We start from the raw sequence: 52617 nt of genomic DNA, 5'->3' as shown, positions 1-52617 counted from the left end.
CAGCAGCGGGATCTGATCCGTACCCTCCAGGACGGCGGCTTCGACGTCTGGATCGTCTCCGCCTCCCCCGAACCCGTCGTCGACGTCTGGGCGAAGGGCGTCGGCGTCGACCCGTCGCACGCCGTCGGCATCCGCAACACGACCTCCCACGGCCGGCTCACCAGCCACCTCAAGGGCTGCGGCGGCATCCGGGACGGCGAGGACGCCATGATCACGTACATCGACGGCAAGCGCTGCTGGATCAACCAGGAGGTCTTCGGCGTGCGCGGCCCCGCCGCCGAGCGCGTCCAGCCCGCCGCCCGCCGCCAGGTCTTCGCCGCGGGCGACTCCGACACGGACATCTCGTTCCTGCGGGACGCCACCGGGCTGCGCCTCGTCCTCAACCGCAACAAGAACGAACTCATGTGCCGGGCGTACGAGAACGGCGACGGCCGCTGGCTGGTGAACCCGATGTTCATCGAGCCGAAGCAGCGCAAGACGAGCCCGTACCCCTGCGCGACCACCGGCTACACGGCGAGCGACGGCTCGGCACAGCCGGTCCGGCGCGCGGACGGCAGCATCGTCCCGGACCAGCTGGACACGGTGTTCCAGGTTCTGTCGTCACCTCTCGGGCCCAGCTGAGGAGTGCCGCGCGGGGGACGTCCGCCTCTGGTCCGTCAGTGGTCGAAGAAGTCTTTGCCCTTCTCCTTTGCCGCTCGCGCCTTGCCGCGAGCCTCCAACGCGGTGCCCTTGGCCTCCGTGGTCCTGTTTCCCAGCACGTGCGCCGCCTTCTTCACGGTCTTGCCCACGACCTGCTCGGCTCGGGCCTTGATCTTCTCGCTGGCACTCATGTCCGACCCTCCTCTTTCCGCCTCTACCCACGTGAGCGGGGGGAACCGTCCGGCTGAGGGGAATCCCAGGTATCAGTGCCCGGACGGCGGGAGGAGAGGGCCGAGGGGGCCGAGATCGAGGTTGAGGTCGTCCAGGGTGAAGCCGTGCTGGTCGCACAGGTCGGTCATGCGGTCGTGGAGGGCGAGGAGCGTGGCGCCGAGTTCTTCTTCCTGGGCGTCGTCGAGGTCGCCGGCTTCGACGCGTCGCAGGGCCTGGCGCTCGATGAGTTGCCGCAGGAGTTCGACGACGGTCAGGACGAGTTTGACGAGGTCCTCCTGAGCCGTTTCGGGGCCGGTGCGGATCCGTTGGGCGGGTGAGTGCCGTGACGCCGTGGCCGAGTGGGGGGTGGCGGGCAGGAGGCGTACGGCGTCGTTCATCGCCTGGCCGACCGGCCGCAGGTCGGGGCCGGCACGGTGGGGCGGGCCGGGCGGTTCAGGGCGCATGGGGCTGCTCGCCTTCCCGGGTCGGTGGGCGGGTCGGTGGGCGGTCGTCGGTGGTGGTGACGGAGCTGACCAGGGCGCGCAGGGAGATCCTGACGAGGTCGATGTCGGCGATGGACAGGATGATGTCGCCGGTGATGACGACGCCTCCGGCCAGCAGCCGGTCGAGGAGGTCGACGAGGGCGACCTGGCGTCCGGGCAGCGCCGGGTCTCGGTCCTGGGCGGAGGTCATGGCGCGGGCGCGGTCGGCGGCAGGGGCGGCTCGGCTGCCGGCGGCGGGGTGGCGAAGGAGTAGGGCGCCCACGGGCCGGTCACTTCGAGGCGGATGCCCGGGAGGTCGGCGGCGGCGTCGCGGACGGCTGCTCGGAAGCTGTCCGCCTGGACGTCCGGGACCAGGAAGGCGTCGTTGAGGACGTTCTCGCCGTCGGCCGGCGCGACGAGGGGGCCGCTCTGCGGCGGGTGGGTCACGCGGGGCGCCTGATGGCGGGCGGCGACGGCGGTGAGGCGGTCGGCTGCCAGCCGGGCCTGCTGGAAGTGCTCCTCGCGTGAGTCGCGCTGGACCCGGCGGGCCTGCAGGTAGGCCTTGCCGGGGCTGGTGGCGGCGGGGGGCGCGGCGGGCTCAGGTGCCTCGGCAGGGAGTACGTAGATCTTGACTCCGTACTCGGTGTGGGCACTGAGCTGCGCCAGTTGGGTGGCGAAGAGCTGGCTCTGTTCCCCCAGCGCGCGCAGGGCGCGGGTGTGGTCCTCGTAGAGGGTGGCCATCCGCAGGGGCAGGACGGTGGTGTGGCCGGCGAGGGTTTCGATGACGTGGTGGTGGGCCCGCGCGGTCTCCTCCAGCCACCGCAGGTCCTCGAAGTGCTCCTGCAGGGCGGCCTCGGCGAAGTCGGCCCGGGGGACGTCGCTGATGACGAAGGCGACCGGAGCGGGCGCGGTGTCGTCCGGCACGGGCGGAAGGAGCGTGACGGGGCGGCCGGCCACTCCCGCGAGGGTGGGCAGGACGTCGTCGAGCAGGGGGGCCGGGGGCGTGGCGGCGTAGACGTAGGTGAGCGTCGGGGTGGGGGAAGCGTTCACGGCTCGGTCCTCCGCTTCGCCGTGCGGCGTACGGGACGCTCCTCTTCCTCCTCCGGCGCACGTTCCTCGCTCGTGCGGGTGAGGTCGTCGGGGAGGCCGGACGAGGCGGTGAGCCGGTCGCGGCGCAGCTGCTCGATCTCGGCGCGCAGCCGCTGGTTCTCGGCGGCGAGCGAGCTCTCGTGGTGGCGGGAGGAGAGCGAGGCGTCGTGCTCCCACCAGTCGATGCCCATCTCCTTGGCCTTGTCCACGGAGGCGATCAGGATGCGCAGCTTGATGGTGAGGAGCTCGATGTCGAGCAGGTTGATACGGATGTCGCCGGCGATGACGATGCCCTTGTCCAGGACGCGCTCCAGGATGTCGGCGAGGCTCGCCGAGGACCCGGCCGGGTAGCCGGACATCGGAGGGCCGCTGCGGAAGCCGCGGGCCATGGGGTCGGTCACGAGGGTTCACCTCCCGCTCTCTGCCGAACGCTGTCTCTGGGCTTCTGGGGGCTGTCGTGTCACCAGCGCCTCCGGTAGGGGCGCCGCGTGGTCGCGCCGCGTCTCCCCGTGCGGGGTGTGGCGGTCACCTCCCGCGCCCCGTTTTCCCGTGCGGAGCGTGTCGGTCACCGGTCGCCGGTGCCGGTGCGGTACCTCTCGATCTCCATCAGCCGGTCGATCAGCCGGTCCTCCTCCCGGTCGAAGGTCTCCTCGTCGATCTCGCCGGCCTCGAGCCGGCGCTCGAGGTCGGCGAGCTCCGCGCGGATCGGCGCCGGGTCGTAGTACTCGGCCTCGGCCTGGTCGGCAACCCGTTGGGCCGCCCAGAGCGCCGTCTTGACCGGAAGCAACGGCAAGGTGATCAGTTGCGCCAGCAGGCCCATGGCGTGGTGCTCCTTCCTCGCGCCGGCCCGGGTCGTCCTAGGGCACGAAGCTGTACGGGGGAAGGGGGCCGGTCAGGCGGATCTCCGTGCCGTCCCGACGCTCGCGGACGAGCTCCTCGTGCGCTTTGAGCAGGGCCGGCGCCTCGTCCCGGGACACCAGCAGGGACAGGTTGAGGAAGTCGTCGCCGGCCTCGGGGTGGAGCGCGTGTTCCCGTCCCAGGGGGACCAGGACTCCGGCGAGGTCCGCTGCCGCGTCCGCACGGCGCTGCTGGATCTCGTCCGCGACCAGTCTGCCCAGTTCCATGGGCAGCCGCGGGTCTTCGGAGCCGGCCCGGATCTCCTCGTTGAGCCATCGTGCGCGGGAGTTCGCGTCGAGGATCTCGCGCAGGAAGCGGTCCTGCTCGCGTGCGGCTTTGACGTTGTACTCGGCGCAGTCCCGCACGCGTGCGAGCGCCGTCCGGTAGGCGTCGACCTGCTCGTCGAGAACCTGACGTACCGCGTCGTCGTCGGGGGCGGTGTACCCGAACTGCAGCGGCAGAGGCGTCCCGTCGTCCATGAGGCGGTCCTGGACGGCCTGGTGGGCGGTGACGTCCCGCTTCTTGGGTCGGATCTCCTCGGCGATGTCGCTGACCACCGCGCGCAGCTCCTCCGTGGCGACGACGCGTACGGTGGCGCCGTGGGCGCCCACTCCCGTCATCCCGTCGATCCGGCAGGGGTGGTCGCGCGAGGTGACGGCATAGACGTAGACGGCCATCACTCACTCCCTCTCCCGCCGCGCCGACCGCCGGGCCGGCCGTCGGCGCCGAGGAGTCTCCTCCTCCTCCTCGAGCTCCTCCTCGGGCTCTTCCTCCGGCTCTTCCTCGTCCTCGTCCTCGTCCTCGTCCCGGCCGGTGAGGGACTGGGTGACGGCGTCGATCGCGCCGCCGAGCGCGCCCTTGGCCTTGCCGCGGCTCCCGCCCTCGACCATCTTGTCCATCATCTCCGGCAGCTGAGCGGGCGTGCCGTGGCCCGCCTCCAGGTCGAGCCGGTTGCACGCTTCCGCGAAGCGCAGGTAGGTGTCCACACTGGCCACCACGATCCGCGCGTCGATCTTGATGAGTTCGATCCCGACGACGGAGATGCGCACGAAGGCGTCGATGACCAACCCTCGATCGAGAATGAGCTCCAGGACGTCATAGAGGCTGGCCGTACTGCCTCCGCCCGTGCGGCTGAGGCCTCCGCCGGCCCCCTGCGGCATCACCGTCATGATGCTTCCCTTCCCGGCCCCGCGGCCTCAGCCGCCCGGCCGGTCGATCGTGCCCCGGCTGTACCTGCGGGTCCGCTCGTAGGAGACCAGGTCACCGGACGCGTCCAGCTCGACCCGGTAGCTGCCCATGATGCTGGTGGTCTCCGGAACGCGTTCGAGTTCGACCACCTCCACCACCGCCACCCAGCCGTCGTCCGCCGGTTTCAGCGACGACACCGACTCCGGACTCCGTCCGAGCAGCTGCTCCAGCTGCTCAGCCGCCGCCCGCATCGCGGTCGCGGCACCGGGGGCACCGCGCTTGCGGGAGGCCGGAGCCTTCCGTGCCGACCGGGAGGCGGGCTGCTCGCCGTCGTCGCCCTGGGGCGGGCGGCGCCGGCGGCGAGCCGGTTCTGACGTGGTCATCGGCTGTCCTCGTGAACCGGGATCTCCATGGACTAGGGCGACTTTCCCGAAGCGTCCGCTGCATACCTCTTCAAGCGATTCTCTTCACAAATATCCGCATATTCGTGGCCTGGGCGAGCAGCCCCAGGTAAGGACCCGAGCGTCAGAGGCGCAGGCCCTGACCTCACCCGCCGACCACCTGGGAAGGACCAGGCTGATGGAGGACACGACCAGAGTCGCCCTGGCAGCCGCCGTTGCGGGCGGTTACCTCCTGGGACGGGCCAAGAAGGGCCGCATGGCCCTGTCCCTCGCGACCTACATTGCCGGCCGCAGGTTCGGACTCCAGCCCGGCCAGCTCATGACGCAGGGGCTGCGGAAGCTGAGCGAGATGCCCCAGGCCGCCGAACTCGGCGAGCAGCTGCGCGGCGAAGCCCTCGACGCGGGCCGCAAGGCCCTCACCGCGGCCGCCAACCGCCAGCTGGCGGGGCTCGCGGACTCCGTGCACCAGCGCACTCTCGAACTGACCCGCGGGCGTGAGGAGGAAGACGAGGAGTACGAGGACGAGGAAGACGACGAGCGGCGCGCCCGGGACGAACGCGACCAGGACGAGGAAGGGTACGACGAGGGAGGCAGGGAGGAAGAGGCCTTCGAGGACGAGGCCTGGGACGAGGAGGGGTACGAGGACGAGGACGAAGAAGAGCCCGAGGAGGAAGAGGAGGAGGGAGGAGAGGAAGAGGGCGAGGACGAGGAAGAGGAGGAGCCGGAGGAAGAGCAGCCCCGCAGGCGGCGCCGCGGCTCCGCGGAGGCTTCCTCGCCGCGCGGCCGGTCCGCCCGCCCCTCGGCGACGCGTAAGAGCGCCGCCCCGTCGAAGAGCTCCGCGTCCCGGCGCTCGCCGGCGAAGAAGTCGGACACCGCGGCCGAGAAGTCGGACTCCACGGACAAGAAGACCGCTCCTGCGCGGAAGGCGGCGGCGAAGAAGCCCTCGGCGGCCAAGGCCACCACACCCGCGAAGAAGGCCGCCCCGGCCCGGAAGCGGGCCACCACGGCCGGCAAGACCGCCTCCTCCGGAGGCGGCACCGCGACGAAGAAGGCCACCGCCGGGAAGAAGTCCGCCTCCGGAAGCCGGGCGACCGGCAAGAAGGCCACGTCCTCCCGGCCGCCTGCCAAGAAGACGGCGGCCAAGCGGGCTCCGGCGAAGAAGGCCGCGGCGGGCAAGACGGCCGCCGGCACCCCCAAGAAGTCGACCGCCTCGGCGAAGAAGTCGACGGCGCGCAAGTCCACGGCGCGGAGGTAGCACCATGGCCACCACCGACCGTGCACGGAAGACCAAGGGCTCCTCGTCCCCCATGGACGGGCTGCTCGACGAGCTCGCCGAGTACCTCCTGGCACAGGCGGACCACCTGGCCGACAAGGCCGTCGGCAAACTCGAGGACCTCACCGACGACCTCAACGACGTGGCCGAGAACGGCGGCTCGCTCGCCGGGATCGGAGGACGCCTCCTCAAGGGCGACTCGCCCTTGAAGGCCGCCGTCGGCAGCACCGTCGACGGCCTGAAGGACAAGGTCAAGGACATCGGCGGCAGCCTGACCGGCAAGGGGAAGTCCCGCAAGGGCGGCTCCAAGCCCGTCCACATCTGCGAAGCCATCGACATCGGCGTCCCGCTGCGCACGGCGTACGACCAGTGGACGCAGTACGAGAACTTCAGCACCTTCGCCAAGGGTGTGCGCAGCGTCTCCCGCGGCGACGACACCACCACCGACTGGAAGGTCAAGGTGGGCCCCTCCACCCGCAGCTGGAAGGCCACCAGTCAGGAACAGGTCCCCGACGAACGCATCGTCTGGAGCTCCGAGGGGCCCAAGGGCACCACGCGCGGATGCGTCAGCTTCCACCGACTCGCCGAGTCTTTGACCCGCGTGCTCGTGGTCGTCGAGTACTACCCGTCCGGTCTGTTCGAGAAGACCGGAAACCTGTGGCGTGCGCAGGGCCGGCGGCTGCGCCTGGACCTCAAGCACTTCGCCCGGTACGTGACCCTCTCGGACGAGGAGCCCGAGGGGTGGCGCGGCGAGATACGCGACGGCGAGGTCGTGCGCAGCCACGAGGACGCCGTCCAGGAAGAGGAGGAGACGGCGCAGGAGGAACCGCGAGGGGAACCGGACGAGGAGCTGGAAGAGGAACCGGAAGAGGAACCGGAAGAAGCCGAGGACGAAGAGTACGACGAGGGCGAGGAAGACGAGGAGTACCCCGCCGACGAGTACGAGGAGGAGGACGAGGACGGCACGGGCACCGAGGCGGAAGCGGACGAAGGATGGGAGGAGGAGGAAGAAGAACGGCCTCACCGGCGCCGACGTGCCCGCTGACGTTCCCCGTGGTGTGGCCGCGCGGACGCGGCCACACCCTTGTGCGCCACGACAGGCGACGCGGACGCAGGCGGCGGGGCCCGAACCGCCGACGGGCCGCCGTCCCAGAGGGACGGCGGCCCGTGAACCGGAAGGTCGCGGCGATCAGGAGACGGTCAGTGCTTCATCGTGTCCTTGGCCTTCTGTCCGGCCTGCTTGGCGTCCGCGGCTGCCTGCTCGGCCTCGCCCTTCATCTCGAGGCTTTCGTTGCCGACAGCCTTTCCGGTGGTTTCCTTGACCTTGCCCTTCACATTCTTTCCGACGTTCTTGGCCTTCTTCGAGACGGCCATGCCGGTCACCTCCTCGACTCTTCCTGGCCGCTTCCCTCAACCGTGCGTCCCATTCCTCCCGGGGGGCACGACCGCGTCCCCTCGGCCTCATGTCCAGCGAAGTCGTCCGGGCGTCACGTCACGCACCGTCGTACGCACCGCACGCCGGAACGCCCGCCATGCGGACCACACCGCCAGGCGTGCGCCCCATACGGCCATCCGTACGCTGACGTGCCGGATGAGGGTCCAGGGCGCCCAGCGGACGAACAGCCTGAGGCCGCGCCCGCCCCACCTGGCTCCGTGCCGGGTCAGAGCGGATTTCACGAGTGTCTCCGGCCTGCCACCAGCCGGTACAGGCCCAGGAGGATGAGCGAGCCGACGATCGCGGCGATCCATGTCGAGAGTTCGAAGAACCCGTCGACGGAATCGACGTCGAAAAGTACCTTCCCGAGCCATCCGCCCAGGAGACCGCCGGCAATGCCGATCAATATCGTGATGATGATGCCGCCGGGGTCCCGGCCGGGCATCAGGAGCTTCGCGATGATTCCGGCAAGCAAGCCCAGTATGATCCACGCAATGATTCCCATGGCTCCTCTTTATCCGCGCGTTATCTCCTTGTAAGCCGTTTGCGCGGTCTCACCGTTTCTAAACGTCAAAATTCCGCGCACTTCTCTCGTCGCCAAGGGGCCCGGACACGGGCGCGGGAACACGTACGGCTCTCGTCATCGCCGACGTGCGGGGACCAGGCGCACGAGGGCTGCAGGGCGGCGTCGATGCCGTCCTGTGCCGGCTCGTCGGCGACGCCGGTGAGCAGGCGCGCCATGACCCGGAGCAGCGGGGGGCGAGGCCATGACCTGGGGCCGAGCCGGCGGGCCCGCCCCCACCACGATGACCTGCGCCTCTTCCTCGGCGGCGCCGTCCGCCCCCGAGGACCCGCGAGCGACCTCGTCACCTCGTGTGTTCACTCCCCCACTGTCGTCCGCCGGATCTTCGCGCGCCGGGCAGCAGGGCCGGGACGCCGTCGCACCCGTCCGTCGGCGACGCGGTCGGCCTGGCCGGGCCGGGGGCGTCGGCCGGCCGCTGTCGGGGGCGCTCGGCCCGGTGTCAGGTCGGGGGGACCAGGCGGTGGTCGTGGGCGAAGACCACGGCCTGGATCCGGTCGCGGAGCCCCAGCTTGAGCAGGATCCGTCCCAGGTGGGATTTCACGGTCGCTTCCGCGAGATGCAGGGCGTCCGCGATCTCGGCGTTGGACAGTCCACGGCCGATCTCGGCGAGCACCTCGCGCTCCCGGGCGCTGAGCCGGTCCAGTCGCTCGTCGCGGACGCCGGTCCGGCTGTCGGCCAGGTGGGGGCGGAAGTCGTCCAGCAGGCGCCGGGTGATCCGCGGGGAGAGCACCGCGTCGCCCGCGGCGACGGCGCGGATCGCGGTGAGCAGCTCCTCGGGCCGGGTGTTCTTCAGCAGGAAGCCCGAGGCTCCGGCGCCGAGGGCGGCGAAGGCGTATGCGTCCAGGTCGAAGGTGGTCAGGATGAGCACCCTGGTGTCCGGGGAGACCGCCGCGACCTGCCGGGTCGCCTCGATCCCGTCCGTCCCGGGCATCCGGACGTCCATGAGGACGACGTCGGGCCGCAGCTCCCGGGAGAGGCGGACGGCCTGGGCGCCGTCCGCGGCCTCGCCGACCGGCTCCATGTCGGGCTGGGCGTCCAGGACCATGCGGAAGGCCATCCGGAGCAGCGCCTCGTCGTCGGCGATCACGACGCGGATCGTCATACGGCGCCCGCCCCGGCGCTGTCGAGCAGGAGGCGGGTCCGCACCCGCCAGCCGCCGTCCGGAAGCGGTCCGGCCCGCAGCGTCCCTCCGTAGGCGGCCGCGCGCTCGCGCATGCCGGGGAGGCCGTGTCCGGACGCTGCGGCAGTGGGACGAGGCGCACGGGGGCCGTTGTCGGTCACCTCCACGCCGACGCTCCCGGCCGAGCACTCGACCAGGACCGTCGCGCGGGTGCCGGCGGGGGTGTGCTTGAGGGTGTTGGTCAAGGCTTCCTGAACCAGGCGGTAGACGGTGAGCTGTGCGGTGGCCGGCACCTGGGCGTGGCCGCCGCGGACCTCCAGGCGGGTCGGCAGCCCGGCGGCCGCCATCTGGTCGGCGAGCGACTCCAGCTGGGCTATGCCGGGCAGCGGGTGGCGCTCGGCGTCCGGCTCGTCGGCCCGCAGGACGCCCAGCGAGCGCCGCATGTCGGTGAGGGCCTGCCGGCCCGTTTCGGAGATCTGCCGCATCGCGGCGGTGGCCCGGTCCGGGGACCTGTGCTGCGCGGCGACGGCGGCGTCGGTGAGCGCGACCATGACGGACAGGTTGTGGGTGACGATGTCGTGCATCTCTCGGGTGATCCGGGCCCGTTCCTCGGCGACGGCCAGCCGGGCCTGCTGCTCCTGGTGCAGCGCCAGCCGCTCGGCCCGCTCCTGCACGGCGGCGAGGTAGGCCCGGCCGGTCCGCACGTTCACCCCGAGGACGGTGGCGGCGACCACCATCGCGGAGAGCGCGACGAACGGGGTCGGGAACGCGCCGTTCGGTGCCCAGCTCACGCAGGCCAGCACGACCCCGCCCTCCACCACGGCGGCGGCGAGCAGCGTGCCGCGCCGGCCCGTGTGGGCCGCGGCCGTGTAGAGGGCCACGAGCAGGGCGGTGTCCGCGAGCAGTTGGACGTCCGCCAGCCACTGGACGAAGGCCGCGGCCACCACGGCGGCGAACACCGCGAGCGGGGCCCGGCGCCGCCACACCAAGGGCAGCGCCAGGGCGGCGGTGAGCGCGACCGCCACCGGCAGCTCCGCGGCCGGGAACGTGGTCACGACGTGGAGCAGGAGCAGTGCCGGCAGCACCGAGTCCCCCACCAGGGGCGGAACCAGGTCCCGGTGGCGCACCGTCACACCTCTTCGCCGATCGGTCGTCGTGCGGTCCGGCCGGGCCGCCACCGCGTACAGCCGCAGCCTAGGCCCGGGGGCCGGGCCGCACATGAGCCTGGCGTCGGAGCGCACGGGGCGGGGGTACGACCGCAGGAGGAGGCCCGCTACCGACTGCGGTCGCAAGCCTGTCCCTGGCCCGGGGTGCGTGGTTGCCCCTCGGGTCGCAAGGCGGCCCGGCCCGGCTGCCACCCCGGTCGCCGTGGGCGGCGACCCGGGGCCGATGCGGCGGCGGGGGCCCGGTGCCGAGCATGGCCGGGTGAGCGAAACCATCCCCGGGCCGTCCCTGCGACTGTCCCCGCCCCTGCCCCTGTCCCTTCCAGAAGTTCTCGTCCTCCTGGGTGCCGTCGCGCTGCTGGTGGCGCGCTGGCTTCCCGCGCGCGCCCGCCGGCCCGGCACCATCGCGGCCGGGGCGGTCCTCGTACCGTCGGCGACGGTGCTGGGCGTCGTGGGGATCCGCTGGCAGATGCTGCCGGTCCTGGCCGGCGCCGCCGTCGCGTCGGCGTTCGCCCTTCCGCCGCTGGTGCGGGGGCGTGCCGGCCGACCGGCCCGGCGGGCCCGCTGGTGGCCGGCCCTGCCGGGATCGCTGGCCTGCGCCGGGCTGATCGCCGCCGGCCCGGTGGCCGCCTGGGCGTTCCCCGTGCCCGTCTTCCCCGAGCCGACGGGTGACTTCGCGGTCGGCACGCGGGTGGTGCAGTGGACCGACCCGCTGCGTCCCGAGAGCTTCACCTCCGACCCGGACGACCGGCGCACGGTCGTGGTCCAGCTCTGGTACCCGGCGCGACAGAGCCCCGCGAGTGTCCCTCGGGCCCCGTACCTGGGCCGTACGGCGGACGAGGCGCGGACCGTCTCCGCGGCGCTGGCCGACGGGGTCGGCCTGCCCGGTTTCCTGGTCGACGGTGTCCCGAGGGCTCGCAGCCGCGCGGTCGTCGACGCCCCGGTGGCGGGCGGGAACGAGCGGTTCCCGGTCGTCCTGTTCTCGCCCGGCTCCGGCGGGGTGCGGGCCCAGAACACCGCCTGGGCGGAGGAGCTGGCCAGCCACGGCTACCTGGTCGCCGCGCTCGACCACCCGTACGACTCCAGTGTCGTCGTCCTCGCCGACGGCCGTACGATCCGCGCCGCCACCGCCTCCTCCGGGGACCGCGACGGGGACGAGGAGCCGGCCGCCGGCTGGACCGCCGTCCGGGCCGCCGACCTCGGTTTCGTCCTCACCCGGCTGGAGCGGCTGGACCGCGGTGAGTCCGCCGACCCGCTGACCGGGCGCCTGGACACCGGCCGCGCCGCGGCGGCCGGCCATTCCCTGGGCGGAGCCGCCGCCCTGCAGGCGGGCCGGCACGACCGCCGGTTCGATGCCGTCCTCGACCTCGACGGCTACCCCCACGGCCCGACCACGCCCGCGCTCCGTCAGCCGACGCTCGCGCTCACCCAGGAGATCACCGCCGGCACCGACCCGCGGTACCTGCCGCGGCTCACCGAGGCCCTGGAACGGAACACCGCGACGAGCTACCGGCTCACCATCCCCGGGGCCGGGCACCTCACGTTCATGGACGGCCCGCTCTACCTGCCGCCGGTGCCCTCGATCGTCGGCACCCTGGGCCGTACCGAGGGGCCGCGCGTCGTCGCCGCGGCCACCCTTGCCTTCCTCGACGCCACCTTGCGAGGCCGCCCCGGCGACCTGACCACCGTGCTCGGGGCCTACGGGACGGTCGCCTCATCGGGCGCTCAGGGGGCTCGGGAGGCTCGGGGGACGGCGACGCCGATTCCGTGACCGGTCTCCCCTCGATGCGGCGCGGACGGGCGGTCAGGCAACCGGACCAGCTCCGCGCGCGCCGGCGGCGAAGGCCTGGTGAGCTGTACGGGGAGATCTCCGGCCCCTTCGGTTCCGGACTCCCGGAGCGTATGGAGGAGGATTCCGTGCCGGACCGGACGACGTCGTACGCCGACCTGCGCGCGCTGGTGATCAACTGCACGCTGAAACGTTCCCCGGAGCGCAGCCACACACAGGGGCTGATCGACATCAGCACCCGGATCATGGAGCGGCAAGGCGTGCGGGTCGAGGTGCTGAGGGCGGTGGACATCGACATCGCCACCGGTGTCTGGCCGGACATGACCGAGCACGGGTGGGAGACGGACGAGTGGCCGGTGATCTACTCGCAGGTGATGGCCGCCGACATCCTGACCCTGGCCGGGCCCGTGTGGCTGGGAGACAACTCCTCGGTCATGAAGAAGGTGATCGAGCGTCTGTACGCCTGCTCGTCGATCCTCAACGAGCGTGGCCAGTACGCCTATTACGGTCGCGTGGGCGGATGTCTGATCACCGGCAACGAGGACGGCGCCAAGCACTGCGCGATGAACGTCCTCTACAGCCTCCAGCACCTCGGGTACGTCGTTCCCCCGCAGGCCGACGCGGGCTGGGTCGGCCCGGCCGGCCCGGGCCCGTCGTACCTCGACCCCGGCTCCGGCGGGCCGGACAACGACTTCACCAACCGCAACACGACGTTCATGACCTGGAACCAGCTCCATCTGGCGAGGATGCTCAAGGACGCCGGCGGCATCCCCGCCCACGGAAACCAGCGCTCCGAGTGGGACGCCGGCTGCCGGTTCGACTTCGAGAACCCCGAGCACCGTTGAGGGCTGCCCGGCGCCGGGTTCGACCGGTCCCGTGAGGCACGTGCACATCCGGCGTCCCAGGAGTGTCCCGTCGTGTCACGGCGCGGGCGATGAGTTTGTGACTCCCGGCCGGTCCAAGCTCGTGACACTCCAGGAAGGACACCACCATGTCGGAGCTTCTCGTCGACTTCATCACCTCCCTCGACGGCTGCGCGTCGGGGCAGGGCTGGCCCGGGTTCTGGGGCCTCGAAGGCCCCGAGTATCTCGCGTGGCTCGGGGAGCAGCCCCCGGCCACGTATCTGATGGGAGCGAACACCTACCGCCTGATGTCGGGCTTCGCCGCGGGCGACGTCCCCGAGGGGCTGGACGAGTTCAGGCCCGAGGAGGAGGCGTCCGTCGACGAGCTCACGCGGGCCTCCAAGGTGGTGTTCTCCTCGTCGCTCGACGCTCCGCTCTCGTGGGCCAACTGCACGCTCGTCCGCGACGACGCCGTCGAGGCGGTCCGCGCCATGAAGGCGAGTGGCTCGGGGCTCCTCAGCACGATCGGGAGCCTGAGCCTGTCGCGGTCGCTGCTGCGCGCCGGACTCGTCGACCGCTTCCGGGTCGTGATGTTCCCGGTGATCACCGGGGCCACCGGTGAGGAACGCATCTACGACGGCTACCCGGACGTCGCCCTCGACATGACCGATCACCGCACCTTCGACGGCCGCATCCAGCTGGTCGAGTACAGGCCCCGCGTGCTCGACCACCCGCCGCTCGCCGTCCCCGCGTGACCCGGGCGCGCACGGCCGGGCCTGCTCAGGTGCGGCCGCTCCGGGGCAGCCGTTCCCGTCGGTACGTCCCCGGCGGGGTGCCGTGCGCGCGCTTGAAGGCGTGGGCGAAGGCGAACTCGGACGCGTAGCCGACGTGGGCGGCGACCGCTCGCAGCGGTGCGTCCGAGATCCGTAGCAGGCGTGCGGCCGTGGTCATGCGCCACCAGGTCAGGTACGCCAGGGGCGGCTGGCCGACCAGCCGGGCGAAGCGCTTGGCGAAGGGCGCCCTGGAGAGGCCGGCTTCCGCGGCGAGCCCGGCGACGGTCCACGGGGCCGCGGGGTCGCGGTGGAGGGCGTGGAGGGCTGCGGTGACCGGCGGGTCGTTCAGGGCGGCGGCCCATCCCGTGGTGTGGTCGCCGTGGAGGGGCTGTTCGTCGAACCAGACGCGCAGGATGTAGAGCAGCAGGGTGTCCAGGAGCGCGGGGACGGCCGCGTCCGTGCCCAGGCGCGGGGTCTCCAGTTCGGCGGCGAGCAGCTGCACCGCCGCATCCAACTCGGCACGGCGGCCCGGATGCGCGGGCAGGTGGATCAGCTCCGGGAGGGACAGCAGGAGGGGGTGGGCGCGGGCCGGATCGAGCTGGTAGGCGCCGCAGAGCAGGGCGGTGACCGGTCCGCCGTCGCCGCTCCTGTCGACTGTGTCCGTGGCGTAGGCGGCGTACGGTTCCGGGCCGTCCGGGTCGCAGGGAGGGGCCGCCACGGGGGTCTCGGGGCTGTCGGCGAGGAGGTGCCCCTTGCCGTGCGGCAGGAACACCACGTCTCCCGTGCCCAGCCGGACGGGTTCCGCGTCCTCGGGCAGGAGCCAGCAGGAGCCCCGCAGGATCACCTGGAAGCCCGCCGAGCCGGGGACGGCGGCGAACTCCTGTCCCCACGGGGCGTGCCATCGCACGTGCGCCGCCCGGGGTCGACCGGTCCGGGTCACCGCGACCACGTCGCTCAGTACGTCCATGCGCCGAGCGTAGAGCGGCGAGACGATCGCGTATGAAGGGGGGCGCTTTCACGCATGGATCGTCCTCGTCCCCGGTCGTAGATTCGCGGCATGACGACGATGAAGACCGCGCGCATCCATGAGTTCGGCGATGCCTCCGTGATCCGCTACGACGAGGTTCCGCGCCCACGCCCGGGCGGCGGCGAGGTACTGATCCGTGTCGCCGCCGGCTCGTTCAATCCCACCGAGGCGGCGTTGCGTGCCGGGCTGCTGCAGGCGTTCCTCCCCGTGGACTTGCCCTACGTGCCGGGCTGGGACGTCGCCGGCACGGTGGTGGAGATCGGCGCGGGGGTGGAGGAGTACGCGTTCGCCGTGGGCGACCGTGTCATCGGACGGCTCGACGGCGGCGGCGCGGCGGCCGCCTACGTCCGGGCGCCCGCCGCCGTGCTGACCGCGGCGCCCGAGTCCCTCCCGCTGGCTCATGCCGCGGCGCTTCCCGTCGCCGGCCTGACGGCCTGGCAGGCGGTGTTCGAGCACGGGCGGGTGTCCCCGGGCCGGCGGGTGCTGGTCAACGGTGCGGGGGGCGGCGTCGGAGGCTTCGTCACACCGCTCGCCAAGCACGCGGGGGCCGAGGTGATCGCCACGGCCGCCCCTCGGAGTACCGAAGCGGTCCTGCGGCAGGGGGCGGACCACGTCATCGACTACACCGCCCGGCCGGTGAGCGCCGCACTCGACGCTCCGGTGGACGTCCTGCTGAACCTGGTGCCGTTGAGCGGGCCGGACGCCGCGGCCCTGGTGCCCCTGGTGCGGCGCGGCGGGCGGATCGTGTCGATCGCGACCCCGGTCGTGCCGCCTCTCGACGCGGGGGTGAGCGCGACGCACATGGTCGCCCGGAACGACGTGGCGGACCTGAGGGCGCTGGTGGATCTCGTCGACGCGGGTGTGCTGCGCGTCGACATCAGCGCGTCGCGTCCGCTGGCGGAGCTCGCCGACGTCCACCGCCAGAGCCAGGCCGGCCGGATCCGGGGCAAGGTCCTCATCGTCCCGTGAGCCGGGCCGGCGGCCGTCCCGTGTGCAGCCCACGCGGGACCGGCGGCACCCCTGCCTCCGGTCCCGCGTGAGAGGAGCGTCAGTTCTGGATGGCCGGGGCGGGTTCGCTCTTGTAGCTCGACAGGCTGAAGTGCTTGCGCACGAGCTTCCGCCAGGTGCCGTCGGACACCATCTCCCCCAGGGCCTTGTTGATCTCGCCCTTGAGCGCGGTGTCGCCCTTCTTGAGGCCGATGCCGTAGTTCTCGTCGCTGAGGGAGAGCCCCACGAGCTTGAACTTGCCCCAGTGCTGCTGCTGCGAGGCGTAACCGGCCAGGATGGCGGCGTCCGTGGTGAGGGCGTCGACCTTCTTGTCCTCCAGGCCCGCCAGGCACTCGGAGTAGCCGCCGAGCTCCTGAAGGCCGGCCTTCGGGGCCAGCTTCTCCTTGACGTTCCGCGCGGAGGTAGAACCGGTGACCGAGCACAGCTTCTTGGAGTTGAGGTCCTCGACCTTGGTGATCGAGACCTCGTCGCCGCGGACCAGCAGGTCCTGGTGGGTCAGGAAGTACGGGCCGGCGAAGTCGACCTCCTTCAGGCGCTTCTCGTTGATCGAGTAGGTCGCCACGACGAACTTGACGTCGCCGTTCTTGATGAGGTTCTCGCGCTCGGCGGACGGGGCCTCCTTCCAGACGATGTCGTCCTCGGAGTAGCCCAGTTTCTTGGCGACGTACGTGGCGACGTCGACGTCGAAGCCCGTGTACGAGCCGTCCGCGGTCTTCAGGCCGAGGCCGGGCTGGTCGAACTTGATGCCGATGGCGATCTTCTCGCCCTTGCCGCCGAGGTCGGCCCCGAGACCGCACCCGGTCGCCGTGAGGGCGAGGACGAAGGCGCCGCCGACGGCGCCGACCGAGCGCATGCCGCGGAGCTTCACGAGCGCGACCACGACGTCGCCGCGGCGGATCGCGTGGCCGATGTCCTCCAGCACACCCCGTGCGGCGGAACGTTTCTTCATCCCGGGCACGCCCTTCACGTCCTCCTGGGCCCGGGACGAACCCCTCCGCTCCTCGGACACTGCCACTGCGCTCATCAGCCTCTTGCTCCGTCTTCCTCGATAGGAGAGGACACTAGAGACACGTTCGAAGAATCGTCATCACATCTGAGCGGAAATTGAGGTAGCCGCCCCACCCCTCGGCCACACCTCCGCCACAGGTCACCCGCCGCGCTCCCGGTCGGGAGGAGCCGGTGGAAACGGCGAGGGCGCCCCGCGCCGGAACTCCGGTGCGGGGCGCCCGTCGGGCTTCTAGTACAGGTTGGTGTACGTCTGGTAGCCGTAACCGATCTTCACCCGCGAGCTGATCGCCGAGTTGGTGCCGGTGCCCAGGTAGCGGTACAGGTCGCCCGCCGCGGTCACCGCGAGAAGGTCGGCCCGGCCGTCGCCGCTGATGTCGCCCGGGGCCACCAGCTTGCCGTACGCGCCCCAGCCGCCGCCGATCCTCAGCCGGCCCGCGAACGGGGCCGTCGCGGAGCCCGTACCCCGGTACAGGAACAGGTCGCCGCGGCCGTCGCGGGCGAGGACGTCCGCACGGCCGTCGCCGGTGTAGTCGCCCGCGCCGACGATCTGGTTGTACGCGCCCCACCCGGAACCGACCCGGATGCGGGAGGCGAAGCCCGTACCGGCGCCGTTGCCCCGGTACAGGTACAGGACACCGGACGCGTCGCGGGCGAGCAGGTCCGACTTGCCGTCACCGGACAGGTCGCCGGGGCCGACGAGCCGGTTGTAGATCTGCCAACCGCCGCCGAAGTCCTGCTTGTTGGAGGTGTTCCACAGGTGGCCCTGGTGGACCAGCAGGAGGTCGGGGAGCGTGTTGCCGTCCAGCGCGTAGGCGAGCGAGAGGTTCGCGCCCGCCCAGCCGCCGGTGTCGCTGATCTGCTCGCGCGCGGCGAGCTTGCCGTTGTTCAGACCCCGCTGCCAGAAGAGCGTGCCGGCTTTGTCGCGGGCGATGAAGAGCGTCTTGCCGACGGAGGGGACGGTGCCCGACCCGCCGAACTGCTCCACCTTGTTCCAGGCGGTCCCGGTCTGCGCCCGCGCCGTGAACGTCCCGTCGCCCCGGCCGTAGTAGGCCCACAGGGTGCCGTTCAGGTCACGCGCGAACACGTCGGCGCGACCGTCGAGGTTGCGGTCGTCGACGGCGACGATCTGGTTGTAGACCTGCCAGCCGGTGGCGAGCGCCTTCCGCGGCTTGAACGGCGCCAGCTTGTCGCCGGTGCTGCCGTAGAAGTACACCTGGCCGGCCGGGGTACGCGCGAGCAGGTCGCCCCTGCCGTCGCCGTCGTTGTCGCCGAGGCCGACGAGCTGGTCGTACGCGCCCCAGCCCGGGCCCACCTTCACGCGGCCGGCGAAGGGCGCCGTCAGCGTCCCGGTCGAACGGTAGAAGTACAGGTCGCCGTTGTACTGGCGGGCCATGAGGTCGGCGCGGCCGTCGCCGTCGACGTCGCCGGGCGAGAACACCTTGTTGTAGATGTTCCAGCCGTGGCCCGTCCACCTGAGCGTGCCCGAGGTGGTGGAGGCGTCCGCGTACAGCCGGAGCGCGCCGGTCGTGGAGACCGACAGCACCTCGGGCGCACCCGTGGCGTTCTGGTCGCCGAGCGGGACGAGGTCGAGGTCGGTGGACGTGCCCTCGGTGGCGAACTCGACGTGCGCCCCGCCGGAGGACGGCGCGACGAAGGTGAAGCCGTTCCGCGTACGGTGGATGAGGTCGGTCTTGCCGTCGCCGGTGACGTCGAAGCGGGGCTTCGAGACGGCGGTCGCCGCGGCGGTACGAGCCGCACCGGCGGCACCGTCCGGCTCCGGCCCGTCGAGCGTCGGCACCGCCGAGGTCTCGGTCAGCGGCCGCTCCAGAACGGTCCAGGGCGCCGGCTCGGCGACGGCGGGCGACGCCAGCATCATGCCGGCGGAGAGGGCGAGCGCGGTGCAGGTGGTGACGCGGCGAGCACGCCCGGAAAAAGCGGAACCCAAAAGATCCCCCCCTGGGGATTGTGAACGAGAACCGGAACGAGGGATCGGCGACACCTCCGTACGGCCACGGAGACGGGCTCGTACGAAGGGCGAACACCCCCCCCGGATGTGTAGGCGGAGTGTACTCGCGCACATGATCGGCAGAGCAAGCGATTTCCGGAGTGTGTCAGTTCCGTTCCGGTGCCCCGCCCTGTCCCATGCGGGGGGGGGCGTGGCGTGGGGTCCGGGTGCGCCTCATGACGGAGGCGCCGTGTCAGTGGTCCGGGGCTGCCGTCCGCGCGGAGCAGTCGTGTCCGTCGCCGGGCAGGCCCATGACGTTCAGGACGGGTTCCTCGCCCCCGGGGATCTCGAAGGTGAAGGTCGCTCCCGACGGGATCGCCACGAGCGCGCTCTGGTCGCCGAAGGTCAGCCGTGGACTGGGTTCCCACGCACAACCGGCCTTGTCCAAGGCGGACACGACGTCCGCGTGCGTGAGCCCTGCCGGGAAGGTGCCCGTGCCTCCGGCGAGCGAAGGCGGCAGCTCGACGACGTCACGCCAGGTCTGGACGCAGATGAGCGAGACCTTGCGGCAGGGGCAGACGTTCAGCTCGAGGTCTCCGTAGGCGAAGAGCCGCGGCCAGGTCCTGTTCCGGCTCATCGCATCGACGTCCCACGGCTCGCCCAGTGCCGCGGTCACCCCGCTCCAGTCGGCTCCGCTGAGGACCAGGCCCAGACGGCCCGTCTTCGCCATCGTGGCCAGCACGTCGAGTATCTCCACGGAGCGCAGCCTTGCACGTGCGGTGACCAGCAATCCAGCAGTTTCGGGCGGGACGTGGCGTCTGACGCGTTCGCCCCGTTTGATCGCCCGCCGCATCGCCCGGCGCCACCAGGTGGCCGACCGCCCGCCCACCCGCACGAGCGGGTCGGCCTACGCCGTCGGCGCCGCCACGCGGTGCGACTGATCTTCTGGATCTTCAGCGCCCCGGCATCTGTCCGCCCCGTCCGGACGTGTCCGCGCCATCGCCGAGGACTTCGCCACGGACCACCCCGCGCGCACGCCGCCCTGCGACGCGGGCGGACAGCGCGTCACGGTCGGAGCCCCGTCGCGCACCGCCGCCGCGGTCGGGCGCGACGGCGGCGGAGGGTGTTGGCTGGAAGGTGGACCAGGACTCGGCGGCGGGCCGCCCCCGGTCCGCCGGCACCCGACGAAGGAGGCCATGATGACCAGCACCGTCGAGGACATGCTCGCCACCTACCCCGCCGACCTCGGCCAGGTCGACCGTGAGAAGCTCACCCACTGCATCGAGGAGTGCATCGCCTGTGCGCAGGCGTGTACGGCGTGCGCGGACGCCTGCCTGTCCGAGGGCATGGTCGGCGACCTGACCAAGTGCATCCGTACCGACATGGACTGCGCCGACATCTGCAACGCCACCGCGTCCGTCCTCTCGCGCCACACCGGCTACGACGCCAACATCACCCGCGCGATCCTCACGGCGTGCGCCGTGGCCTGCAAGGCGTGCGGCGACGAATGCGCCTCCCACGCGGACATGCACGAGCACTGTCGTGTCTGCGCCGAGGCCTGCCGTTCTTGCGAGCGGGCATGCGACGAGCTCCTCGGCGCCCTCGGCTGACGGAGTCGTCGGGGGCTCGGCGCGCGGCCGGCTCCTCCGCCTGGGGCCGAGGGGGACGGGCTCGTCCTCTCGGCCCCGGGTGGAGGAGGGAGCCGTCGGCCCCGGGCGTATGGGGTGGTCCGGCTCACACGGGGGTGCCGTCCGGTTCGGTCTCCATGGTCATGCGGGCCACGTGGAGCGCCAGGTAGGAGACCTCGTCCTCGCTCAGGCGCGTGCCCAGGCGCAGCTCGACGATCGTCGCCAGCTGCTGGGCGGTGCGGGTCGCCTCCGGGTAGTGGCGGCGGATGCCCCGGCCGATCGTGGACTCGTGTCCCTTCAGCTGCCGGTGCTGCTGGATCCGCACGAAGAGGTAGCGCACGTGGGTGATGAACCGCGCCGCGCTCATGGACTCCTGGGAGACGGACAGCCCGTGCCGTTCCCGGACGACGGCGAGCATCTGCTGGATGACGCCGGTCATCGTGTACGTGAAGGACAGGTCGCCCTTGGCGAAGCCCGCGTTCACCAGGTGCAGGGCGAGCGCGATCGCCTCGGGGGGTTCCAGTCGCGGGTCGACGCGCTCGTTGATGGCCGCGAGGAGGCGCTGGGCCTGGGCGTACTCGGTGGCGTACAGGGCCTGGACCTCGGCGCGCAGCGGGTACTCGACGACGATGCCCCGGGCGGCCCGGTCCAGCGCGCCGGCGACGTGGTCGGCGACGGCGATGGCGAGGGTGGGCCGGGTGGACTCGCGCCCTTCGATGCCGGTCTCGTCGAGTGCGATCACGACGGCGCGGAGGACCTCCTCGTCGATGAGGGCGAGGGCCTCGCTCAGATGGTCGGGGTCGCGGCCGTCGGCGGGGACGAAGACGCGCACGATCAGCGCCGGGTCGACCGGCTTGCCCTGGCGGGAGCTGAAGCCGATGCCGCGCCCGGTGAGGATGACCTCCTGGCCCTTGTCGTCGCGCGCGAGGACCACATTGTTGTTGAGGACACGCAGCGCCTTCAACGCCTGCTCTCCTTCTCGTCCGCGGTCCGTTTCTCCCCCAATGATCCCGCATGGTCCGCCGTTCCCGAGCCGGGCCCCCGCGGGCCGGTCCGACGCGGGTACGCGCTCCGCGGGGTGCCGCGTACCCGTGTTGGACCGGTGGCCGTCCGTCACCGCCGGACGGTCACCACGGGTGCGCCGACGGCGACGTCCTGTCCGGTGCGGGGCTCGACCGAGGCGAGCTCCGCGGTGTTGGTGACGGTCATGAGGGTCACGGTCGGGTGCTGCGCGGCGCGGACGGCGTCGAGGTCGACCTCGACGAGGAGGTCGCCGGCGCGGACCTGGCTGCCGGCCTCGACGCGGACGTGGAAGCCCTCTCCCTGCATCTGCACGGTGTCGATGCCGACGTGGATGAGCACCTCGACGCCGTCGGCGGTACGGATGCCGAAGGCGTGACCGGTGTCGGCGACGACCATCAGCTCTCCGTCGACGGGGGCGACGACGCGGCCGTCGGCCGGTTCGATGCCCACGCCCTCGCCGAGCGCCCGGGAGGCGAAGACGGGGTCCCCGACCTCGTCCAGATCGACCACTCGGCCGGCGACCGGCGCGGCGAGCTCGACGCCCTTCGCGACGGTGGCGGTGGCCGTGGCTGTGGCGGTGGCGACAGCGGCGGTGGCGACAGCGGCGGGGACGGTCGCGGGCTCTCCGGCCGAGACGGTCGCGGTGGCCGTGGCGTGCGCGGGGGCGCCGACGGTGGCCGGCTCGCGGTCCTCGGCCGGCTCGGCCTCCCCGGAGGCCGCCTCGGCGGCGTCGCGCTCGGCGTTGGCGCGGGCCCGGTCCTGCGGGGTGCGGAAGTCGGAGAAGTACACGAGGGCCATGGCGGTGAAGAAGGACGCCGCGATCGCGATGACGTAGACCAGCATCGGGTCGAAGACCGGGATGGTCAGCAGCGAGGTGAAGGCGAAGGCGTTCGTGTCGACGCCGCCCAGGACGCCCACGATGACGCCGCCGACGAGGCAGCCGACCAGCATGCGCGGGTAGATCCGCTTGAAGCGCAGGTGGATGCCGTAGAGCGAGGGCTCCGAGATGCCGCCGAAGAGACCTGCGGCGAGGGCGCCGGTCGCGGTCTGGCGCATCTCCTTCTCGCGGTGGCGCACCGAGAGCAGCAGCACGCCGGCGGTGGCGCCGAAGCAGGCGAAGTTCCACGCGCCCATGGGGCCCTGGATGAAGTCGTAGCCGAGGGTGTTGATGTTCTGCAGCATGAGCGCGTTCAGCGGCCAGTGCAGGCCCAGCGGCACCAGGAAGGGGTACAGCAGCGGAATCATGATCGCGAAGACGATCGGGGCGTTGTTGTTCAGCCAGGACAGGCCCTCACCGAGGCCGTTGCCGGCCCAGATGCCCAGCGGGCCGATGAGGAACGCGGTCACCGGGATCATGATCAGCATGCTGAAGAACGGCACGAAGACCATGTGCACGCTCTCGGGGAAGATGCGCTGCAGGCCCTTGTAGACCAGGGCGAGCAGGGCGACCATCAGCAGCGGTACGAAGACCTGGCCGCCGTAGTCGTTGAGCTGCATCGGCAGGCCGAAGACGTGGGCGACGGACTCCGTGGTGCCCAGCGTCTCGTTGGTGGTGGTGGTGACACCGGGGATCTTGGAGTTGATCAGGCCGGTGAAGTTCGGGGTCATCACCGCGGCCATCACGGCGGCGCCCACCCAGGGGTCGACCTTGAGCTTCTTGGCCGCGTTGTAGGCGACGAAGATGGGCAGGAAGTAGAGCACCGAGCGCCACATGGCGTCGACGAACACCCAGGTCGCGGACTTGTCCGCGGCCCGGAAGTCCACCACGCCGAGGGCGTCGAGGACGGAGGCGATCGCGATGATCAGCGAGGAGCCGAGCAGGACGCCCATGAGCGGGCGGAAGGAGTCCGAGAGGTACTCGAAGAAGTTGTCGAGCCAGGCGAAGCGGCCGCGGCTCTTGGCCCGCATCTCGGCCTTGACGTCGGCGTCGGACTTCCGCGGGGCGGTGCCGCCGCTGGTCATCGTCGGCAGGTTCATGATCTCGGAGTAAACCCGTGCGACGGCGCCGCCGATCACGATCTGGAGGCGGTCGCCGGACTGCGGCACGGTGGCCATGACGCCGTCGAGGGCGTCGAGCGCGGCCGCGTCGGCCTTCGCCCCGTCGTGGAGCTGGAAGCGGAGCCTCGTCGCGCAGTGCGTGAGGCTCTCGACGTTCTCGGCTCCGCCGACGCCGCGGAGGATCCGCTCCGCGAGCGTGCCGTGACCGGTTGCGGGTGTGTTCATGATGCGTCCTTGCATCCTCGGGCTCGCGCCGTCCTGCTTCTGTCGGCGATCTCTCCCACCCGGATCAGGGCAACAAAAAAGGCCCGGGTCGCGCGCACGGCGCTACCCAGGCCTTGCCTTCCCTCAAGCGGCGCACCGCCTCGGCGTCGCGTGGGCGACGAAGGCTGTGTCCTCGGGAAGTAACAATCCTGCGATCGAGATCGATTCGAAAACACTGTAACACCGGGATCCGTGTGCTCAGGTCGGTCTCCCGCCGGGCAGGGGTCCGTGCACGTGACCCCCTCGGGGGGTCCCTCGGGACGGGTCGTCGAGGCTCCTCACGCGGCACGCGGCACGCGGCGGGACCGGTCCGGGGGGCAGGGGAAGGAAGGGGCCGGCGCACGTAGCGCCGGCCCCGCGTCGCGTGCCAGGCTGTCGGCCGACCAGGGTGGGAAAGGGGAGCTGGAGAGTGACGAGTACGCGCAGGCTGTTCCTGGGGGCGTTCACCGCGGGGGCCGTGACGGTCGCCGCCGGAGCGGGGACCGCTTCGGCGGCCGGGCAGACCGAGCAGGCCGAGGGGGCCGATCAGTCCGGCCAAGCCGGGCAGGCCGACGGGGACGTGACGTACCCGGGTGAGGTGTACGCCCGTAACTTCCGCACCGACGGCGGTACCACGTCGTCGTTCAGGACCGTGTCGACGGGAACCACGACGAAGCTCCACGCCCTGACCGTCCACCAAGCGGGCACGGCAGGCAACGGTGTCGCGCTGAACGTCGTCTCCGACAACCCCGAGGACTCGGCGATGTACCTCTCCGGGACGGAGAGGAGCCGGGGCACGCTCAAGATCCTGCACCGGGGCCACGCGGACGCCTCGGACGCGGGGGCCGCCGCGATCTCGGTCTACCTGGACACGGACGGCGTCACCGACGCTTCGGGCGGCACCGCCGCCCAGGGCATCTTCGTCACCCACTCCACCGGCCCCACCAAGGGCAACCTCATCACGCTGCGGAACAACGGCGTGGACGACTTCGTGGTGAAGGGCTCCGGCGCGGTGGGCATCGGCGTCCCGATCGGGGCGACGCCGCGCGGCCGGGTGGAGATCGCCCAGCGGAGCTCGCTGATCGGTCTGCTGATGCAGGCCAACGAGGACGCCAACAGCCGCCTCATCGAGATCCGGGACCGCACGGGCACCGCCAGGCTGCGGGTCCTCAACAGCGGTGCGCTCGCCGCCCACAACGCCATGTTCGGCGTCACGAGCGGAGAGTCGTACGGTGGCGGTGACGGCGTCATCGGCATCCGCAACGCCACGACCGTCCCGACCACCGACCCGGCCAACGGCGGTGTCCTCTACGCCGAGGGCGGCGCCCTGAAGTGGCGCGGCCCGTCGGGCACCGTGACCGAGATCGGATCGGCCTGACCATGGAACTCACCCCTGAGCAGCTGGTGTCGGAGTTCCAGGACGCCGTCATGGAGCTGTACTTCGCCCGCAAGCGGATCGCCCTCCTGGAGGCCGAGAACGCGGCGCTGCGGGAGCACCTGGCCCTCACCGAGCAGGCCTCCCGCACGGAGTCGTGACGGAGGGACGAGCCCCGCGGGCCGGGGCTCGTCGACCTCGCGGCCCGGGTGGCCCGGGCTGCGCCTGGACGTACCGCTTGCGCTCGCCCGCGAACGCGGGCGCCTGACGGCGGCCATGTCTTCGCGGGCCTGCCGCACCGGCGTACGCCCCTGATCGACGCGCTCCCGGCCTGCTGTCAACTGCATCTGGTTCTCCGGCTCGTGCCCCGGCTCGTGCCCCGTTCGACGGCCGTCAGCAGCTCGTCCAGGGCCGGCGTGCGTGCCTGGTCGCGGGGGCGGACCAGTCCCACCCGGCTGGGTGGGATCCCCCGGACCGGTCGGAACACGACGCCCGGGTGGGCGTAGAAGCGCGCCGCTGACGCCGGGGCCAGTGCCACGCAGCCGCCCGCCACCGCTCCGAGCCACTCGTCGGGACGGCTGGTGACGGCTCCGATCCTGACGGGGTGTCCGTCTCGCTCCTCGACGGCCAGCCAGTGATCCCTCCAGGCTCCGGTCTCCGCGTCGGCGGCGACGAACGGCTCGTCCACCAACTCCTTGAACAGCACCGTCCGACGGGCCGCCAGCGGATGCGCGGCCGGCAGCAGCACCCCGCGTTCCTCGGTGAACAGCTCGCGCACGGCCCATCTCTTCTGGCCCGGGAACGGCAGGCGCACCACGGCCGCGTCCACCTCCTGCCGGGCCAGGCCGCCACTCGGGTCGGACCAGTCGCACTGGCGCAGTTCCACCCGCCACTCCGGCCGGGATCGGCGGAATGCGGCGATGGCCTCGGGGACGGCACCCACCGCGCCCGCGTCCAGGAAGCCCAGGCGCAACACCCGCGCCGCCCGGCCGGTGGCCCGCGCCGCCTGGTCCCAGGCGTCCAGCAGGGCGGGCGCCCGCAAGGCGAGCGCGCGCCCGGCCTCGGTCAGCGCCATCCCCGACCGCGAACGCGCGAAGAGCCGTACGCCGAGATCCTCCTCCAGACCCCGGATCCGCTTGGTCAGCGCAGGCTGTGAGACGAACAGCCTCGCCGCCGCCCCGGTCAGGCTTCCTTCCTCCGCCACGGCGACGAAGTACCGGAGCGTGCGCGTGTCCACATCCATTCCACCAGGTTATAGAAGCAGGTATTGGACTGCAGGCGGGCGCCCGCGGACCCTGAGGGCATGACTGCCACCGCGCTCCCGCTGCTCGTCGTCACCCTGTTCACCGCCGCCATCAACGTCGGCATCGCCTCCGCCGATCTCGTCGCGGCCCGCTTCGTGCTGGCCAACTCGGCGGCGGTGGGTGTCCCCCGCTCCTGGCTTCCCCGGCTGGCCGCCCTGAAGCTGGCCGGCGCGGCGGGCCTCCTCCTCGGCCTCCACGACGCCGCGCTGCGCCCGCTCGGCGCCGCCGCGGCCTGCGGCCTCACGCTGCTCTATCTGGGCGCCCTCGGCTTCCACGTGCACGCCCGCGTGCTCCACAACCTCGCCTTCCCCGCCTTCTTCTTCGCCACCGCAGCCGCCACGCTGGCCTTGACCGCGCTCTCCTGACGGTGGCATGGTGCCGGCGCCTCTCGCGCGTCCGCCGTCACCGCCGGGAGCACCCGGCTCGGCACCGGGCACGAACACGCTCGGCGGCCGCGCGTGGGGCAGGATGACGGCATGGCACAGCAGATCTCGTCCCCCTCGGCATCCTGGAGCCGGATCGACGCCTGGCTGGCGACGCACGCGGGGCGTGAGGTCGCCTTGCTCCGTCCGCCTGCGGCACAGGACGACATCGAGCAGGCGGAGCGGCTTCTCGGCCCGCTGCCCGGTGACCTCGTCGAGTCCCTGCGCTGCCATGACGGGGTGAGCGCGTGGGCTGCCTTCCTGCCGGAACAGTCACCGCTCTCGGTGAGCGGCATCGTGGACCGTTGGCAGATCTGCATGGACGTCGCGGCGGAGAACGACGGGCTGGCTCGTCGTCCTTGGGACGACGAGCCGTGGTGGCACCCTCTCTGGATTCCCTGGGCCGAGAGCGCCGATGGCGGGGTGCAGGTGATCGACGGACGTCCCGGCCCCGACACGGGCCGCCTCGGTTGGGCGGGCCACAGTGGTGGGGGCGACTTCACCGACTCCTGGCCCGATCTCGCGTCCCTGCTGCACGCGGTCGCCCGGGCGCTTCACGACGGCGGTGGCGTTCGGGGACTTCATCCGTATCTCACCGCCGACGGTGGGCTCTGGTGGGATGACGTCGGCTGTGAGGAACTCGACGGTCGACCGCTGAGGGCGGCACCCGTCGGACTTCTTTGACGTCCGTCGGCCGTGCCTCCCTCGCCCTTCGAACCAGGGCCGGTCCTTCCGTGCCGCGGGCCCCGAGAGAGCTCGCCGATGTCGTCCTGGGGCATCCCGTGACGGGGATTCCGCCGGTACTCGCCGGTCAGCTTCCTGCGCGTGTCCACCACCCGGCGCTGCTGGCCGCGGCTGCCGAGAACCCCTCGTCCGGCAGGTCCTGACGCCGGCTTCGTGTGCCGAGGAGCACCACGCGGGCGCGTCCGACTCCCCCGGTCTCCGGCTGAGTACGCGTACTCAGGTGGCGACGGCCGTGCTCCTCCATGCTGGGGCGCGACCGCCGAACCGTCTCAGGGAGACACACGCATGGACCACGCCCTGCAGCTGCGCACTGCCACGCCTCGGGATCTCGACTGGATCCACGAACTGCGTCACCGGGTGTACGCGGAGGAGCTCGGCCAGCATCCGGTGGAGCCGTCGGGACGGCTGAGGGACGGGCTCGACGGCGACAACGTGTATCTCGTGGCGGCGCGCGGCGGGACGCGGATCGGTTTCGTCAGCCTCACCCCGCCGTGGGTCGGCCGCTACTCGCTCGACAAGTACCTGACGCGCGAGGAGCTGCCGGTCCTGGGCGAGGAGGCTCCGTTCGAGATCCGCGTGCTGACCGTCGAGGAGAAGTGGCGGTCCACCGTGGCGGCGCCGCTCCTCATGTACGCGGCGCTGCGCTGGACGGCGGCGCGGGGCGGTCGCCGGGTGGTGGCGATGGGACGGACGGAGCTGCTCGACATGTACCTCGCCGCCGGGCTGCGGCCGGTGGGGCGCACGATCCGCTCGGGCGCGGTGTCGTTCGAGGTCCTCAGCGGCACCGTCGCCGAGCTGACGGCGGCCGTCGCGGAGCGCCACGGCAGGACCCTGGAACGGCTGCGGAGGGGCCTCGACTGGCGGCTCGACGTGCCCTTCGCTCCGCGTGCGGACGGCTGCGAGCACGGCGGGGCGTTCTTCTCGGCGATCGGCACCGATTTCCGGACGCTGAGCCGACGTCACGAGGTGGTGGCGGCGGATGTGCTGGACGCCTGGTTCCCGCCGTCCCCCGAGGTGCGCGCGGTCCTCTCGGAGGATCCGGGGTGGGCCGCCCGTACCTCGCCGCCGACGGGCGCGGAGGGGCTGCTCGCGGAGATCGCCCGGGTCCGCGGGCTGCCGGTGGAGTCGCTGGCCGTCGGGGCGGGGTCGTCCGATCTGATCTTCCGGGCGTTCGGCCGGTGGCTGACGCCGGGGAGCCGGGTGCTCCTGCTCGACCCGGGCTATGGAGAGTACGCCCATGTCACCGAGCGGGTGATCGGCTGCCGTGTCGACCGGCTCCAGCTGCGCCGGGAGGACGGCTGGCTCCTCGACCCGGCCCGGCTCGCCGCCGCGACCGGCGACGGACGGTACGACCTCGTGGTGGTGGTCAACCCGAACAACCCGACCGGCCGGCACGCCCCGGCCGACGCCCTGCGCGCCGTGATCGCTGCCTCGCCCGTGCGGACGCGGTGGTGGATCGACGAGGCGTACCTGGGGTACGTCGATCCGGCGGACTCGCTCGCCGGGTTCGCCTCGGCCGATGAGCGGGTCGTGGTCTGCACCTCGCTGTCGAAGATGTACGCGCTGTCGGGGATGCGGGCCGCGTACCTGGTGACCGGCCCCGAGACGGCGACGGAGCTGCGGCGTTGGACGCCGCCGTGGCCCGTGAGCCTGCCGGCCCAGCTGGCCGCCGTCACGGCGCTGCGCGATCCGGCGTACTACGCCGCGTGCTGGTCCCGCACGCACGTGCTGCGCGGAGAACTGGCCGACGGTCTGCGGGCCCTGGACGGTTTCTCCTCGGTCGACGAGGGGGCGGCGAACTTCCTGACGGTGACGCTGCCGCCGTCCGGGCCGAGCGCGGCGGAGCTGGTACGCGCGTGCCGCCGGCACGACGTGTTCCTGCGGGACCTCTCGCCGATGTCGCCTGCGTACGAGGGGCGGACGGTCCGGATCGCCGTCCGCGACACGACGGAGAACGCGCGGATCGTGGCCGCGTGCGCGAGCGCCCTGGACGCCCTGGGCCTTCCTGCCGCACCGTTGTCCGGCGTTCCGGGGCGGGCCTCCGCCGGAGCGCACCGGTGACGACGGTCGCCGCGGTCGTGCCGTACCTCGGCGGGGCGCTGGCGGTCGGTGGCGTCGCGGTGGCGGCGAGTCGGCGCCGTGAGCTGATGGTCCGCTGGTGCGTGTGGGCGCTCGGAGTGCCCCTGGTCACGGCCGCGTTCTGGCTCGGGCCGCCGGGGATCGCGGTCCTCGCGACCGTGGTGGGCGTGGTCGCGGTGGCGGAGTTCGGGGGGCTGCTCCGGTTGGGCCCGGTGGACCGGGTGGTGCTGGGCGCGGCGGTCGTCGGGCTCGTCCTGACCGCGTGGCTGGCTCCCGGGGAGCTGCTCCGGGTGGGGGCGGCCGGGGCGCTGGCGATCGCCGCGGTGCCGCTGCTCTCGGGCGACGCGGAGCACGGGCTGCACCGCTTGGCGGCGGGTCTGCTGGGGCTCGTGTGGCTGGGCGTCCTCGCCGGTCTCGTCTTGTCCGGGGCGCTGGGCCTCGTGCTGTTCGTGGCCGTGTCGATCGCCGACATCGTCGCGTACGCGGCGGGCCGCCGCCTCGGCGGCCCGCGGCTCTCGCCGCTGTCGCCCGCCAAGCGGTGGAGCGGCACGCTGGTCGGGGCGGCGGGCGGGCTCCTCACGCTGGCCGTTCTGTCCTCGCTGACCTGGCAGACGGCGGTGGCCGTGGCGGTCGGCGGTCCGCTCGGCGACCTGCTGGAGTCGATGGTCAAGCGCGGCGCCCACGCCAAGGACGCCGGCCGCTGGCTCCCCGGCTCCGGCGGCCTCCTCGACCGGATCGACTCCCTCCTCGTCGCGCTGGCGGTGGTGTGGGTGCTGGGGTGAGCACGCGGCGGTGCGCGCGTCAGAAGGCTCCGTGGTGGCGCTCGGGGCTCCGCGCGTCGGCCCGTGGAACATTTGTCCAAGACGGGGCGGCCCAGGTGCCGTCAGGGTGGAGGCATGCACAGCGACGACGTGGATGCGGAGACCGGAGCCGTGGCCGTGGCGGGGGCCGTGGACCATGGTTCCGACGGCGGCCAGGCAGCCGACGGCGGGTGGGAGGAAGTGCGGCCCGGCGGCGCGCCTGCCGTCCCCGGTGTCCGGATGGCCGGCTTCCGGGATCGCGTCGGCCAGGCACTGGACCTGCGGGTGCTGCCCCAGCCTGCCGTGGTCGTCGTCATCGGCCTGGGGAACGAGCCGTTCACGGTCGAAGGCGGCACCGCGCAAGGACCCTCGACGAGTTCGCACCGTCATCCCGGCCTCGTCGCCTCGTTGTCGCCCGGTCCCACACGGATCCACGGGCGGGACGTCGAGTGCATCGAGATGTGCCTGTCGCCCGGTACCGCTTACGCGCTGCTGGGGGTGTCGCCGCACGAACTGCACGGGGCGGTCGTCGGGCTGGAAGACCTGTGGGGGCGGGGGGAACGGCAGCTCCGGGAACAGGTGGCCGCCGCCACCGCGTGGCACGAACGTTTCAGGCTGGTGAGCGAGTTCCTCGTCCGCCGGGCCGCCCGGGGCCGGTCGATGGCCCCCGAGGTCGCCGGTGTGTGGGACACCATCGTGGCGCGCGGGGGCCGGGTTCGGGTCGACGACCTCGCCGCGTCCTGCGGGTGGAGCCGTAAGCGGCTGTGGTCCCGGTTCCATGCCCAGATCGGCCTCACACCCAAGCGCGCCGCCATGCTCGTCCGCTTCGACCGGGCCGCCCAGGCCCTGCGCGCCGGGGGGAACGCCGCGGACGTCGCCCTGGCGCACGGCTACGCCGACCAGTCCCACCTGCACCGCGACGTCCTCGCCTTCGCCGGGTGCACGCCAACGGCCCTGGCCGGCCTCTGACCCACCGCACACCCCGAGCATCACCGCCACCCATTCCGATGAGGAAGGAAGTCATCCGTGAGTCCCATGGACACAGCTGCTCCCCAAGAGCCCTTGGCCGACCGAGGTCTGATCGTCCAGCTCGCCTTCGGCAGCATGGCCTCGCAGACCGTGCGCGCGGCCCTGCGCCTCGGCGTCTTCGACCTGATCGGCGACGGCCGGCGGCCGGCCCGCGAGGTCGCCGCCGACGCGGGAGCCGAGCACCAGCCCATGACGAGGCTGTTGCGCGCCCTCGCCGGCCTGGGCCTGATGGAGGAGCACGAACCCGACACGTTCTCCGCGACCACCGCCGGCGCCCTTCTCGACTCCGGCCGCCCCGACTCGCTCGTCTCGTTCGTCCGGATGTTCACCGACCCGGCGATCGTGCGGGCCTGGGACGGCCTGGAGACCAGCGTCCGCACCGGCGGCATCGCGTTCGACGCCGTCTTCGGCACCGACTTCTTCAGCCATCTCGGCCGACACCCGGAGCTGTCCGCCGACTTCAACGCGGCGATGAGCCAGGCCTCCGAGGAGACGGCCGCCGTGCTGCCGCACGCCTACGACTTCGGCCGCTTCACTTCGGTCACCGACGTCGGCGGCGGCGACGGAAGCGTCCTGGCCGGCATCCTCGCCGCGCACCCGGAGCTCACCGGCGTCCTCCACGACACCGAGGACGGTCTGGGCCAGGCGCCGAAGACGCTCGACCGGCACGGAGTGGCGGACCGCTGCTCCCTGGCCGCAGGGGACTTCTTCCGCTCCGTGCCCGGCGGCTCGGACCTGTACCTGATCAAGAGCGTCCTGCACGACTGGTCGGACGATCAGGCGGTCACGATCCTCGGGCACTGCCGCGAGGCACTGCCGCCCGGCGGCCGCGTCCTGATCGTGGAGCCGGTGCTGCCCGAAGTCGTGGGTACGGGCGCCGATGCGCACGCCGCAGACGGCGGGATCACCTACCTCAGCGACCTCAACATGCTGGTGAACCTGGGCGGGAGGGAACGTACCCGCAAGGAGTTCGAAGCGGTGTGCCACCGCGCGGGACTGTCCGTCGTGTCGGCGACGCCGCTGCAGGGGGCGGCCCCGTTCTCCCTGATCGAGACGGTGGCCTGCTGACCCCGGGCGCACACCGCGCGGTGCCATCGCTCAGTCGAAGAGGGCGACGAGTCCGTAGACCCAGACCGCGAGGAACGCGAGGGCGGCCACCAGGCAGCCGCCGGCCGCCAGCACACTGCCGACCGTCCAGGGCTCGGCCGCCGGCTCCTCGTACGCGTCCTCCAGGCCGTCCTCGTAGGAGCTGGGGTTGTCCCAGTCGACGGCGTGCCCCAGCTCCTCGGCGCAGGCGGTGCGCACCGCTGCCAGCTGCTGCTCGGCGAAGGCGCTGCCCGCCTTCGCCTCGGGGCCGCGCCAGGCGAGGGCCTTCATCCGCCACGCCGGGGACCCGTACCGCGCCTCGAAGGCGACGGTCTCGTCGGCGTCGCGGTCCTCTTCGAGGTACATCCAGCGTCCGGCCTCGGCGGCGTCGCCGTACAGCCGGTACACCTCGGCCAGCCGCCTGCGGAGCGTCAGGTCGTCCGGGAAGGAGGACACGAGCCCGCGCAGGCGCTGGCGCGCGACGGGAACCCGGCCGGCGTGCAGGTCGGCATCGACTCGGGCGAGGGTCTCACTCAGGGGCATGAACACATGATCGGGTATCGCCTCGATCGCCGTCGACCAGGTTGTCTGCCGGCACCGGCCTTCCGGCGGAGGTCGCTGAGCAGGATCGACATGCGCGAGGTTTCGTACAACCATTCGGCGCGGTCGTGAGTCTCGTCCGGGCGTGGCACGCCTGTGCCCGCTCTTCCTCGTGGGGGTTCCACCTTGCAGCACCGCACCACCGGTCGGCGTCTCGGCCTGGCCGTCACGGCCGTCCTCTCCGTCACGGCGCTGGGCGCCGGTTCCCTGGCCACCGCTCCGACCGCGCTCGCGGCCTCCGTCCCTGTCACGATCGACCTGGTCAACGTCCCCGCCGTGGCGGAGATCGACAAGACCAACGGCAGAGTGACCATGGAGTGGACTCTGTCGCGCGGCGACGCCAACCTGGACGTCACGCTCACGCACGTCGCCACCGGCAAGAAGGTCACCCAGCGCCTGACCGCCCCGACGTACAGCACCGTCTTCTCCTTCACCTGGGTGCCGAAGTTCGAGGTGCAGGAGCCCGAAACGCTGTCGGTGGTGGACGCGCCGAACGGCGCGTACACGGTCGCCGTGAAGGCGACGCCGGACGACGGTGTCGGCACGCCCGCCACCAAGAGCTCCACGATGAGCATCGTCCGCGCGTTCAACCCGCACGACTTCAACGACAACGGGTCCACCGACGTCCTCGCCCGGGACTCCGACGGCGTGCTGTGGCGCAGCGACCTGCAGGACCGCCCGTACTACAACGAGATCCGGCTCGCCCAGACCGCCCGGATCGGCTCCGGCTGGAATGTGTACAAGCAGATCGAGGCCGTCGGCAACATCGCCGGCAGCAAGCACGGCGACGTGATCGCCCTCGACAACTCGGGCGTGCTCTGGCACTACCAGGGCAAGGGTGACGGCGGCTTCACCACCCGTGTGCGGGTCGGGTCCGGCTGGGGCGGCTACAACAAGCTCGCGGGCGGCTCGGACCTCAACGGCGACGGGCGCCCCGACCTCCTCGCCACCGACGGCGCCGGCACGCTCTGGTTCTACAAGGGCACGGGCAGCAGCGCCGCGCCGTTCGCGACCCGTGTGAAGGTCGGCGGTGGCTGGGGCGTCTACAACCACCTGACGGCCGTCGGGAACATCGCCGGTACGGCCGCCGGTGACCTCGTCGCCCGCGACACCACCGGCGTCCTGTGGCTCTACCAGGGCGACGGCAGCGGGAAGTTCATCACCCGGGTGAAGGTCGGCGGCGGATGGGGCGGCTTCCGGCAGCTCGTCGGCGCCGGTGACCTCGACAACGACGGGCGTCCTGACCTGATCGCGTACGGGTCGAGCAACACCGACGGCGCGTACGTCTACCGCTCCACGGGCGTGGCCACCACGCCGTTCACGCGCAGGAACACGGACCTGTACAACTACCAGGGGAACAGCTACAGCAGCGTCGCCTGAGGCGTGCCGACGCAGGCCTGGCCCCTTCGACGGCTGCCGGTCTCTCGGCGGCCGTGAGCAGGTGGTGTGCGGGCATCTCGCTCCCGGGCCGTGCCCGCATGCCCCTTGGTGGTCGGTCGGTGTGGTTCGCTGCTGGGGTGACTCAGGACTTGGAGATCGTCGCATTCGCATCCGCCGAGGCGTTCGAGGCGTGGCTCGGTGAGAACCATGCCGTCTCGCGCGGCATCTGGCTCAAGTTGCGCAAGAAGGGTCCCGGCATCGTCGCGCTGGACTACGCCCAGGCGCTCGACGTGGCTCTCTGTTACGGGTGGATCGACGGCCAGAAGCGCTCGTTCGACGACCGGTGGTGGCTGCAGCGGTTCACCCCGCGTACGGCGCGCAGCCGGTGGTCCAAGGTCAACCGGGACAAGGTGGCCGTGCTGATCGAGCAGGGCCGGATGCGTCCGCCGGGGCAGGCCGAGGTCGACCGTGCGAAGGCGGACGGGCGCTGGGAGGCGGCGTACGACGGGTCGAGGACCGTCACGGTGCCGGACGACCTCGCGGCGGCCCTGACCGCCGTTCCCGGCGCGGCGGAGTTCTTCGAGAGGCTGGACCGGCGGAACCGCTTCGCGATCCTGTACCAGATCCAGGACGCCAAGAGGGCGGAGACCCGGGCGCGCCGGATCGAGAAGTTCGTCGCGATGCTGGCGAAGGGCGAGAAGCCGTATCCGTAGCTACGCGGAGGGGCGGAGTGAGACCCCCGTGGCGGCGGGGCCCGCGCGTCGTTGAGTGTCGCTCAACGGTCCTGTTGCGATCGTGCCTTGATGGTCTGCGCGGCCGGGCGGTTCAGTGGTCGGGACGCCGTCCCGACCACTGACAGGGGAACAAGGAACCATGAGGATGCGGGCGATCGGCCAGGAGGGCTTCGGCGGTCCCGAGGTCTTGAGGATCGTCGAGGTGGAGCGGCCCGAGGCCGGGCCCGCCGAGGTGCTCGTGCGGATCGCGGCCGCCGGGGTCAACCCGACCGACGCGTGGCACCGTTCCAGCGGCGGGCTGTCCGGTGGTGACCGTCCCGTCCGGTTGGGCTGGGACGTGTCGGGCGTGGTGGAGGCCGTCGGGCCGGGCGTCACGACCCTCGCGCCCGGTGACGAGGTGTTCGGCATGCCGCGCCATCCGCGGCCCGCCGGGTGCTACGCCGAGTACGTCACCTCACCGGCGCGGCATCTGGCGCGGAAGCCGTCCGGGCTCACCCATGTCCAGGCGGCCGCCTTGCCCCTGGCCGGCCTCACCGCGTGGCAGGCGCTGGTCGACACGGCCGACGTCCGGCCCGGGCAGCGGGTGCTGATCCACGCGGCGGCGGGCGGAGTCGGGCACCTGGCCGTGCAGATCGCCAAGGCGCGGGGCGCCCATGTCATCGGCACCGCCCGATCGGCCAACCACGCCTTCGTCCGCGGCCTGGGCGCCGACGAGGTCATCGACTACACCGAGACCGACTTCACCGACGCGGCCCGCGAGATCGACGTCGTCGTCGACACGGTCGGCGGGGCGTACGGGCCGCGCTCGCTGAAGACCCTGCGCCCCGGAGGCATCGTCGTGTCGCTCGCGTCCCCCGCCGAAGCGTCGCTCGCCGACGCGGCGCGGCCCCTCGGGCTGCGCAGCCAGTTCATGATCGTCGAAGCCCACGGGGAAGGACTGCGGCAGCTCGCCTCGCTGGTCGAGGCCGGCTCGCTGCGCCCCGAGGTCTCGGCCTCCCTGCCGCTGGAACAGGCCGCCGAGGCCCACGACTTGATTCAGCGCGGCGGCACCCGTGGCAAGGTCGTCCTGACCGTGGAACACGGCTGATGGCCACCTTCGTCCTGGTCCCCGGCGCCTGGCACGGCGCCTGGACCTTCCAGCCGCTGGCCCGAGGACTTCGCGCGCACGGCCACGCGGCGCACGCTCTCACCCTGACCGGCGTCGGCGAGCGCAAGCACCTGCTCACCGGCACCGTCAATCTGGACACCCACCTGCAGGACGTGCTGAGCCTGCTGGAGGACGCTCAGATCACCGACGCCGTCCTGGACACAGCTACGGGGGCATGGTCATCACCGGAGTCGCCGACCGGGTCCCCGAACGGGTGAGCGGTCTGGTGTACGTCGACGCCGTCGTGCCCCAGGACGGCGACTCGTGCTGGTCCCTGGTCACGGAGCGGGAGCGCGCGTGGTACCTCGACGGCGCGGGCCGGACCGGCTACTCCAGTGCTCCCCTGCCCTTCTTCGACGGGCGGGCCACGCCCCACCCTCTGGCGTCCCTGCTCCAGGCCGTCCGCCTGCGGGGCGACCTGTCGGCGATCGACCGCAAGGACTACGTGTACGCGACCGGGTGGCCCACGCCCTCCCCGTTCGAGCCCGTGTACCGGCGCCTGCTGGCCGACTCCTCCTGGCGGGTCCACGCGGTGCACTCGGGGCACAACGTCATGCGTGACGCTCCCGAGGAGCTCCTCACCATCCTCGTCGGGAGCACGGGTTGACTCAGGGGGTGCGGTCGTCCGCATGGGCGTCGGTGGCGGCCTGGACGAACGCGCGCAGCCGCGTGCTGGTGTTGCTCTCCAGCCACACCGGGCCCCACTGGACAGGGGCGGCGTCGTTCAACGCCACGTAGGCGACGTCGGGGCGCGGGTAGAACCGTCGGGCGTGCTCGCCGACGGGGAAGACGCCCTCGCCCGCGGCGACCAGGGCCAGGACCTCGGGAAAGGTGGCGGCCGTCGGACCGGGTGGCACGGGCCTGCCCGCGGGGGTGCGGGGCGGCGTGCGTTCGTGGCGCAGCTCTCGGGGCAGGTCGGGCGGCAGCTGGATCACGGGCTGCTCGGCGAGGACCTCGATCGACACCGACGCGTGCGCCGCCCACGCCGATCCGGCCGGCACGGCCAGGACCCGGGCCTCGGACAGCAGGACCGGCCCGGTGATCGCCCGGGGGACGGGGAAGGCCGTGATGAGGACGTCCAGCTCACCGCCGTGCAGCCGCGTCATCGCGTCCTGGATCTGGCACTCGTGGAGGGTCACCCGGCAGTCGGGGTGGCGCTTGCCGAACAGTTCGAGCGCCTTGAGGAGGAGCTGGCCGGCCGCCGCGCCCAGGAATCCGGCCCGCAGCAGGCCGGTGGTGCCGCGTGCGCGGTCGGCCGCCCTGCGGACCGCCTCGTCCATGCCCTGGGCCAGCGGGGCGAGGTCCGTCGCCAGGTCGCGGCCGAGCGGGGTGAGCACGACCTGGCGGCTGGTGCGTTCGAACAGCGGGGCGCCGATGCGCCGTTCCAGCTTCTTGATCGTCTGGCTGATCCGGCCGGTCGTCAGGCCGAGCCTCTCGGCGACCCGTCCGAAGTGCAGGTCCTCGGCCAGAGCCAGGAAGGCCTCCACCTCCGCGCGTTCCCACAGCACTTCCGCTCCCCCGGCCGTCGCGTGCCGCTGAACCTCCCTGCTCCGAGCGCGCCGTGACGACCGGCGCCGCAGGGTGGTCGCGTGGGCGCCACGCTATCCCGACCCGCTGAGACAGCGGAACCGTGCCCCCCCCACCCTCCCCAGAGGGGGTGAAGGTGGGCGCCGAGCCTCGGGGCCGGGAAGCACGGCGCGCGGTCGGCCATCCTTGCCCGAGCCGCGGGATCTCCTCCTCCCACGGCCCGGGTGGTTGCCCCCCCCTACCCGAGCTGCGGGATCTCCTCCTTCCACGGCCTGAGCTTCTCCGGGTTGAGTACGGCCCAGATCCGCCGGATCCGGCCGTCCACGATGTCGAAGGCGTACACCGACACCACGGCGCCGTCCAGGTGGGCGGCGAGCCCGGGCTGCCCGTTGACCGTGCACTCTTGGACGGCGAGGCGGCCCGGGAGGGTCCGGTCGGCGAAGAAGCGGGCGATCCGCTCAGCGCCCTCGATCGGATGGAGCAGCGCCGTGACGAGTCCGCCGCCGTCTCCGACGGCGGTGGCGTCGGGGTCGAGCAGGCCGATGAGGGCGCCGATATCCTGGGCCTGCCACGCCAGCTTGAACTCACGTACGACTTCGGCCTGTTGGGCCTTCGATGACACGGGAGTCCGCGAGGCGTCGATACGACGCCGGGCCGAGGAGGCGAGCTGGCGGCAGGCCGCCGGGGTGCGGCCGACGATGTCGGCCACTTCGCCGAAGGGGTACCGGAAGACGTCGTGGAGGACGAACGCCACGCGTTCCGCCGGCGTCATCGATTCGAGCACGACGAGGAAGGCCATGCCGACCGACTCGTCGAGCGTCACGCGGTCGGCCGGGTCGGCCGTGCCGTCGTCCGCCGCCCCGGCCGGCCACTCGGCGTGCGCCGGCAGCGGCTCGGGCACCCACTCCCCCACGTACTGCTCCCGCCGCGTCCGGGCCGAGCGCAGCACGTCGAGGCAGATGCGGCCGGCGACCTTGGTCAGCCATCCCCCGGGGGACGTCACCGCGTCCCGTTGCCGCGGGGGCATCGCGTACCAGCGGGCGTACGTCTCCTGCACGACGTCCTCGGCCTCGGCCAGGGAGCCCAGCATCCGGTACGCGAGGTTGATCAGGCGGCGGCGCTCGGCGGCGAGGCCGCTCACCGCCGCGTCCGGTCGGCTGTCCTGCGGCGCGGTCGAACGGTGCGTCATGGTCCTGGGGCTCCTCGGTCGGATCGTCCTTCGCGGGTATGACGCGGCAGCTTCCCGGAATGTGACGCGGCGGCCCACCTCACATTCCGCCGGGCCGTCTCGTCGTACCCGGTGAAGGAACACGACGGAAGCAGACGGAGGGAGAACGGCATGCGGCCCGTGAACGTCGCAGTCATCTACTACAGCACCAGCGGCAACGTGCACGCCCTGGCGGAGGCCGCCGTCGAGGGCGCGCGGAAGGCCGGGGCGCAGGTCCGGCTCCGCAAGGTGGCCGAGACCGCCCCGCCCGAGGTCATCGACGCCCATCCGGCCTGGGCGCGTCACCAGCGGGAGACCGCCGAGGTCACCGAGGCCGGACACGGCGACCTGGAGTGGGCGGACGCGGTGCTCTTCGGCACCCCGACCCGATTCGGCAACCCGGCCGCCCAGTTGCGGCAGTTCATCGACAGCACCGGGCCCCTGTGGTTCGCGGGCAAGCTCGCGGACAAGGTGTACTCGTCGTTCACCGCCTCCAACAGCGCCCACGGAGGGCAGGAATCGACCCTCCTGGCCCTCGGCAACACCTTCTACCACTGGGGCGGCGTCATCGTGCCGCCCGGCTACACCGACCCGATCCAGTTCATGTCGGGGAATCCCTACGGCACTTCGGCCGTGGTCGGAGACGCGAGGCCGGGCGAGGTGAGCCTGGAGGCGGCTCGCCACCAGGCCCGCCGGGTCGTCGAGGTCGCCGCCGCGCTCAAGGCCGGCCGCGCCGCCTGATTCCCCGCCCCCCCCGAACCCAAGCCCAAGCCCAAGCCCAAGCCCAGCCCACCTCCGCACCTTCACCGAGGGAGTACGCGATGACCACCACCCACGAGTCCGAGATCCGGGCGCTGCTCGCGAGCCGCGCCGACGCCCAGCAGGCCAAGGACATCGACCGCCTCATGTCGTTCTACGCCGCCGACGCCGTCTACTACGACGTCGTCCCGCCCCTGCGGTTCACCGGTACCGACGAGATCCGGCGGAACTTCCTGCGCTGGTTCGACGGTTACGTCGGCCGGATCAGCCTGGAGACGCACGACCTCACGCTCGTGACCGGCGAGGACACCGCGTTCGCGCACATGCTGCACCGCGACTCGGGCGAGCGGAGGGGTGGGCTCCAGGCCTCGATCTGGGTCCGGGAGAGCGTCTGCCTGCACCGGTCGAACGGAACCTGGTCGATCACCCACGAGCACATCTCGATCCCCGTCGACCCGGCCACCATGACGGTCTGGCTCCCGTCCGACAAGGACCAGCTCGCCTGACTTCTTTCCCAATCAGCCATCTTTCACCTGAGGAGCACGGATGACGACCACCAAGAGGAAGAGGTTCACCGCGGCGGCGCTCGCCGCGGTCGCGGTCGGCCTGTGGGGGGTCGAGGGCGCGGGGGCCGAGACCCCCAAGAAGCCCGAGATCATCGAGGTCGCGGTCCGCAACGACCAGTACACCGCCGTCGACCTCGGCCCCGCGGGGCCGAGCCTGGGCGACATGGACGTGTACTCCGGGACCGCCGTCGAGGACGGCCGGAGCATCGGACGCGGCGGCGGACAGTGCCAGGTGATTCACCTTGACGGCGAGAAGACGACCTCGCAGTGCCTGATCACCATGGAGGTCGAACAGGGTTCCCTGACGCTGCAGTCGGTGTGGACGAAGGGAACGGCGTCCCTCGACATGGCCATCACCGGCGGTACGGGCGTCTACCGCAACGCGCGGGGCATCGCCCGTTTCTGGGACATCGCGACACCGGACGAGCGGGTCCGGCTCGAGATCCTGCGCTGAGAACGGTCGGCGAGGCCGTGCGAGCGGCTCTCGCCGGATCGTGACTCACCGCGCCCCGCGGGAGGGCGAGTGGCCCTCCCGCGGGGCCGGCTCACGGAGCGGTCAGCGTGGCGAGGACCTGCTCCGCGACGCCCGCGTCGCCGAGCAGGTCGTTGTGGCCCATGTCGGCCACCTGCACGTTGCGCGCTCCCGACAGGGCGGTACTGCTGGTGGGGAGGATCTGGCCGTCGCCGGCGGACCAGAACGTGGTGTAGCGGACGTCGCCCGGCGTCTCGTCGCCCTCGTTCAGGCGGGACACCACGTACGAGCCGGGCGTCATGTCCCGGCAGCCCTGGTCCCACAGGGCGCAGGCCCACGCGAGGCTGGTGCCGTGGTTGGGGCCGGCGAGCGAGACCCAGTTGCGGACCTTGGCCGCGCCGCCGTACTTCACGTACCAGCGCGTCGGCAGCGAGCCCAGGCTGTGCGCCACGAGGTCCACCTGGTCGGCCCCCGTGCGCCGCAGCACGTCGTCGACGTAGGCGGCGAGCCGGCCGGCCAGCACCTCGTTGGTCGACTGCGACGAGTCGTAGCTCCACGCGAAGATCCGGTCGGCAGGCGTCCCGGCGGCGGTCAGGCGCTGCGTCAGCGACCCCCAGACGCCGGGGCCGGCGTTGCGGCCGTGGACGAACACGACCGGCCGGGGCACGCCCGCCGAGGCGTCACGGGACGCGGCCTGCGCGGTGGCGGGGAGGGCGCCCGTACCGGCGAGAAGCACTCCGGCGAGGAGCAGGGTGACACTGCGGCGCATGGATGGACCTCCAATGAGGGGGGTGGGACGGGGCGCGGGTCTCCCCCTTATCTGACGCACCGACAGTTCACTCAAACCCCTTCCCCGCCCACCACCTGCGGCACTCCGTGCGCCGCTCGCAGATGATCCCGGAGGAGGAGACCGGCGGCACCGCCGTGAAGGCGGCGACGCCGGAGGGTCTCCTCGCCGTGCTCCGCGGCCCGACGGCGTCCGGCACCTGGCTGACCGCGGCCAACGGCCGCTGTCCGGCCGTGGTCGTCGGCCACGTCGCCGCCGAACACCTCGGCATCGACCGGCTGGGCCGGCAGGTCTGGATCGACGACCGGTACATCACCGTCGTCGGCATCCTCGACCCGCTCCCGCTCGCCCCTGAGATCGAGCGCTCGGCCCTCGTCGGCTGGGAGAGCGCCCAGCGGCTCCTCGGCTTCGACGGCCACCCCACGGCGGTGTACGAGCGGTCCACGGACACCTCCGTCCCCGCCAGGTCCAGCGGCTTCTCGCCCCGACGATCGCCCCGCGGAACCCGCAGAACGTCGCGGTGAGCGACCCGTCCGAGGCGCTGAAGGCGAAGACGGCGACCGAGGGGGCCTTCTCCACGCCGCTCCTGGGGCTCGGCGGGATCGCCCTGCTCGTGGGCGGTGTCGGCGTCGCCAACACAGTGATCATCTCGGTCCTCGAACGCCGCCACGAGATCGGCCTCCGCCGCTCGCTCGGGGCGACGCGCGGCCAGATCCGGATCCAGTTCGTCACGGAGTCCCTGATGCTGTCCGGCCTCGGAGGTGTCGCCGGAGTGGCACTGGGCGCGGCGGCGACGGGTGCGTACGCGGCCATCGGTGGGTTGCCCTGGGTGGTCCCGCCGTGGGCGGCGGGTGCGGGCTTGGCCGCGACCCTGGCGATGGGTACGGTCGCCGGCCTCTATCCGGCGGTCCGGGCCTCCCGCCCGTCGCCGACCTCGGCCCTGGCGGCGGGCTGGCCGACATCGTGCCGTGGGTCCGCCACCTGCTGCTCGACGGCCGGCGGGCCAACGGCCGGACGCTCTTTCTCAACGGCGGCCGCACCACCCGCTGATCGCCGCGGCACCCACCTCCTGCGTCACCGTCCGGCCGTCGCCGCACCCTCTCCTCACGAGGCGCACGCCGGCCGTACCCCCTTTCCCTTCGGCGTGTGCGAGCGGCCCAAACTGCCCGCGGGCCGGGGAGGACTCACGGTGTCTCGGACGCGTCCCGGATCCAGGTGCGCCAGACGTGCCGGGTGTTCGGCACCTCGGGTTGATCGAGAAGCCGGAGGACGTAGCCGGCGTGCAGTCGGGCCCATGGGTTGTCGGAGGCCGCGGCCCCGTCGAGCCTGCGGCGGAGGTCCTCGCCGTCGACCGCTCGCGCGACGCGCACGTACTCGCGGTCCTTGCAGCGGTGGGCCCGATGGACGACGACCTCGACAAGGTCGACGAGTTTCGCCCGCGTCGGCGGATCGTGGTCGACTGCGGCGACGTGACGGATGAGCGACTGCTTCGTGCCCCATTCCTTCGCATGCCGTGTCCACTCGCGGGGAAACCGAGCCTCCCATTCCAGAAAGAGCAGCGCATAGGGAAGCCTCGGCCCGAGGGCGTCCCCGCCGACCCACAGCGCTTCGGGCAGGGAACGGTCGCACATGTCCCTGTACACCTCGCGCGCCCGCCCGAAGGCCGGCTCCCTGTACTGCTCTTCCGGCCCGAGGGGGCTGGTGAGGTGCCACAGTTCGTTCATGCGGTCACAAGCCGCCCGCACGTTCTTCCTGGCCCCGTCCAGATGCGCCAGGGCAGCCGTTCGCTCCCCGGGGTCGTCGGATACGAGGCCGAAGGCCCAGCCCAACCGGGCGCGCCAGCCCGCGGCACCGTCGTCCCGCGCCGCCGGCCCCACTCCCGCCTCCATGCCCTCAGCCATGCCGGAGATCATCTCCCAGACCCCCCCAACACACCCGAGGATTCCGAGAAGACGGCGATGACCCGCGGCGACGCCCTGCAGCGGCTGGTCTGGACGCCCTGATCGCCGGCGTCGACAGCCCCTCCCTGGCCTTGCTGGCCGGGCTCCTGCGCAGCGAGGAACCCGAGGCCCCGCACCTCTTCGACCAGGTGCTCGACGAATTGGGGCTGCTCCTCCACCCGCCCTCGGACCCGCGCGCCGTGAAATGGGCGTTGGCCTACTGGATCGCCGGTCAGATCTCCGACGGGTCACTGGATGCCGCCGTCGGCGCTCACCGCATCCACGCCGACATCGCCGATGACCTCGGCCACCCCAGGGAACTCGAACCCCTCGTCCGGTGCGCGCGGGACCTCGCCTCGTGGGAGGAGAGCTGGGGAGTCTCCGTCGAGGAACTCAAGAGGGCAGCGGTCGAGGCCGCACAGCGGTTCCTCAGTACTCGGCCTCGTTGATGTCGAAAATCCGCCAGAGGCCGGTGCCCTTTCCTGCTGGACTGGAAGTCACCTTCCCCCCTGTGATGCCCCGTTCAGGACAGGACTCATGTCTGCAGCCACCACTTCCTCCCTTTCCTCCACCTCCGTACCGCCGGACCGCTCTCCCCTGCTTTCCTGGCTGGCTGTCCTTTCGGTGACGGCGGGGATCTTCTCCATCGTCACCACGGAAATTCTCCCCATCGGGCTGCTCACGTCGATCGGATCGAGTTTCACCGTCTCCGACGGAATGGCCGGCCTCATGATGACCATGCCCGGATTCCTGGCCGCGATCTCCGCCCCTCTGGTCACCGTGGCCACAGGGCGTGTCGACCGACGGATCATGCTGGGCGCGTTCCTCCTCCTGCTGGCGCTGGCCAACTTCCTGGCCGCCGTCGCGTCGGGCTATGGGACCGTCCTGATCTCCCGCGTCATGGTGGGGGTCACCATCGGCGGGTTCTGGTCCATCGGAGCCGGACTCGCCGGCCAGTTGGTGCCTGCCGCGTCTGTGGGCCGCGCGACCGCGGTGATCTTCTCCGCGGTCCCGCTCGGCTCCGTCCTCGGGGTACCGCTGGGCACGTTCATCGGGGACATCGCGGGCTGGCGGACGGCTTTCCTCGCCGTGGGCGGCTTCACGCTGGCCGTCCTCGCCCTGCTGCTCGCGGTCGTCCCGCCGCTCCCCTCCCACCGGTCGACACGGCTCGACCTCCTCGGCGGCATGCTCCGGAACGTCCACACCCGCTTCGCCCTGGTGACCACCTTCCTCATCGTGCTCGCTCACTTCGGCACGTACACGTACGTCGCTCCCTTCCTGGAGCAGGTGACCCACGTGGGTTCGGGCCTCCTCACGGTCTCTCTGCTCATCTACGGGGCGGCCGGCATCGCCGGCAACTTCGTCGGAGGATCCTGGGTGGGACGCCATCCGCGGGCCACCTTCGCCGCGGTCGGCGCGTCGATCGCCGGTGCGACCCTGCTCCTGCCCGTTCTCGGCGGTTCGAAGGTGGGGGCGCTGGCGCTGCTGATCGTCTGGGGTGCTGCCTACGGGGCCGTCCCGGTCTGCTCGCAGACGTGGTTCGCCAAGGCCGCGCCCGGCGCCCCCGAGGCGTCCTCCGTCCTCTTCACCGCCTCGTTCCAGGCGACCATCTCCATCGGAGCCCTGGCCGGAGGGACCGTCCTCGATCGCTCCTCGCCGTCGACGGTCATGACGCTGGGCGGCCTTGCGGCCGTCCTGATGGTGCTCGCGACCGGGGCCCACCGGGCACGGAGGCTCGCGTGGCCCGAGGCTTCATAGCCACAACCCCATGAGGCGCAGCCGATCCCCGCGGCGCGTGGCGCACGGCCGCCGTCCTAGTCTTCCCTCATGGGGATCTACTTTCAGACCGTCGTCGACCTCGACGCGACGCAGGCGGACGCCCGGACCCTGGCAGACATCGGACGCGACTGGCTGGTCAGGGAGGGGATCGTGCGGGCCGAGCTCACCGACTGTGTGCTCGGGGCACCGTCCGGGCATGCGCCTGGTCCCTCCTGGGCCAAGGCGGTCGGCCAGGAGGACTGGGAGCCCAGCGACGGACTCGCGATCGAGACCGGCCGCAGCGTCTTCAGCTGCGGTCAGGGCGAGCCCATGTTCGCGGTGTGTCCCCACTGTGCCGGGCGGGCGGACTTCTACACCGACCGGCTGGAGGAGATCGAAGGCGCGTGGGAGCCGTTCGGTGAGGCCATCGACGCCTGGAGCGACACAGGCAGCGCGGCCGTCGCCTGCGCGCACTGCCGGCGCTCTGCCGACCTGGCCGCGTGGACCTGGTCGGATGACTACTTCGCCTTCGGGTATCTCGGTTTCGTGTTCTGGGACTGGCCCGACGTCAGTCCCGCGTTCCTCGAAGGTCTCTCCCGCGCGCTCGGGGGGCATCGCACGGTTCTCGTGCAAGGCAAACTCTGAGCAACCGTCTACTGTCGCCTCGCCGTCCTCGCCGTCCTCGCCGCGCTCCCCGCTCACCGGGCCTCACGTGGACGACGCCCCGCGTGAGCCCCGGTGCACCGGACGCGGCGGCGAAGTGACTCAGAGGCGCTGTGTGAAGGCCGTGGCGTGGTCGACGGCCCACCGGCGGAACGTTCGTGGCGGTGTGCCGAGGATGTCGGACACCGCGGTGGTCAGGTACGCGGGCCGGCCGACGGCCGCGCTCCAGGCGGCGAGCAGCATGTCGATCGCCGCGCCGGGGGCCGTGCCCTGCCACAGGCTTCGAAACGCGTCCGGTGTGATCTCCTCGAAGGCGATCCGGCGTCCCAGGGCGTCGCCGATGACGTCCAACTGCGCCGCCTGGGTCAGGGATTCGGGGCCCGTGAGGACGTAGTCGCCTCCGGCGTAGGTGTCGTCGCCGAGCGTGCGTGCCGCTACGGCCGCGATGTCGCGGTCGTCGATCGGGGCCGACTCGGCGGCGCCATGGGGCCACCGCACGACGTCGCCGGCCTGGATGGCGGGTGCCCACCAGGCCAGGGCGTTCGACGCGAACATGCCCGGCCGGAGGAGCGTCGTCCTGAGATCGGCGGCCGCCAGGAGGCGCTCGATGTCGGCGTGCAGCGCCTTGAGGGGATTGGGCTGCTGGAAGAAGGGGTGGGGCGTCTGGTGCGGGGAGGAGAGGAAGACGACCTGCCGCACGTGGGCCGCGAGTCGTTCGACGACCGCCTCGGTGGTCCGAGGCGGGGCGGTCCAGACGAGGAAGACCGCACGTGCGCCCTTCAGCGCCGGGTCGAGCGTCTCGGGCGCGGTGAGGTCGCCGGTGACGACCTCGACCTTCGGCGGGAACAGCGCCGCGGCCTCGGGACGGCGGACGAGGGCGCGGACGGGTACGCCGGCGTCGAGGAGTCGGTCGACGACGAGGCGGCCGACCCGGCCCGTCGCGCCGGTGACCAGCGCGGGAGAGGTGTCTGTCTGCTGCATGCCGGCCATGAAAACGTTACTCGGTTAAAAATGCAACCCGGTAAAAAATGTTACGGTGGGCAGATGAGCGAGCCGACGCGACTGCGGGACCGGAAGAAGGAGCGGACGCGTGACGCCATCGGCGACGCGGCCGTCGCGCTGTTCCTGGAGCGAGGCTTCGACGGGGTCTCGGTCAACGAGATCGCCGCGGCCGCCGAGGTCTCGAAACCGACCCTCTTCCGGTACTTCCCCAGCAAGGAAGACCTCGTGCTGCACCGGTTCGCGGACCACCAGGGCGAGGCCGCGCGGGTCGTACGGGACCGTGCGCCCGACGCCGGGCCGGTGACGGCGCTGCACCGGCACTTCCGGGCCGGGCTCGACCGCTTCGATCCCGTCACCGGTCTCAACGACCATCCCGAGGTGGTGGCGTTCCACCGGCTGGTGTTCGCCACGCCGAGCCTGGCCGCACGGCTCACGCAGTACCAGCTCGAGGACGAGGAGGCTCTGGCGGATGCCCTCGGCGACGGCATCCAGGCGCGCCTGCGAGCCGCGCAGGTGCTCGCCGTCCAGCGGGTGCTCGCCCGGACCAACTGGCAGAAGATCGCCGACGGCCGGACCGCCGTCGACGTCCACCCCGAGGCCGTCGCCGATGCCGATGTGGCGTTCGAGCAGTTGGGGTGAGAGCGGAGAGCCCGGGGCGTTTCAGCCGATGCGTTCCGCCAGGGCGAGGATGATGCCCGAGGGGCCGCGGAGATAGCAGAGACGGTAGACGTCCTCGTAGCGGGCCACTTGGCCGAGCAGTTCGGCGCCGTGGGAACGCAGGCGGGTGAGGGTGTCGTCGATGTCGTCGACGGCGAACATGACCCGGTGCAGGCCCAGGGTGTTCGGCGGGTGGTGCGCTCCCCCGCCGATCGCCGCGGGAGCGTGGTACTGCGCGAGCTCCAGCTTGCCGTGGCCGTCCGGCGTCCGCATCATCGCGATCTCGCTCCGGACGCCGTCGAGTCCGACCGCCTGATCCGCGAAGAGTCCTTCGATCCGCATCCTCCCTTCGACTTCCATCCCCAGCTCGGAGAAGAAGGCGATGGCGGCGTCCAGGTCCTCGACGACGATGCCGACGTTGTCCATGCGCTGAAGCGTCATGACGGTTCTCCCTCTGGCGAGCGCGGTCTTCGAGAGCACTGGTATACCGAGGACGCGGCCGCCTGCTCGCGCTCGACACTCCAGGCGACCCCCGCGCCGACCCCCACGCCGACCCCCTCAGGAGGCCCCTCGATGCCCCGCTCCTCCGGCCCCTCCGCAGCCCCCTCCCCTTCCACCCGCCCGGTCCGGCCGGCCGTCCCGGCCGATGCCGGCGAGATCGCCAGGCTGCGTTCCGCGTACGTCCTGTCCCAGCCTCTGGGGGAGGCATGGCTCGACGTCTGCCGTGAGCACCTGGCCGGGAGGCTCGGGCCGGCCGGGGATGCCCGCGCCTTCGTCGTCGACGCGCCTGGCGGCGGGCTCGCCGCCTGCGCTCTCGCACTGACCCATCGGGTCCTGCCGGGTCCCGGCTATCCCCGCGGGCTGGCCGCCCGCGTCCACGCCGTCGCCACCGAACCCGCCTACCGGCGCCGCGGGTACGCTCGGGCGGTCGTGTCCGCGCTGGTGGAGCACCTGTGGCAGGACGGCGTCACGCTGTTCGAACTCCACGCCAGCGAGGAAGCGGCGCCGTTGTACGAGGAGTTCGGCTTCGCGAGCGATGCGGGTCTCATGCGGATGATCCGGCAGGCCCCTGACGTGTCGTACGAGTAGGGCCCACGGGACCGGTCCCGGGCTCAGCCGCGTCCGTGCGCGTGCGCGCCGGCCGCCGCGCCGGACCTGGAGTCGGCGCTCAGGGCCCTCGCCCGTGGCACCCGGTCGGGGAACGAGAGCGAGTCCCACGTGCACGAGGCGATCCACAAGGCGCTGCCGTCGCACGAGGACGGCGAGCCCCTGTGGGAGCGTGCGACCGCCGACTACCGCGCCGCCCTCCGCACCGCCGCGCACCACCTGCACGCCCTCGCACCTGCGGACCGCCCGGAGGAGGAGACGGCGGACCTCCTGTGGTTCTGGTTCGGCCCCGGCGGCTGGCGCACCCTGGTCGTTGAGAACGGCTGGCCCTGGGACCGCGCCGAATCCTTCCTCCTCCACACCGCACTGGCCACCCTGGGCACGCCGTGGCGCGCCCCCGAAACGGCGCCCGGGCCCCGTCATGCGGGCGGCATCAGATCGCTCTCACTGACGGTGTACGAGAGCGGCGGGTAGGTGAAGTCCGTCTCGTCGTTCTCGCGTCGCCGCAGGCGATAGAACGCGCGCGCCTGCTCGTCGTCCGCCAGTGTCAGGCGCACGCCCTGCGGGAGGGAGACGTGTCCGTCCACGAACCGGACCGTGGTCTTCGACGTGCGGAAGGTGACGCCCAGCCAGGGGTTGTCGGGCTCCCGCGCGGCGGCGGGCGGGTCCCACACGATTCGGTGCCGGAACCGCCGGTTCGCTTCGACGGAGAAGGCGACGACGCTGTGGTGGGTCAGTGAGATCTCGTACCGCTCGTCGGCGGAGCCCTTCGGCTCGAAGATCAGCTTCCGCTGCGGGCTCGCTTCGGGATGCCGGTAGCAGGAGTACACGGCGATGAACGAGTCCTCGGCCAGGTCCAGGGCCTGGTCGGAGTGGCCTCCCATCCTCTTGTAGGCGTTCGTGTAGCACTCCATCAGGGCGTTGTTGAAGGAGACAGGGATCGCCGCCCGCTCCTGGACGCGTGCCGCCAGTCGCTCGTGCAGCGGCTGGAAGCGCTGTGCCGGTCCGGCGTAGCGCGTGGTGGTACGGACGAGGGGCACACCGCCGGATGCGTCGATCCTGCTCAGCACGGCGCCCGTCCGGCCCTTGCCCAGGTCTTCCAGGTGCGCCGACGCCATCAGTTCGGTGAAGGGGTCCCCCTCCCCGTCGGCCGGCAGCGTGCACGCGATGATCTCGTCCGGGACCTCAGACGCGGGGGGCACGGTAGTCTCCCGTGTTCATGCTGAAGAGGAAGGCGTCGCCGTAGTCGATGAAGGACGAGGTCCTGTTCTCCTCCGCGTAGAGCCTGCGGAGCTCGTCCATGCCGGCCGGTGTGGGCGGTTCCAGCTTCACCAGGTCTCCGGCCAGCTTGAGGAAGGTCTGGCCGTCCTTGTGCACGGCTTCGGTGCGCGAACAGCGCACGACGTATCCCAGCCGGGTGGGGATCGACTCGGCGTCCAACGCCGAGGGGCGGATCTCGTGGGTGTACAGGCGGTTGGTGGACAGCGGCATGAAGAAGACGGAGCCGGGGTGGAGCGTCACGGTGAACTGCTCGGGGAGCCGGGTCCCGTCGAGTGCTCCGGTGCGGTCCTTGCGGCGGAAGTGGAGTCTGGTCAGTCCGCTGACGCCCCTCACGCCGTAGTCGAAGGGGTCGTCCGCCAGCGGCTGTAGCTTGTCGAGGCCGTCGTAGAACGTGCAGAAGGCCATGATGCCGTTGGCCGGCATGTCCTTCGTCTTGTCGGCGTGAGCCGAGATCCTGGCCTTGGACTGCTTCCGCTCCGGCGTGGCGAGGGTGTTGTGGTAGATCTGGGCGAGGACGTGGTTGAGCGGCGCCTGGTCGCGGAAGACGGCGGCGGCCTCGCGGTTGAGCTCCTCGACGATGCGCGTGTCCGTCGGGCCGAAGCCTTCGGTCGGGCCCGAGAGGTTCGTGGAGCACCGCAGCAGGCGGAAGTGCAGCTCGTCGCCGTCCTCTTCGACGGGGGTCAGGTAGATGCCGCTGCGGTGGGCCGTCCCCGGCTTGGTGGACTCGGTCAGGGACTGGAACGTGTGCTCCGCGCTGATCCGTCCGAAGTGATCGGTGCCGCTCCCGAAGAAGCGGGGGTAGTACACGCCGACGCCGTGGACGCGGACCGGGACTCGGCCGAGCCCGACGACGGGCCAAGGGGCGCCCTCGTCCCCGCGACGACCGTGCGCGCGTTCATCGACCACGAACACCCTTGCGGCGGAGTCCAGTCGACGTCCCTCGTAGTCGGCGATGTCGCCGCACAGGTAGACCGTCTTCCGCGCGAGGTCGAGCGTGCCGGAGGCCAGTTCCTCCGGCGTGATCACCGTCCCGAAGAAGTCCCTCACCGCGGCGGTCCCGTGCAGCGCCGCAGGGGCGACCAGGATGCTGTCCGCGTCCTCGATGCGGGCTTCCGTCGATTCCGCTCCGTGCCTCACGCGCTGCCCGCCCCTTGCGGTCGTGGTGGATGGCCAGTAGTGCCGACAGGCCAACGGCCCGCCCCCAGAGGGGACGGACCGGTTGACCTCGATGTTCTCACGCGGCGCGACGACCGGGCAACGAATTCCGCGGCCGCACGGCCACACCCGGCTGCCCCGCCCCGCGGACCGACCGGCCGACGGTCAGACGCGCTGTCGCTCGTGTGGAGCAGGAGGGGGAACGCCCGCGCGTCAGGCCCGGATCGCGGTGTACGCCGCGAGCCAGCCCGCCGCGATCCGGTCGCCGCGGCTGAAGACGGCCGCGCCGCGGCGGCCGGCCGACGGGTCGGCCGGGGCGGCGGCCGGCAGCGGGAGCGTGGTCTCCTCGCCGTCGGAGGTGTACGGGGTGGTGGTGGCGCCGTTCCACAGGTGGATCACGGCTCCGGCCGGTGCCCAGGCCCGGACCGCGTCCGTCTGGACGTCGAGCCGGGTGCCGGTGGCGCGCTCGGCCAGCAGGGACCGGTAGCGGTCCGGGGACAGGGCGCAGTCCCCGGGCGGTGTGGTGCCGGGCCAGTCGGGCGCGTCGATGCCGCGCGCCCGCGCCGCCTGCCACAGGCGGGGGACGAGCTGGGGCGCGAGCGGCGCCGTGGCCATCCGCTCGCACATCCAGAGCAGCCGCCCGGCCCCGCGCCCCGGCCCCAGGGCGCGCCAGCGGACGCGCAGCGCCAGGTCGCCGGCGACGACGGCGATCCAGGGGTGGACGGTGCCGAGCGGGCCCTGGGCGCCGAGCCAGGCCAGGTAGCGCTGGGCCTCCTCCAGGATGCCGGCCATGGAGTCGACGGGGATGCCGAGGACGTAGGCGGGCCGGCCGCGGAAGAGGGCCGGGCGGGTCGCGGCGAGCAGCAGGACGGCCCGGGCCAGGTCGCCGGCCTGCGGCTGCTCCTCGTCGTCGTCCGGCGCCGGCTCCTTCACCGGCCCGATCCCCCAGGGGTCGTCCGGCTCGTCGCCCGTCCGCTCGGCCTCGCGCAGGACGCGGCGCAGGGCCGCCTTCGCCCGCTCTGTGAACGGAGCCTGCGCGAGGGCGGGCAGGCAGGTGCTGAGCAGGGCCGCGAGCACCTGCTCGGCGGCGAGCGGGTCCTCGGGGACGGGGGCGTGCCGCAGCGCCGTCGCGAGGTCGTCGGCGAGCGTGGCGTCGACCATGAAGCGGCTGGTGAGCCGGCCGAGCGGACTGGGTTCGAGCCGGTCCGCGCCCGCGCCGTTGCGGAGGCATCCCACGTCCGCGAGGAACCGGGCGGCTTCGTGCAGCGGCTC

The 52617-nt window shown here is 72.2% G+C and carries 61 protein-coding genes and 1 pseudogene (2 of these 62 running past the window's edge); 31 read left to right on the top strand and 31 right to left on the bottom strand.

Annotated features, from left to right (window positions below; translation table 11 throughout):
- A protein-coding gene (locus ABFY03_RS36955) for a haloacid dehalogenase-like hydrolase (RefSeq protein WP_346172103.1) crosses the window boundary here: on the top strand, positions 1 to 621 show its end. 657 nt of this gene lie to the left of the window's left edge; 621 of the gene's 1278 nt are visible here — the last part of the coding sequence; its start codon lies off the left edge, out of view; the stop codon is at positions 619 to 621.
- 35 nt (positions 622 to 656) lie between these two features.
- Here the strand turns inward: ABFY03_RS36955 and ABFY03_RS36950 are convergent, their stop codons facing one another.
- The 9 genes from ABFY03_RS36950 to gvpO form a co-directional block, all read right to left on the bottom strand.
- Positions 657 to 830 carry a hypothetical protein gene (locus ABFY03_RS36950; protein WP_319012885.1) on the bottom strand — a complete coding sequence of 58 codons (174 nt, stop codon included), beginning with the start codon at positions 828 to 830 and terminating at the stop codon, positions 657 to 659.
- 72 nt (positions 831 to 902) lie between these two features.
- A complete protein-coding gene (locus tag ABFY03_RS36945; protein ID WP_386723606.1) occupies positions 903 to 1313 on the bottom strand; it encodes a gas vesicle protein K in 411 nt (136 codons plus the stop codon).
- Positions 1303 to 1542, bottom strand: a complete 240-nt coding sequence (locus ABFY03_RS36940; protein ID WP_319012884.1) for a gas vesicle protein — start codon at positions 1540 to 1542, stop codon at positions 1303 to 1305. Before ABFY03_RS36940 ends, ABFY03_RS36945 begins: the two co-directional genes overlap by 11 nt.
- On the bottom strand, positions 1539 to 2381 hold the full coding sequence (locus ABFY03_RS36935; RefSeq protein WP_346172102.1) for a GvpL/GvpF family gas vesicle protein: 843 nt from the start codon (positions 2379 to 2381) through the stop codon (positions 1539 to 1541). Before ABFY03_RS36935 ends, ABFY03_RS36940 begins: the two co-directional genes overlap by 4 nt.
- Positions 2378 to 2809 carry a gas vesicle protein gene (locus ABFY03_RS36930; protein ID WP_319012905.1) on the bottom strand — a complete coding sequence of 144 codons (432 nt, stop codon included), beginning with the start codon at positions 2807 to 2809 and terminating at the stop codon, positions 2378 to 2380. The genes ABFY03_RS36935 and ABFY03_RS36930 overlap by 4 nt, the downstream gene beginning before the upstream one ends.
- A gap of 176 nt (positions 2810 to 2985) precedes the next feature.
- Complete coding sequence (locus ABFY03_RS36925; protein WP_319012882.1) at positions 2986 to 3240, bottom strand: gas vesicle protein GvpG; 255 nt, start codon at positions 3238 to 3240, stop codon at positions 2986 to 2988.
- Between the two features lie 37 nt (positions 3241 to 3277).
- Positions 3278 to 3994 (bottom strand): GvpL/GvpF family gas vesicle protein, encoded by a 717-nt coding sequence (locus tag ABFY03_RS36920; RefSeq protein WP_346172101.1) that lies wholly within the window; start codon positions 3992 to 3994, stop codon positions 3278 to 3280.
- A 3-nt stretch (positions 3995 to 3997) separates the two neighbouring features.
- On the bottom strand, positions 3998 to 4486 hold the full coding sequence (gene gvpJ / locus ABFY03_RS36915; protein WP_346172100.1) for a gas vesicle protein GvpJ: 489 nt from the start codon (positions 4484 to 4486) through the stop codon (positions 3998 to 4000).
- Positions 4487 to 4513: 27 nt separating this feature from the next.
- Positions 4514 to 4888 carry a gas vesicle protein GvpO gene (gene gvpO / locus ABFY03_RS36910; RefSeq protein WP_319012879.1) on the bottom strand — a complete coding sequence of 125 codons (375 nt, stop codon included), beginning with the start codon at positions 4886 to 4888 and terminating at the stop codon, positions 4514 to 4516.
- A 196-nt stretch (positions 4889 to 5084) separates the two neighbouring features.
- On the opposite strand from gvpO, the gene ABFY03_RS36905 reads away from it, so the two are divergent.
- Together ABFY03_RS36905 and ABFY03_RS36900 are read left to right on the top strand one after the other, a co-directional pair.
- Positions 5085 to 6161, top strand: a complete 1077-nt coding sequence (locus ABFY03_RS36905) for a histone protein (protein WP_346172099.1) — start codon at positions 5085 to 5087, stop codon at positions 6159 to 6161.
- A gap of 4 nt (positions 6162 to 6165) precedes the next feature.
- A complete protein-coding gene (locus ABFY03_RS36900; RefSeq protein WP_346172098.1) occupies positions 6166 to 7224 on the top strand; it encodes an SRPBCC family protein in 1059 nt (352 codons plus the stop codon).
- A 155-nt stretch (positions 7225 to 7379) separates the two neighbouring features.
- Here ABFY03_RS36900 and ABFY03_RS36895 read toward each other — a convergent pair whose 3' ends face one another.
- From ABFY03_RS36895 to ABFY03_RS36880, 4 genes are all read right to left on the bottom strand, one after another.
- The gene (locus ABFY03_RS36895; protein WP_319012876.1) at positions 7380 to 7553 is read right to left on the bottom strand and encodes a CsbD family protein; all 174 of its coding nucleotides are present in this window, start codon (positions 7551 to 7553) and stop codon (positions 7380 to 7382) included.
- A 299-nt stretch (positions 7554 to 7852) separates the two neighbouring features.
- The gene (locus ABFY03_RS36890; protein ID WP_319012875.1) at positions 7853 to 8119 is read right to left on the bottom strand and encodes a GlsB/YeaQ/YmgE family stress response membrane protein; all 267 of its coding nucleotides are present in this window, start codon (positions 8117 to 8119) and stop codon (positions 7853 to 7855) included.
- Between the two features lie 517 nt (positions 8120 to 8636).
- Positions 8637 to 9299 carry a response regulator gene (locus tag ABFY03_RS36885; protein ID WP_346172097.1) on the bottom strand — a complete coding sequence of 221 codons (663 nt, stop codon included), beginning with the start codon at positions 9297 to 9299 and terminating at the stop codon, positions 8637 to 8639.
- A complete protein-coding gene (locus tag ABFY03_RS36880) occupies positions 9296 to 10444 on the bottom strand; it encodes a sensor histidine kinase (protein ID WP_346172096.1) in 1149 nt (382 codons plus the stop codon). The genes ABFY03_RS36885 and ABFY03_RS36880 overlap by 4 nt, the downstream gene beginning before the upstream one ends.
- A 262-nt stretch (positions 10445 to 10706) precedes the next feature.
- On the opposite strand from ABFY03_RS36880, the gene ABFY03_RS36875 reads away from it, so the two are divergent.
- The 3 genes from ABFY03_RS36875 to ABFY03_RS36865 all read left to right on the top strand — a co-directional run bounded on the left by ABFY03_RS36875 (position 10707) and on the right by ABFY03_RS36865 (position 13866).
- Positions 10707 to 12251: an alpha/beta hydrolase family protein gene (locus ABFY03_RS36875; protein ID WP_346172370.1), complete on the top strand. Its 1545-nt coding sequence runs from the start codon at positions 10707 to 10709 to the stop codon at positions 12249 to 12251.
- Between the two features lie 146 nt (positions 12252 to 12397).
- The gene (locus ABFY03_RS36870) at positions 12398 to 13114 is read left to right on the top strand and encodes a flavodoxin family protein (RefSeq protein WP_346172095.1); all 717 of its coding nucleotides are present in this window, start codon (positions 12398 to 12400) and stop codon (positions 13112 to 13114) included.
- A gap of 146 nt (positions 13115 to 13260) precedes the next feature.
- A complete protein-coding gene (locus ABFY03_RS36865; RefSeq protein WP_319012871.1) occupies positions 13261 to 13866 on the top strand; it encodes a dihydrofolate reductase family protein in 606 nt (201 codons plus the stop codon).
- Between the two features lie 25 nt (positions 13867 to 13891).
- On the opposite strand, the gene ABFY03_RS36860 is transcribed toward ABFY03_RS36865, so the two are convergent.
- Positions 13892 to 14851 carry an AraC family transcriptional regulator gene (locus ABFY03_RS36860; protein ID WP_346172094.1) on the bottom strand — a complete coding sequence of 320 codons (960 nt, stop codon included), beginning with the start codon at positions 14849 to 14851 and terminating at the stop codon, positions 13892 to 13894.
- A gap of 90 nt (positions 14852 to 14941) precedes the next feature.
- On the opposite strand from ABFY03_RS36860, the gene ABFY03_RS36855 reads away from it, so the two are divergent.
- Positions 14942 to 15880, top strand: a complete 939-nt coding sequence (locus ABFY03_RS36855) for an NADP-dependent oxidoreductase (RefSeq protein ID WP_346172093.1) — start codon at positions 14942 to 14944, stop codon at positions 15878 to 15880.
- A gap of 79 nt (positions 15881 to 15959) precedes the next feature.
- Here ABFY03_RS36855 and ABFY03_RS36850 read toward each other — a convergent pair whose 3' ends face one another.
- From ABFY03_RS36850 to ABFY03_RS36840, 3 genes are all read right to left on the bottom strand, one after another.
- Positions 15960 to 16772 (bottom strand): glutamate ABC transporter substrate-binding protein, encoded by an 813-nt coding sequence (locus ABFY03_RS36850; RefSeq protein ID WP_346172369.1) that lies wholly within the window; start codon positions 16770 to 16772, stop codon positions 15960 to 15962.
- A 384-nt stretch (positions 16773 to 17156) separates the two neighbouring features.
- Positions 17157 to 18872 (bottom strand): FG-GAP-like repeat-containing protein, encoded by a 1716-nt coding sequence (locus ABFY03_RS36845; RefSeq protein ID WP_346172092.1) that lies wholly within the window; start codon positions 18870 to 18872, stop codon positions 17157 to 17159.
- A 253-nt stretch (positions 18873 to 19125) separates the two neighbouring features.
- Positions 19126 to 19629, bottom strand: coding sequence for a hypothetical protein (locus ABFY03_RS36840; RefSeq protein WP_346172091.1), 504 nt, complete (start codon positions 19627 to 19629; stop codon positions 19126 to 19128).
- A gap of 442 nt (positions 19630 to 20071) precedes the next feature.
- Between ABFY03_RS36840 and ABFY03_RS36835 the strand changes: the two genes are divergently transcribed.
- Entirely contained in the window at positions 20072 to 20482 is a 411-nt protein-coding gene (locus tag ABFY03_RS36835; protein WP_319012866.1) for a four-helix bundle copper-binding protein, read from the top strand.
- A 124-nt stretch (positions 20483 to 20606) separates the two neighbouring features.
- Here the strand turns inward: ABFY03_RS36835 and ABFY03_RS36830 are convergent, their stop codons facing one another.
- Both ABFY03_RS36830 and ABFY03_RS36825 read right to left on the bottom strand, forming a co-directional pair.
- On the bottom strand, positions 20607 to 21464 hold the full coding sequence (locus ABFY03_RS36830; protein WP_319012865.1) for a PRD domain-containing protein: 858 nt from the start codon (positions 21462 to 21464) through the stop codon (positions 20607 to 20609).
- 149 nt (positions 21465 to 21613) lie between these two features.
- Positions 21614 to 23746: a glucose PTS transporter subunit IIA gene (locus ABFY03_RS36825; protein ID WP_346172090.1), complete on the bottom strand. Its 2133-nt coding sequence runs from the start codon at positions 23744 to 23746 to the stop codon at positions 21614 to 21616.
- 448 nt (positions 23747 to 24194) lie between these two features.
- On the opposite strand from ABFY03_RS36825, the gene ABFY03_RS36820 reads away from it, so the two are divergent.
- Together ABFY03_RS36820 and ABFY03_RS36815 are read left to right on the top strand one after the other, a co-directional pair.
- A complete protein-coding gene (locus ABFY03_RS36820; protein ID WP_346172089.1) occupies positions 24195 to 25142 on the top strand; it encodes a hyaluronoglucosaminidase in 948 nt (315 codons plus the stop codon).
- A 2-nt stretch (positions 25143 to 25144) separates the two neighbouring features.
- Positions 25145 to 25300 carry a hypothetical protein gene (locus ABFY03_RS36815; protein WP_319012861.1) on the top strand — a complete coding sequence of 52 codons (156 nt, stop codon included), beginning with the start codon at positions 25145 to 25147 and terminating at the stop codon, positions 25298 to 25300.
- A 176-nt stretch (positions 25301 to 25476) separates the two neighbouring features.
- On the opposite strand, the gene ABFY03_RS36810 is transcribed toward ABFY03_RS36815, so the two are convergent.
- Positions 25477 to 26382: a LysR family transcriptional regulator gene (locus ABFY03_RS36810; protein ID WP_346172088.1), complete on the bottom strand. Its 906-nt coding sequence runs from the start codon at positions 26380 to 26382 to the stop codon at positions 25477 to 25479.
- A 60-nt stretch (positions 26383 to 26442) separates the two neighbouring features.
- Here ABFY03_RS36810 and ABFY03_RS36805 point away from each other — a divergent pair, with 60 nt between their 5' ends.
- The 6 genes from ABFY03_RS36805 to ABFY03_RS36780 all read left to right on the top strand — a co-directional run bounded on the left by ABFY03_RS36805 (position 26443) and on the right by ABFY03_RS36780 (position 32585).
- On the top strand, positions 26443 to 26808 hold the full coding sequence (locus ABFY03_RS36805) for a DoxX family protein (RefSeq protein ID WP_319012860.1): 366 nt from the start codon (positions 26443 to 26445) through the stop codon (positions 26806 to 26808).
- Positions 26809 to 26919: 111 nt separating this feature from the next.
- On the top strand, positions 26920 to 27549 hold the full coding sequence (locus ABFY03_RS36800) for an SMI1/KNR4 family protein (protein WP_346172087.1): 630 nt from the start codon (positions 26920 to 26922) through the stop codon (positions 27547 to 27549).
- A 345-nt stretch (positions 27550 to 27894) separates the two neighbouring features.
- The gene (locus ABFY03_RS36795) at positions 27895 to 29670 is read left to right on the top strand and encodes an aminotransferase class I/II-fold pyridoxal phosphate-dependent enzyme (RefSeq protein ID WP_346172086.1); all 1776 of its coding nucleotides are present in this window, start codon (positions 27895 to 27897) and stop codon (positions 29668 to 29670) included.
- Positions 29667 to 30470, top strand: coding sequence for a phosphatidate cytidylyltransferase (locus ABFY03_RS36790; protein WP_319012857.1), 804 nt, complete (start codon positions 29667 to 29669; stop codon positions 30468 to 30470). The genes ABFY03_RS36795 and ABFY03_RS36790 overlap by 4 nt, the downstream gene beginning before the upstream one ends.
- Before the next feature lie 114 nt (positions 30471 to 30584).
- Complete coding sequence (locus ABFY03_RS36785) at positions 30585 to 31457, top strand: helix-turn-helix domain-containing protein (protein WP_319012856.1); 873 nt, start codon at positions 30585 to 30587, stop codon at positions 31455 to 31457.
- Between the two features lie 66 nt (positions 31458 to 31523).
- The gene (locus ABFY03_RS36780; protein WP_346172368.1) at positions 31524 to 32585 is read left to right on the top strand and encodes a methyltransferase; all 1062 of its coding nucleotides are present in this window, start codon (positions 31524 to 31526) and stop codon (positions 32583 to 32585) included.
- A gap of 30 nt (positions 32586 to 32615) precedes the next feature.
- Here ABFY03_RS36780 and ABFY03_RS36775 read toward each other — a convergent pair whose 3' ends face one another.
- The gene (locus tag ABFY03_RS36775) at positions 32616 to 33146 is read right to left on the bottom strand and encodes a DUF6584 family protein (RefSeq protein ID WP_346172085.1); all 531 of its coding nucleotides are present in this window, start codon (positions 33144 to 33146) and stop codon (positions 32616 to 32618) included.
- Positions 33147 to 33329: 183 nt separating this feature from the next.
- Between ABFY03_RS36775 and ABFY03_RS36770 the strand changes: the two genes are divergently transcribed.
- The 5 genes from ABFY03_RS36770 to ABFY03_RS36750 all read left to right on the top strand — a co-directional run bounded on the left by ABFY03_RS36770 (position 33330) and on the right by ABFY03_RS36750 (position 37071).
- Positions 33330 to 34583: an FG-GAP-like repeat-containing protein gene (locus ABFY03_RS36770; RefSeq protein ID WP_346172084.1), complete on the top strand. Its 1254-nt coding sequence runs from the start codon at positions 33330 to 33332 to the stop codon at positions 34581 to 34583.
- A gap of 98 nt (positions 34584 to 34681) precedes the next feature.
- Positions 34682 to 35296, top strand: a complete 615-nt coding sequence (locus ABFY03_RS36765) for a YdeI/OmpD-associated family protein (RefSeq protein WP_346172083.1) — start codon at positions 34682 to 34684, stop codon at positions 35294 to 35296.
- A 166-nt stretch (positions 35297 to 35462) separates the two neighbouring features.
- On the top strand, positions 35463 to 36404 hold the full coding sequence (locus ABFY03_RS36760; RefSeq protein WP_346172367.1) for an NADP-dependent oxidoreductase: 942 nt from the start codon (positions 35463 to 35465) through the stop codon (positions 36402 to 36404).
- Positions 36404 to 36682, top strand: coding sequence for an alpha/beta fold hydrolase (locus tag ABFY03_RS36755; RefSeq protein WP_346172082.1), 279 nt, complete (start codon positions 36404 to 36406; stop codon positions 36680 to 36682). The genes ABFY03_RS36760 and ABFY03_RS36755 overlap by 1 nt, the downstream gene beginning before the upstream one ends.
- The gene (locus tag ABFY03_RS36750; protein WP_346172081.1) at positions 36640 to 37071 is read left to right on the top strand and encodes an alpha/beta fold hydrolase; all 432 of its coding nucleotides are present in this window, start codon (positions 36640 to 36642) and stop codon (positions 37069 to 37071) included. The genes ABFY03_RS36755 and ABFY03_RS36750 overlap by 43 nt, the downstream gene beginning before the upstream one ends.
- A 1-nt stretch (position 37072) precedes the next feature.
- Here ABFY03_RS36750 and ABFY03_RS36745 read toward each other — a convergent pair whose 3' ends face one another.
- Complete coding sequence (locus tag ABFY03_RS36745; protein WP_346172080.1) at positions 37073 to 37972, bottom strand: LysR family transcriptional regulator; 900 nt, start codon at positions 37970 to 37972, stop codon at positions 37073 to 37075.
- A gap of 257 nt (positions 37973 to 38229) precedes the next feature.
- Positions 38230 to 39180 (bottom strand): RNA polymerase sigma factor SigJ, encoded by a 951-nt coding sequence (gene sigJ, locus ABFY03_RS36740; protein WP_346172079.1) that lies wholly within the window; start codon positions 39178 to 39180, stop codon positions 38230 to 38232.
- 150 nt (positions 39181 to 39330) lie between these two features.
- Between sigJ and wrbA the strand changes: the two genes are divergently transcribed.
- The 3 genes from wrbA (at position 39331) to ABFY03_RS36725 (ending at position 40977) form a co-directional block, all read left to right on the top strand.
- Complete coding sequence (wrbA, locus tag ABFY03_RS36735; RefSeq protein ID WP_346172078.1) at positions 39331 to 39939, top strand: NAD(P)H:quinone oxidoreductase; 609 nt, start codon at positions 39331 to 39333, stop codon at positions 39937 to 39939.
- An 80-nt stretch (positions 39940 to 40019) separates the two neighbouring features.
- Positions 40020 to 40463, top strand: coding sequence for a YybH family protein (locus tag ABFY03_RS36730; RefSeq protein ID WP_346172077.1), 444 nt, complete (start codon positions 40020 to 40022; stop codon positions 40461 to 40463).
- Between the two features lie 40 nt (positions 40464 to 40503).
- Positions 40504 to 40977, top strand: a complete 474-nt coding sequence (locus ABFY03_RS36725; RefSeq protein ID WP_346172076.1) for an allene oxide cyclase barrel-like domain-containing protein — start codon at positions 40504 to 40506, stop codon at positions 40975 to 40977.
- Positions 40978 to 41068: 91 nt separating this feature from the next.
- On the opposite strand, the gene ABFY03_RS36720 is transcribed toward ABFY03_RS36725, so the two are convergent.
- The gene (locus ABFY03_RS36720) at positions 41069 to 41764 is read right to left on the bottom strand and encodes an esterase/lipase family protein (protein WP_319012849.1); all 696 of its coding nucleotides are present in this window, start codon (positions 41762 to 41764) and stop codon (positions 41069 to 41071) included.
- Between the two features lie 95 nt (positions 41765 to 41859).
- Between ABFY03_RS36720 and ABFY03_RS36715 the strand changes: the two are divergent.
- Positions 41860 to 42731 (top strand): annotated as a pseudogene (locus ABFY03_RS36715) (ABC transporter permease); the annotation flags it as partial.
- Positions 42732 to 42966: 235 nt separating this feature from the next.
- Here ABFY03_RS36715 and ABFY03_RS36710 read toward each other — a convergent pair.
- Positions 42967 to 43683 (bottom strand): hypothetical protein, encoded by a 717-nt coding sequence (locus tag ABFY03_RS36710; RefSeq protein ID WP_346172075.1) that lies wholly within the window; start codon positions 43681 to 43683, stop codon positions 42967 to 42969.
- A gap of 131 nt (positions 43684 to 43814) precedes the next feature.
- On the opposite strand from ABFY03_RS36710, the gene ABFY03_RS36705 reads away from it, so the two are divergent.
- On the top strand, positions 43815 to 44171 hold the full coding sequence (locus ABFY03_RS36705; protein WP_346172074.1) for a hypothetical protein: 357 nt from the start codon (positions 43815 to 43817) through the stop codon (positions 44169 to 44171).
- A 48-nt stretch (positions 44172 to 44219) separates the two neighbouring features.
- On the opposite strand, the gene ABFY03_RS36700 is transcribed toward ABFY03_RS36705, so the two are convergent.
- A complete protein-coding gene (locus ABFY03_RS36700) occupies positions 44220 to 44462 on the bottom strand; it encodes a hypothetical protein (RefSeq protein ID WP_319012907.1) in 243 nt (80 codons plus the stop codon).
- Between ABFY03_RS36700 and ABFY03_RS36695 the strand changes: the two genes are divergently transcribed.
- Together ABFY03_RS36695 and ABFY03_RS36690 are read left to right on the top strand one after the other, a co-directional pair.
- Entirely contained in the window at positions 44347 to 45480 is a 1134-nt protein-coding gene (locus ABFY03_RS36695; RefSeq protein WP_346172366.1) for an MFS transporter, read from the top strand. The genes ABFY03_RS36700 and ABFY03_RS36695 overlap by 116 nt on opposite strands.
- Before the next feature lie 69 nt (positions 45481 to 45549).
- Positions 45550 to 46125, top strand: coding sequence for a hypothetical protein (locus ABFY03_RS36690; protein WP_319012846.1), 576 nt, complete (start codon positions 45550 to 45552; stop codon positions 46123 to 46125).
- A gap of 120 nt (positions 46126 to 46245) precedes the next feature.
- On the opposite strand, the gene ABFY03_RS36685 is transcribed toward ABFY03_RS36690, so the two are convergent.
- Entirely contained in the window at positions 46246 to 47124 is an 879-nt protein-coding gene (locus tag ABFY03_RS36685) for an SDR family oxidoreductase (RefSeq protein WP_346172073.1), read from the bottom strand.
- A 63-nt stretch (positions 47125 to 47187) separates the two neighbouring features.
- Between ABFY03_RS36685 and ABFY03_RS36680 the strand changes: the two genes are divergently transcribed.
- Complete coding sequence (locus ABFY03_RS36680; protein WP_346172072.1) at positions 47188 to 47784, top strand: TetR/AcrR family transcriptional regulator; 597 nt, start codon at positions 47188 to 47190, stop codon at positions 47782 to 47784.
- Positions 47785 to 47805: 21 nt separating this feature from the next.
- Here the strand turns inward: ABFY03_RS36680 and ABFY03_RS36675 are convergent, their stop codons facing one another.
- A complete protein-coding gene (locus ABFY03_RS36675) occupies positions 47806 to 48243 on the bottom strand; it encodes a VOC family protein (RefSeq protein WP_319012843.1) in 438 nt (145 codons plus the stop codon).
- 132 nt (positions 48244 to 48375) lie between these two features.
- Here ABFY03_RS36675 and ABFY03_RS36670 point away from each other — a divergent pair, with 132 nt between their 5' ends.
- Both ABFY03_RS36670 and ABFY03_RS36665 read left to right on the top strand, forming a co-directional pair.
- Positions 48376 to 48891 carry a GNAT family N-acetyltransferase gene (locus ABFY03_RS36670; protein WP_346172071.1) on the top strand — a complete coding sequence of 172 codons (516 nt, stop codon included), beginning with the start codon at positions 48376 to 48378 and terminating at the stop codon, positions 48889 to 48891.
- A 129-nt stretch (positions 48892 to 49020) separates the two neighbouring features.
- Entirely contained in the window at positions 49021 to 49383 is a 363-nt protein-coding gene (locus ABFY03_RS36665) for a hypothetical protein (RefSeq protein WP_346172070.1), read from the top strand.
- Here the strand turns inward: ABFY03_RS36665 and ABFY03_RS36660 are convergent.
- From ABFY03_RS36660 to ABFY03_RS36650, 3 genes are all read right to left on the bottom strand, one after another.
- Complete coding sequence (locus ABFY03_RS36660) at positions 49329 to 50111, bottom strand: alpha-ketoglutarate-dependent dioxygenase AlkB (RefSeq protein WP_319012840.1); 783 nt, start codon at positions 50109 to 50111, stop codon at positions 49329 to 49331. The genes ABFY03_RS36665 and ABFY03_RS36660 overlap by 55 nt on opposite strands.
- Positions 50095 to 51327 carry a hypothetical protein gene (locus tag ABFY03_RS36655; protein ID WP_346172069.1) on the bottom strand — a complete coding sequence of 411 codons (1233 nt, stop codon included), beginning with the start codon at positions 51325 to 51327 and terminating at the stop codon, positions 50095 to 50097. Before ABFY03_RS36655 ends, ABFY03_RS36660 begins: the two co-directional genes overlap by 17 nt.
- A gap of 231 nt (positions 51328 to 51558) precedes the next feature.
- Positions 51559 to 52617: the 3' end of a DEAD/DEAH box helicase gene (locus ABFY03_RS36650; protein WP_346172068.1), read on the bottom strand. Its footprint extends 2109 nt past the window's final position; 1059 of the gene's 3168 nt are visible here — the last part of the coding sequence; its start codon lies beyond the right edge, outside the window — the gene reads right to left on this strand; it ends in the stop codon at positions 51559 to 51561.

This window comes from Streptomyces roseofulvus (genome assembly GCF_039534915.1).
GTDB lineage: Bacteria > Actinomycetota > Actinomycetes > Streptomycetales > Streptomycetaceae > Streptomyces > Streptomyces roseofulvus.
The sequence above is the reverse complement of the archived record's forward strand: the minus strand, read 5'-3'. Positions and strand labels throughout refer to the sequence as shown.

What these genes read in the sequence shown, in the direction of transcription:
- ABFY03_RS36950 (WP_319012885.1), bottom strand. Translation starts at nt 830, where the DNA reads ATGAGTGCCAGCGAGAAGATCAAGGCCCGAGCCGAGCAGGTCGTGGGC.
- ABFY03_RS36945 (WP_386723606.1), bottom strand. Translation starts at nt 1,313, where the DNA reads ATGCGCCCTGAACCGCCCGGCCCGCCCCACCGTGCCGGCCCCGACCTG.
- ABFY03_RS36940 (WP_319012884.1), bottom strand. Translation starts at nt 1,542, where the DNA reads ATGACCTCCGCCCAGGACCGAGACCCGGCGCTGCCCGGACGCCAGGTC.
- ABFY03_RS36930 (WP_319012905.1), bottom strand. Translation starts at nt 2,809, where the DNA reads ATGGCCCGCGGCTTCCGCAGCGGCCCTCCGATGTCCGGCTACCCGGCC.
- ABFY03_RS36925 (WP_319012882.1), bottom strand. Translation starts at nt 3,240, where the DNA reads ATGGGCCTGCTGGCGCAACTGATCACCTTGCCGTTGCTTCCGGTCAAG.
- ABFY03_RS36920 (WP_346172101.1), bottom strand. Translation starts at nt 3,994, where the DNA reads ATGGCCGTCTACGTCTATGCCGTCACCTCGCGCGACCACCCCTGCCGG.
- gvpJ (WP_346172100.1), bottom strand. Translation starts at nt 4,486, where the DNA reads ATGACGGTGATGCCGCAGGGGGCCGGCGGAGGCCTCAGCCGCACGGGC.
- gvpO (WP_319012879.1), bottom strand. Translation starts at nt 4,888, where the DNA reads ATGACCACGTCAGAACCGGCTCGCCGCCGGCGCCGCCCGCCCCAGGGC.
- ABFY03_RS36905 (WP_346172099.1), top strand. Translation starts at nt 5,085, where the DNA reads ATGGAGGACACGACCAGAGTCGCCCTGGCAGCCGCCGTTGCGGGCGGT.
- ABFY03_RS36900 (WP_346172098.1), top strand. Translation starts at nt 6,166, where the DNA reads ATGGCCACCACCGACCGTGCACGGAAGACCAAGGGCTCCTCGTCCCCC.
- ABFY03_RS36895 (WP_319012876.1), bottom strand. Translation starts at nt 7,553, where the DNA reads ATGGCCGTCTCGAAGAAGGCCAAGAACGTCGGAAAGAATGTGAAGGGC.
- ABFY03_RS36890 (WP_319012875.1), bottom strand. Translation starts at nt 8,119, where the DNA reads ATGGGAATCATTGCGTGGATCATACTGGGCTTGCTTGCCGGAATCATC.
- ABFY03_RS36885 (WP_346172097.1), bottom strand. Translation starts at nt 9,299, where the DNA reads ATGACGATCCGCGTCGTGATCGCCGACGACGAGGCGCTGCTCCGGATG.
- ABFY03_RS36875 (WP_346172370.1), top strand. Translation starts at nt 10,707, where the DNA reads ATGCGGCGGCGGGGGCCCGGTGCCGAGCATGGCCGGGTGAGCGAAACC.
- ABFY03_RS36865 (WP_319012871.1), top strand. Translation starts at nt 13,261, where the DNA reads ATGTCGGAGCTTCTCGTCGACTTCATCACCTCCCTCGACGGCTGCGCG.
- ABFY03_RS36860 (WP_346172094.1), bottom strand. Translation starts at nt 14,851, where the DNA reads ATGGACGTACTGAGCGACGTGGTCGCGGTGACCCGGACCGGTCGACCC.
- ABFY03_RS36855 (WP_346172093.1), top strand. Translation starts at nt 14,942, where the DNA reads ATGACGACGATGAAGACCGCGCGCATCCATGAGTTCGGCGATGCCTCC.
- ABFY03_RS36850 (WP_346172369.1), bottom strand. Translation starts at nt 16,772, where the DNA reads ATGCGCTCGGTCGGCGCCGTCGGCGGCGCCTTCGTCCTCGCCCTCACG.
- ABFY03_RS36835 (WP_319012866.1), top strand. Translation starts at nt 20,072, where the DNA reads ATGACCAGCACCGTCGAGGACATGCTCGCCACCTACCCCGCCGACCTC.
- ABFY03_RS36825 (WP_346172090.1), bottom strand. Translation starts at nt 23,746, where the DNA reads ATGAACACACCCGCAACCGGTCACGGCACGCTCGCGGAGCGGATCCTC.
- ABFY03_RS36815 (WP_319012861.1), top strand. Translation starts at nt 25,145, where the DNA reads ATGGAACTCACCCCTGAGCAGCTGGTGTCGGAGTTCCAGGACGCCGTC.
- ABFY03_RS36810 (WP_346172088.1), bottom strand. Translation starts at nt 26,382, where the DNA reads ATGGATGTGGACACGCGCACGCTCCGGTACTTCGTCGCCGTGGCGGAG.
- ABFY03_RS36805 (WP_319012860.1), top strand. Translation starts at nt 26,443, where the DNA reads ATGACTGCCACCGCGCTCCCGCTGCTCGTCGTCACCCTGTTCACCGCC.
- ABFY03_RS36800 (WP_346172087.1), top strand. Translation starts at nt 26,920, where the DNA reads ATGGCACAGCAGATCTCGTCCCCCTCGGCATCCTGGAGCCGGATCGAC.
- ABFY03_RS36795 (WP_346172086.1), top strand. Translation starts at nt 27,895, where the DNA reads ATGGACCACGCCCTGCAGCTGCGCACTGCCACGCCTCGGGATCTCGAC.
- ABFY03_RS36785 (WP_319012856.1), top strand. Translation starts at nt 30,585, where the DNA reads ATGCACAGCGACGACGTGGATGCGGAGACCGGAGCCGTGGCCGTGGCG.
- ABFY03_RS36780 (WP_346172368.1), top strand. Translation starts at nt 31,524, where the DNA reads ATGGACACAGCTGCTCCCCAAGAGCCCTTGGCCGACCGAGGTCTGATC.
- ABFY03_RS36775 (WP_346172085.1), bottom strand. Translation starts at nt 33,146, where the DNA reads ATGCCCCTGAGTGAGACCCTCGCCCGAGTCGATGCCGACCTGCACGCC.
- ABFY03_RS36765 (WP_346172083.1), top strand. Translation starts at nt 34,682, where the DNA reads ATGCCCCTTGGTGGTCGGTCGGTGTGGTTCGCTGCTGGGGTGACTCAG.
- ABFY03_RS36760 (WP_346172367.1), top strand. Translation starts at nt 35,463, where the DNA reads ATGCGGGCGATCGGCCAGGAGGGCTTCGGCGGTCCCGAGGTCTTGAGG.
- ABFY03_RS36755 (WP_346172082.1), top strand. Translation starts at nt 36,404, where the DNA reads ATGGCCACCTTCGTCCTGGTCCCCGGCGCCTGGCACGGCGCCTGGACC.
- ABFY03_RS36750 (WP_346172081.1), top strand. Translation starts at nt 36,640, where the DNA reads ATGGTCATCACCGGAGTCGCCGACCGGGTCCCCGAACGGGTGAGCGGT.
- sigJ (WP_346172079.1), bottom strand. Translation starts at nt 39,180, where the DNA reads ATGACGCACCGTTCGACCGCGCCGCAGGACAGCCGACCGGACGCGGCG.
- wrbA (WP_346172078.1), top strand. Translation starts at nt 39,331, where the DNA reads ATGCGGCCCGTGAACGTCGCAGTCATCTACTACAGCACCAGCGGCAAC.
- ABFY03_RS36730 (WP_346172077.1), top strand. Translation starts at nt 40,020, where the DNA reads ATGACCACCACCCACGAGTCCGAGATCCGGGCGCTGCTCGCGAGCCGC.
- ABFY03_RS36725 (WP_346172076.1), top strand. Translation starts at nt 40,504, where the DNA reads ATGACGACCACCAAGAGGAAGAGGTTCACCGCGGCGGCGCTCGCCGCG.
- ABFY03_RS36720 (WP_319012849.1), bottom strand. Translation starts at nt 41,764, where the DNA reads ATGCGCCGCAGTGTCACCCTGCTCCTCGCCGGAGTGCTTCTCGCCGGT.
- ABFY03_RS36710 (WP_346172075.1), bottom strand. Translation starts at nt 43,683, where the DNA reads ATGGCTGAGGGCATGGAGGCGGGAGTGGGGCCGGCGGCGCGGGACGAC.
- ABFY03_RS36700 (WP_319012907.1), bottom strand. Translation starts at nt 44,462, where the DNA reads ATGGTCATCATGAGGCCGGCCATTCCGTCGGAGACGGTGAAACTCGAT.
- ABFY03_RS36690 (WP_319012846.1), top strand. Translation starts at nt 45,550, where the DNA reads ATGGGGATCTACTTTCAGACCGTCGTCGACCTCGACGCGACGCAGGCG.
- ABFY03_RS36685 (WP_346172073.1), bottom strand. Translation starts at nt 47,124, where the DNA reads ATGCAGCAGACAGACACCTCTCCCGCGCTGGTCACCGGCGCGACGGGC.
- ABFY03_RS36680 (WP_346172072.1), top strand. Translation starts at nt 47,188, where the DNA reads ATGAGCGAGCCGACGCGACTGCGGGACCGGAAGAAGGAGCGGACGCGT.
- ABFY03_RS36675 (WP_319012843.1), bottom strand. Translation starts at nt 48,243, where the DNA reads ATGACGCTTCAGCGCATGGACAACGTCGGCATCGTCGTCGAGGACCTG.
- ABFY03_RS36670 (WP_346172071.1), top strand. Translation starts at nt 48,376, where the DNA reads ATGCCCCGCTCCTCCGGCCCCTCCGCAGCCCCCTCCCCTTCCACCCGC.